Annotated in this window: 39 protein-coding genes and 1 pseudogene (1 of these 40 running past the window's edge); 11 read left to right on the top strand and 29 right to left on the bottom strand. The window is 66.1% G+C overall.

Translation table 11 applies throughout. From position 1 onward, the window contains the following. Nucleotides 1–400, top strand: the 3' portion of a protein-coding gene (locus RTW82_RS30980; protein WP_316927492.1) for a hypothetical protein. It extends 401 nt beyond the left edge of the window; only the last 400 of its 801 coding nucleotides appear in the window; its start codon lies off the left edge, out of view; the stop codon is at nt 398–400. Nucleotides 401–496: 96 nt separating this feature from the next. Here the strand turns inward: RTW82_RS30980 and RTW82_RS30975 are convergent, their stop codons facing one another. The 8 genes from RTW82_RS30975 to RTW82_RS30940 all read right to left on the bottom strand — a co-directional run bounded on the left by RTW82_RS30975 (nt 497) and on the right by RTW82_RS30940 (nt 10,462). Continuing rightward, on the bottom strand, nt 497–2,176 hold the full coding sequence (locus RTW82_RS30975) for a methyl-accepting chemotaxis protein (protein ID WP_316927491.1): 1,680 nt from the start codon (nt 2,174–2,176) through the stop codon (nt 497–499). A 250-nt stretch (nt 2,177–2,426) separates the two neighbouring features. Next, a complete protein-coding gene (locus RTW82_RS30970; RefSeq protein ID WP_173174071.1) occupies nt 2,427–2,867 on the bottom strand; it encodes a hypothetical protein in 441 nt (146 codons plus the stop codon). A gap of 69 nt (nt 2,868–2,936) precedes the next feature. Beyond that, on the bottom strand, nt 2,937–4,199 hold the full coding sequence (locus tag RTW82_RS30965; RefSeq protein WP_316927490.1) for an FAD-dependent oxidoreductase: 1,263 nt from the start codon (nt 4,197–4,199) through the stop codon (nt 2,937–2,939). A 4-nt stretch (nt 4,200–4,203) separates the two neighbouring features. Further along, nucleotides 4,204–5,781: an aldehyde dehydrogenase (NADP(+)) gene (locus tag RTW82_RS30960; protein WP_316927489.1), complete on the bottom strand. Its 1,578-nt coding sequence runs from the start codon at nt 5,779–5,781 to the stop codon at nt 4,204–4,206. 56 nt (nt 5,782–5,837) lie between these two features. Next, nucleotides 5,838–6,785 carry a dihydrodipicolinate synthase family protein gene (locus tag RTW82_RS30955; RefSeq protein ID WP_316927488.1) on the bottom strand — a complete coding sequence of 316 codons (948 nt, stop codon included), beginning with the start codon at nt 6,783–6,785 and terminating at the stop codon, nt 5,838–5,840. Nucleotides 6,786–6,829: 44 nt separating this feature from the next. Next, complete coding sequence (locus RTW82_RS30950; protein ID WP_316927487.1) at nt 6,830–7,756, bottom strand: 4-hydroxyproline epimerase; 927 nt, start codon at nt 7,754–7,756, stop codon at nt 6,830–6,832. Nucleotides 7,757–7,768: 12 nt separating this feature from the next. Further along, complete coding sequence (locus RTW82_RS30945) at nt 7,769–8,800, bottom strand: Ldh family oxidoreductase (RefSeq protein WP_316927486.1); 1,032 nt, start codon at nt 8,798–8,800, stop codon at nt 7,769–7,771. Between the two features lie 39 nt (nt 8,801–8,839). Beyond that, on the bottom strand, nt 8,840–10,462 hold the full coding sequence (locus RTW82_RS30940; RefSeq protein ID WP_316927485.1) for an APC family permease: 1,623 nt from the start codon (nt 10,460–10,462) through the stop codon (nt 8,840–8,842). A 275-nt stretch (nt 10,463–10,737) separates the two neighbouring features. On the opposite strand from RTW82_RS30940, the gene RTW82_RS30935 reads away from it, so the two are divergent. Next, a complete protein-coding gene (locus RTW82_RS30935; RefSeq protein WP_316927484.1) occupies nt 10,738–11,517 on the top strand; it encodes an AraC family transcriptional regulator in 780 nt (259 codons plus the stop codon). Nucleotides 11,518–11,554: 37 nt separating this feature from the next. On the opposite strand, the gene RTW82_RS30930 is transcribed toward RTW82_RS30935, so the two are convergent. Together RTW82_RS30930 and RTW82_RS30925 are read right to left on the bottom strand one after the other, a co-directional pair. Beyond that, on the bottom strand, nt 11,555–12,307 hold the full coding sequence (locus RTW82_RS30930) for an AAA family ATPase (RefSeq protein ID WP_021220730.1): 753 nt from the start codon (nt 12,305–12,307) through the stop codon (nt 11,555–11,557). Between the two features lie 52 nt (nt 12,308–12,359). Further along, complete coding sequence (locus RTW82_RS30925) at nt 12,360–13,400, bottom strand: cytochrome-c peroxidase (RefSeq protein WP_316927483.1); 1,041 nt, start codon at nt 13,398–13,400, stop codon at nt 12,360–12,362. Nucleotides 13,401–13,585: 185 nt separating this feature from the next. Between RTW82_RS30925 and RTW82_RS30920 the strand changes: the two genes are divergently transcribed. The 3 genes from RTW82_RS30920 (at nt 13,586) to RTW82_RS30910 (ending at nt 14,942) form a co-directional block, all read left to right on the top strand. Then, entirely contained in the window at nt 13,586–13,720 is a 135-nt protein-coding gene (locus RTW82_RS30920) for a DUF4124 domain-containing protein (RefSeq protein WP_316927482.1), read from the top strand. Nucleotides 13,721–13,807: 87 nt separating this feature from the next. Next, entirely contained in the window at nt 13,808–14,158 is a 351-nt protein-coding gene (locus RTW82_RS30915) for a hypothetical protein (protein ID WP_316927481.1), read from the top strand. Between the two features lie 46 nt (nt 14,159–14,204). Next, entirely contained in the window at nt 14,205–14,942 is a 738-nt protein-coding gene (locus RTW82_RS30910; protein WP_316927480.1) for a substrate-binding periplasmic protein, read from the top strand. Nucleotides 14,943–14,944: 2 nt separating this feature from the next. Here RTW82_RS30910 and RTW82_RS30905 read toward each other — a convergent pair whose 3' ends face one another. The 16 genes from RTW82_RS30905 to RTW82_RS30830 all read right to left on the bottom strand — a co-directional run bounded on the left by RTW82_RS30905 (nt 14,945) and on the right by RTW82_RS30830 (nt 48,188). After that, the gene (locus tag RTW82_RS30905; RefSeq protein ID WP_316927479.1) at nt 14,945–17,182 is read right to left on the bottom strand and encodes an ankyrin repeat domain-containing protein; all 2,238 of its coding nucleotides are present in this window, start codon (nt 17,180–17,182) and stop codon (nt 14,945–14,947) included. Nucleotides 17,183–17,246: 64 nt separating this feature from the next. Beyond that, nucleotides 17,247–17,720 (bottom strand): hypothetical protein, encoded by a 474-nt coding sequence (locus RTW82_RS30900; RefSeq protein ID WP_316927478.1) that lies wholly within the window; start codon nt 17,718–17,720, stop codon nt 17,247–17,249. A 29-nt stretch (nt 17,721–17,749) separates the two neighbouring features. Then, nucleotides 17,750–18,187: a hypothetical protein gene (locus RTW82_RS30895; RefSeq protein ID WP_316927477.1), complete on the bottom strand. Its 438-nt coding sequence runs from the start codon at nt 18,185–18,187 to the stop codon at nt 17,750–17,752. A 26-nt stretch (nt 18,188–18,213) separates the two neighbouring features. Next, complete coding sequence (locus RTW82_RS30890) at nt 18,214–18,567, bottom strand: hypothetical protein (RefSeq protein WP_316927476.1); 354 nt, start codon at nt 18,565–18,567, stop codon at nt 18,214–18,216. A gap of 68 nt (nt 18,568–18,635) precedes the next feature. Continuing rightward, the gene (locus RTW82_RS30885; protein ID WP_316927475.1) at nt 18,636–19,421 is read right to left on the bottom strand and encodes a hypothetical protein; all 786 of its coding nucleotides are present in this window, start codon (nt 19,419–19,421) and stop codon (nt 18,636–18,638) included. Nucleotides 19,422–19,513: 92 nt separating this feature from the next. Next, on the bottom strand, nt 19,514–20,242 hold the full coding sequence (locus tag RTW82_RS30880) for a hypothetical protein (protein WP_316927474.1): 729 nt from the start codon (nt 20,240–20,242) through the stop codon (nt 19,514–19,516). A 63-nt stretch (nt 20,243–20,305) separates the two neighbouring features. Next, nucleotides 20,306–20,764 (bottom strand): hypothetical protein, encoded by a 459-nt coding sequence (locus tag RTW82_RS30875; RefSeq protein ID WP_316927473.1) that lies wholly within the window; start codon nt 20,762–20,764, stop codon nt 20,306–20,308. A gap of 351 nt (nt 20,765–21,115) precedes the next feature. After that, entirely contained in the window at nt 21,116–22,072 is a 957-nt protein-coding gene (locus RTW82_RS30870) for a hypothetical protein (RefSeq protein WP_316927472.1), read from the bottom strand. Between the two features lie 74 nt (nt 22,073–22,146). Continuing rightward, nucleotides 22,147–22,776 (bottom strand): hypothetical protein, encoded by a 630-nt coding sequence (locus RTW82_RS30865; protein WP_316927471.1) that lies wholly within the window; start codon nt 22,774–22,776, stop codon nt 22,147–22,149. 107 nt (nt 22,777–22,883) lie between these two features. Further along, entirely contained in the window at nt 22,884–23,294 is a 411-nt protein-coding gene (locus tag RTW82_RS30860; RefSeq protein ID WP_316927470.1) for a hypothetical protein, read from the bottom strand. A 96-nt stretch (nt 23,295–23,390) separates the two neighbouring features. Further along, entirely contained in the window at nt 23,391–24,062 is a 672-nt protein-coding gene (locus tag RTW82_RS30855) for a hypothetical protein (protein WP_316927469.1), read from the bottom strand. 137 nt (nt 24,063–24,199) lie between these two features. Continuing rightward, a complete protein-coding gene (locus RTW82_RS30850) occupies nt 24,200–31,804 on the bottom strand; it encodes a calcium-binding protein (protein ID WP_316927468.1) in 7,605 nt (2,534 codons plus the stop codon). Nucleotides 31,805–32,989: 1,185 nt separating this feature from the next. Beyond that, nucleotides 32,990–33,697 carry a hypothetical protein gene (locus RTW82_RS30845; protein ID WP_316927467.1) on the bottom strand — a complete coding sequence of 236 codons (708 nt, stop codon included), beginning with the start codon at nt 33,695–33,697 and terminating at the stop codon, nt 32,990–32,992. A 406-nt stretch (nt 33,698–34,103) separates the two neighbouring features. Next, nucleotides 34,104–47,126 carry a non-ribosomal peptide synthase/polyketide synthase gene (locus tag RTW82_RS30840; RefSeq protein WP_316927466.1) on the bottom strand — a complete coding sequence of 4,341 codons (13,023 nt, stop codon included), beginning with the start codon at nt 47,124–47,126 and terminating at the stop codon, nt 34,104–34,106. An 83-nt stretch (nt 47,127–47,209) separates the two neighbouring features. Beyond that, nucleotides 47,210–47,968 (bottom strand): thioesterase II family protein, encoded by a 759-nt coding sequence (locus RTW82_RS30835; RefSeq protein WP_316927465.1) that lies wholly within the window; start codon nt 47,966–47,968, stop codon nt 47,210–47,212. Between the two features lies 1 nt (nt 47,969). Continuing rightward, nucleotides 47,970–48,188, bottom strand: coding sequence for an MbtH family protein (locus RTW82_RS30830; protein WP_021220748.1), 219 nt, complete (start codon nt 48,186–48,188; stop codon nt 47,970–47,972). Between the two features lie 312 nt (nt 48,189–48,500). Between RTW82_RS30830 and RTW82_RS30825 the strand changes: the two genes are divergently transcribed. Then, on the top strand, nt 48,501–49,079 hold the full coding sequence (locus RTW82_RS30825; RefSeq protein WP_043244691.1) for an RNA polymerase factor sigma-70: 579 nt from the start codon (nt 48,501–48,503) through the stop codon (nt 49,077–49,079). 141 nt (nt 49,080–49,220) lie between these two features. On the opposite strand, the gene RTW82_RS30820 is transcribed toward RTW82_RS30825, so the two are convergent. From RTW82_RS30820 to fusA, 3 genes are all read right to left on the bottom strand, one after another. Further along, nucleotides 49,221–50,219, bottom strand: coding sequence for a GNAT family N-acetyltransferase (locus tag RTW82_RS30820; protein ID WP_316927464.1), 999 nt, complete (start codon nt 50,217–50,219; stop codon nt 49,221–49,223). A 206-nt stretch (nt 50,220–50,425) separates the two neighbouring features. Then, nucleotides 50,426–50,905, bottom strand: coding sequence for a hypothetical protein (locus RTW82_RS30815; RefSeq protein WP_316927463.1), 480 nt, complete (start codon nt 50,903–50,905; stop codon nt 50,426–50,428). 251 nt (nt 50,906–51,156) lie between these two features. Then, nucleotides 51,157–53,259: an elongation factor G gene (gene fusA, locus RTW82_RS30810; protein WP_316927462.1), complete on the bottom strand. Its 2,103-nt coding sequence runs from the start codon at nt 53,257–53,259 to the stop codon at nt 51,157–51,159. A 246-nt stretch (nt 53,260–53,505) separates the two neighbouring features. On the opposite strand from fusA, the gene RTW82_RS30805 reads away from it, so the two are divergent. From RTW82_RS30805 to RTW82_RS30785, 5 genes and pseudogenes are all read left to right on the top strand, one after another. Then, nucleotides 53,506–54,153 (top strand): DsbA family oxidoreductase, encoded by a 648-nt coding sequence (locus tag RTW82_RS30805; protein WP_316927461.1) that lies wholly within the window; start codon nt 53,506–53,508, stop codon nt 54,151–54,153. Between the two features lie 80 nt (nt 54,154–54,233). After that, a pseudogene (locus RTW82_RS30800) lies at nt 54,234–54,865 on the top strand (TetR/AcrR family transcriptional regulator). Nucleotides 54,866–54,904: 39 nt separating this feature from the next. After that, nucleotides 54,905–55,888 carry an MDR family oxidoreductase gene (locus RTW82_RS30795; protein ID WP_316927460.1) on the top strand — a complete coding sequence of 328 codons (984 nt, stop codon included), beginning with the start codon at nt 54,905–54,907 and terminating at the stop codon, nt 55,886–55,888. Nucleotides 55,889–56,038: 150 nt separating this feature from the next. Continuing rightward, nucleotides 56,039–56,278, top strand: a complete 240-nt coding sequence (locus RTW82_RS30790; RefSeq protein ID WP_316927459.1) for a hypothetical protein — start codon at nt 56,039–56,041, stop codon at nt 56,276–56,278. A gap of 588 nt (nt 56,279–56,866) precedes the next feature. After that, the gene (locus RTW82_RS30785; RefSeq protein WP_263403738.1) at nt 56,867–57,094 is read left to right on the top strand and encodes a hypothetical protein; all 228 of its coding nucleotides are present in this window, start codon (nt 56,867–56,869) and stop codon (nt 57,092–57,094) included. Nucleotides 57,095–57,671 lie beyond the last annotated feature (577 nt).

Genomic DNA, 57,671 nt, shown 5'->3' with positions numbered 1-57,671 from the left:
GATCGTGCGCAAGAACCTCGATCTCTTCGCCACCTACCTGCGCGAAAGCCATACGGACAGCGACACCGACCCGGCTTCAACGACCAACCACCAGCGCATGCAGGCGTGCAGGGCCAAGGCCCGGGAGCTGCTGCCGGTCGGCGACAAGAGCAGCGACATCAAGGCCCAGGTCAGCAAGATCCACAAGCAGCTGATCGCTCATATCGATGGCATCGAGTCACCCGCCGAACTCTGGTCGCTGCTGTTCGACCTGCGCTATTCGGTGACCTTCGACATCTCGCCGATGGCCCAGCGCCAGGCGACCGAGAAGATGCTCAGTTGGGAGCGGATGATGCTCTCGTCCACCTACATGCCGGCGAAAGACCAGCTCGAGCGGCTGGTCTCGCTCGCGGACGCCTGAGCAGGGAGCGCGATAACCGGCCCCGCTCGGGTAGCCCCAACACCAGGCCGCGAAGGGTGCACGGCCGATAGCGGCGGCAACGCGCGCCCCTCCCCCTCAATCGGCTCGGTAACGCCCCACGAGCTGTTGCAAGCCACCGGCCATGTCCCCCAGGCGCTGGGTGATGTCGCTGGCGGTGCGCGAGCCGGCGGCGGTCTGTTCGGCGATGGCGGCGATCTGGTGCACGTTGGCATTGATGGATTCGCAGACCTGGGTCTGCTCTTCCGCCGCAGCGGCGATCTGCGCGTTCATGCCGTTGATGGTGGTAGTCGCCTCGACGACCGCCTCCAGGGCCTGGCCGACCCGGCCCACCTCCACCACGGCGCGGGCGCTGCCGCCGCGGATCTGGCCGATGGCGGCGATGGCCTCGCGAGCGCCGGCCTGCAGGCGGCCGATCATTTCCTGGATTTCCGCCGTACTGCTCTGGGTACGCCCCGCCAGCGTGCGCACCTCATCGGCGACGACCGCGAAGCCGCGTCCCTGGTCACCGGCACGCGCGGCTTCGATGGCGGCGTTGAGCGCCAGCAGGTTGGTCTGCTCGGCGACGCCTTGGATCACATCCAGCACGCTGCCGATACCCTCGGATTCGCTGCCCAGCCGGCGGATGATCTCGACCCCGCTTTCCACCTGTCCCTCCAGCCCGTCGATCACCTCGGCGGCGCTACGCACCAGGCCCTGCGCCCCCTGGACCCGGTCCTCGGCGGCCTGGGCCGCCTGCGCCGCGCCGGCCGCACTGCTGGCGACCTGCAGGGCCGCCGCCGACATCTGCTCCATGGCGGTGGCCAACTGGTCGCTCTCCACGTGCTGGCTGGCGATGCCCTGGCCGGTCTGCTCCATGAAGGCACCCAGCTCCTCGCTGGCGGCCCCCAGGGTGGCGGCGGACGAGCGCGTCTGCCGCACCAGCTGGCCGACCTGCTCGGCGAAGTGGTTGAAGGCCCGGGCCAGGGTGCCCAGCTCGTGGCCGGCGGAAGGGTCCAGGCGGCGGGTCAGGTCGCCTTCGCCCCGGGCGATGTTCTCCATGGTCCGCACCGCCTGGTCCAGGGGCCGATGGATGCTGCGCGCCAGAAGGGTCGCCAGGGCGGCGATCAGCGCCAGCAGGAGGGCGGCGGAAGCGGCGCTGCGGATCAGGCTCAGGCGCACGGCAGCGGCGAATTCCCGCTCCAGCCCGGCGAGCTGCGTTTCCAGGTCGTCGATGTAGAAGCCGGTGCCCAGCACCCAGTCGCTGTCGGGCATCGGCACCACGTAGGCGAGCTTCGGCGCGGGCTCCTCCTCGCCGGGCCGCGCCCAGCCGTATTCCACGTAGCCACCCCCGGCGGCGCCGGCCTCGACGTATTCGCGCACCAGATGGCGACCCTCGGGGCTGGTGGAGTCCCAGTAGATCGTGCCTTCGCGGGCCGGGTTGTCGGCGCTCATCACCTGCATGCCCTGGCTGTCGTAGGCGAAGAAGTAGCCGCTGCCGCCGTCGAAGCGCAGGCTGCGCAGCGCCTCCTTGATGCGCTCGCGGCCCGCTGCCGAGCCGCCGTTGGCCAGGGGCGCCACGGCGCTCAGTGCCAGTTCCATATAGTTGGCCAATTGCTCGCGCTTGGCCGCCAGCAACGACTCGCGCAGGTCGTCGCGGCTGAGATCGCGCAGTTCCCGGGCCTGGGATACGAACAGCCAGGCGCTGATCGTGGCCAGCGCCACGACCGGCAGCAACGCCAGGAGGAGGATCTTCTGCCTGATGGATAAGCGATTCATCCCGTCATTCCCTCTGTGAGTTTCGACGGGGCCTTCTAGCACGGGGAAAGCCTGGACGACGGAGCGCTGCCCGAGCCCGTCATCGTCGCCCGGAAACGACGCAGGCGCTTGCGCAGGCAGCAGGCGCAGGGCCTGGCCGGGGTCGGGCGGGAGGGCGTGGGCACAGGCGCACGGCGGGTTCGCACCCGTCCTGCCCCCGGCGCCGGCATGCCCCTACGGCGCAATCACCGACGGGCAGCCGGCTCGCGGGTCAGGTCCCCTGGATCGCGCCCCACACCTGCGCCAGCCCCACCAGGTGCAGCCCGCCCAGCGTCAGGCAGATGGCCGAACTCCACAGCCAGAAGGCGGCGCTGCGGCCCAGGCCGCGCTTGACCAGCAACAGCCCGCCCAGCCCCCGCAGCAGGTACACCGCAGTGACCAGGCACAGCACCGGCCGTGTCAGGGGAAGTGGCAGGCCGAGCCCGGCCAGCAGCGCGTAGAGCGCCCAGAGCCCCAGCACCGTGGCGATGGCCAGGGTGACCAGCGTGGCCACCGGGCTGCCGGCCTCGGCCAGGCGCGCCATGCGCTCACCGGCACCGAAGAAGCGATACCAGGGTGCGCCGTAGCGGATGCAGCCCAGGTGCAGCAGCGCGGCGATGGCGCTCAGGGCGCCACCGGCCAGCAGGAAGGGGTTGGGGAAAAGGTCGTCCATGGCGAAGCTCCTGTGCAGAAGCCCGCCATTCTGGATGCCCTCGGCAGCCTGCGCCAGCACCCGGGTGCACTAGCTCGCGAAGCGCCCCAGCCGGTACGCCTCCAGCCCCGCCACGGCCTGCCCCTGGGCCAGTTGGCCGATGTACTCGGCGGTGACGGCGGCCTGGGTCAGCCCGAGGTGCTGGTGGCCGAAGGCGAGCAGGACGCGACCCTCGCCTACCCGGTCGATGATCGGCAGCGAGTCCGGCAGCGAGGGACGGAAGCCCATCCAGGGGCTGGCGCCTGCGGTGTCCAGCTCGTCGCGGAACAGCCCCTGGCTGAGGCGATGCAGCTGCCAGGCACGCTCCATGTTGGCGGGGCGTACCAGGCCGGCGAACTCCACGGTGCCGGCCAGGCGCAGGCCGTCGGCCAGGGGCGTCATGATGAAGCGGCGCTCGAGCGAGGTGACGGCGAAGGGCAGCCGGCCGTGCTCGTGGGGCAGCATCAGGTGGTAGCCACGTTCGGTGTCCAGGGGCACCTGCTTGCCCGTGAGGCTGGCAGTCAGCGGGGCCGAGTGGGCGCCACAGGCCACCAGCACCTGGCGCGCCTGCACACTGCCTGCATCGGTGCTCAGCGCCACGCCATCCGCGAGAAGATGGCCACCGTGCACCCACTGGCGCACGAAGCGCACGCCCAACCCTTCGGCGGCCGCCGCCAGTTCACGGACCACAAGATGCGGGTCGATGAAGTGCCCGGTGCGAGGGAAGAACAGCCCGCCCTGTATGCGCTCGCTCAACTGGGGCGCCGCCGCGTGCACGGCGGCGCCCTCCCAGAACTCCAGCGGCACGCCCTGCCCGGCCATGCGCGCCTGCACCTGCTGCAGCGCCCGGCGCGATTCCTCGCGCTCGTACACCAGCAACGAACCGTCCACCTTGAGCAGGTCGGGGCGCTGGATGCTGGCCAGCAGCCGTTGCCAGGCCTCCAGGCTGGCCTCATTGAGCCCGCGCAGGCCGGCCACGGTGCGCTGGAAGGGCGCAGCGCGCAGGTTGAGCAGCAGGCGCAGGAACCAGGGCAGCGCCTGGGGCAGGTACTTCCAATCGAGGCGCAGCGGGCCCATCGGGTCCATGAGCATGGCCGGCAGGCGGGTGAGGATCGACAGGTCGGCGATGGGGAAGACCTGTTCGGTGGCCAGGTGCCCGGCATTGCCGAACGAGGCGCCCTGCCCCGGCGCCTGTGGGTCCAGGACCCGCACGCGCTTGCCCTGCCGCGCCAGTTGCAGCGCGCAGGCGACGCCGATGATGCCGGCGCCGACCACCGCGATATCGATCGCGTCCGAAGCGGGATGATTGCCCATGGCGCTACGCCTCCCGCTGGCCATCGAGCAGGCGGCGCAGCTGCAGCGGGTTGCCCTGCCGGAGCGCCGTGGGCAGCAGCGCATCCGGGAAGCCCTGGTAGCAGACCGGCCGCAGGAAGCGCTGGATGGCCGCGGTGCCCACGGAGGTGCTGCGGGCATCGGAGGTGGCCGGGAAGGGGCCGCCGTGAACCATGGCATCGCCCACCTCGACGCCGGTGGGCCAGCCGTTGACCAGCACGCGGCCGGCCTTCAGCTCCAGGGTCGGCAGCAGGGCCCGGGCGGCGTCGTGGTCCGCTTCGTCCAGGTGCAGGGTGGCGGTGAGCTGGCCTTCGAGGTGCTCGGCGATGGCCCGCACTTGCCTCGCATCCCGGCACTGCACGATGAGCCCGGCGGCACCGAAGATTTCCGCCTGCAGCGCCGGGTCGGCGAGGAAGGCGTCGGCCTCGGTGACGAACAGCTGCGCCTGGCAGCGGTTGGGTCCATCACCCGGCTGCCCGCTGGCCACCTGGCGCACCTTGGTGTGCCGGGCCAAGGCGCCGACGCCGGACGCGAAGGCATCGAAAATGCCCGGCGTCAGCATGGTCTGCGCCGGGCTCTTCTCCAGTTGCCCGGTGGCGGCGGCGACAAAGGCATCCAGCGCCTCGCCCCGCTGGGCGATGAGCAGGCCCGGATTGGTGCAGAACTGCCCGGCGCCCTGGGTCAGCGAGGCGACGAAGCCTTCGGCCAACGCCTCGCTCCGGGCGTGCAGGGCAGCAGGGAACAGGAACACCGGGTTGATCGCGCTCATTTCCGCATACACCGGGATCGGCTCCGGCCGCGCCTGGGCCGCCTGGCACAGGGCCAGGCCACCGCTGCGCGAGCCGGTGAAGCCGACGGCCTTGATGCGCGGGTCGCTGACCAGGGCGATGCCCACCTCGTGGCCGGCACCGTACAGCAGCGAGAACACGCCCTCGGGCATCGCGCAGCGCTCTACCGCGCGGGCCACCGCCCGCCCCACCCACTCGCTGGTGCCCGGGTGGGCGCCGTGGGCCTTGACCACCACCGGGCAACCGGCCGCCAGCGCCGAGGTGGTATCACCACCGGCCACGGAGAAGGCCAGGGGGAAGTTGCTGGCGCCGAACACCGCCACCGGCCCCAGGGCCACCTGGCGCTGGCGCAGGTCCGGGCGCGGCAGGGGCTGGCGTTGGGGCTGGGCGCTGTCGACCCGCACGTCCAGCCATTCACCGGCGCGCAGGGTGCGGGCGAAGGTGCGCAGCTGCTGGCAGGTGCGGCCACGCTCGCCCTGGAGGCGCGCCAGGGGCAGGCCGGTTTCAGCCACGGCGCGCTCGATCAGCGCATCCCCCAGTGCTTCGATCTCCTCAGCGATGGTGTCGAGAAACGCCGCGCGTGCCGCTGGCGAGGTTTCCCGGTAGGCGGTGAAGGCTTCCCGGGCCAATGTGCAGGCCTGTTCCACCTGTGCCGGGCTGCCGCCCGGGTAGGCGGGTTCCAGCACGGCACCGGTGGCGGGGTCGATGGCACGGATGGCCGCGCCGCGTCCGGCCACGGCCTGGCGGCCGATCAGCATGTTGCCTGTGAGTGTCATGGTGCTTCCTGTTGTGCGGGGCGCCGCTACGCAGGGGCTGCGCAGCGGCACCTGGGTCAGACGAGGTTCTGTTCCACCGACCAGCTGGCGTACCACTGGCGGAACAGCGCGTACTGCTGCTCGGCGTAGCGACGCTGGGCATCGCTGAGGGCATCGCTTTCGTTGAAGTGCAGGCTGTATTCGCGGTCGCCGTTGAGCACCATCAGGTACTTGTAGAACAGCACCAGGTCGCAGCCCTCGTCGAAGGACGAGAGCACATCCAGTGCCTCGCTCAACTCCAGGGCCAGGCGCCGCGCGCGGGTGTCGCCCGCAGCGGCCTGGCGGCTCAGGGCCACCAGTTGCAACACTTCGCGGGGCAGCACGTTGCCGATGCCGGTGATGGTGCCGGCGGCATTGCAGTGGACGTAGCCGTGGAACACCTGGGTGTCGACGCCCGCGACGAGGATGACCTCGTCGTCGCGGGAGGTGATGTGTTCGGCGGCGTAGCGCATGGCCTCGGCGCCACCGAACTCCTTGAAGCCGATCAGGTTGGAGAACTGGCTGCGCAGGTCGAAGAACAGCTCAGCGCGGGTGGAGAAGCTGTAGTAGGGGCTGTTGTAGATCACCGAGGGCAGCTGCGGCGCGGCGCCGAGCACGGCGGCGAAGTGCGCCTTCTGTGCGGCGGGCGAAGCGGCGCGGGAAAGCAGGCGCGGGATCACCATCAGCCCCTGGGCACCGACCTTGGCGGCATGGGCGGCGTGGGCCACCGCCTCGCGGGTGCTCACCGCGCCGGTGCCGACGATGGTGGGCACGCCGGCCTTCACCAGGCGCGCCACGCCTTCCTGGCGCTGGGCCTCGCTGAGCAGGGGCCAGTCGCCCATGGAGCCGCAGTAGACCACGCCGCTCATGCCGGCCTGGACCAGTTCGCGGCCCTTGGCCACCAGGGCGTCGTAGTCCGGCTGGCGTGCGTCGGTGCAGGGGGTCATGAGGGCGGGGATGCAGCCACGGTAGATGTCGATGTTCATGCTGTCGCTCCTTGAGCAGGGATTCAGGGTTCGGAAAACGGGGCTCAGATGCCCCAGGCGAAGGGGTCCTGCTCGTCGATGAGCAGGGTGCTGTCGGCGGTGAGGTGGGCACGCCCGGTGATGAAGGGGCGGATGCGCTCGCCCTCCCACTGGTAGTGCCCCTCGAAGCGGCTGCCGGTGATGCTGGCCTGCACCCAGCGCTGGCCGGGGGCGAGCTTGCCGTCCGCCGCCAGGCAGGCCAGCTTGGCGCTGGTACCGGTGCCGCAGGGGGAACGGTCGTAGGCCTTGCCGGGGCACATGACGAAGTTGCGGCTGTCGGCCTCGGCGTCGGCGGCGAACAGCTCGACGTGGTCGATCAGCGCCCCGCCCTCGCCGTGGATGCCCTGGGCCTCCAGGGCCCGCAGCATCGCCCAGGTGTAGGCGGTCAGGGCCTCGACGTTGTCCAGTTCCAGGCGCTGGCCGTGGTCGTTGACCAGGAAGAACCAGTTGCCGCCCCAGGCGATGTCGCCATGGACCACGCCATGGCCGGGCACCTCCACCGGCACCTGCCGGCGATGGCGGTAGGCCGGCACGTTGCCGAGGGTGACGCGGCCGTCCTCGTGGAGGGTGGCGCTGACGGTGCCCACCGGGGTGTCGATGCGGTGCTCGCCGGGGGCCATCAGCCCCAGATGCTGCAGGGACGCCACCAGGCCAAGGGTGCCGTGGCCGCACATGCCGAGGTAGCCGGCGTTGTTGAAGAAGATCACCCCGCAGGTGGCGCCCGGCGTCACCGGCGGGCGGTACAGCGCGCCCACCAGCACGTCGTTGCCGCGCGGCTCCAGCAGGCAGGCGCGGCGCCAGTGGTCGTGCTGCTCGCGCAGGCTGTCGCGCTGCTCGGCCAGGGTGCGGCCGGCGGGTTCGGGAAAGCCGTCCATCACCAGGCGTGTGGGTTCGCCGCCGGTGTGGGAATCGATGACATGGATGCGCTTCATGGGGCGGCTCCGTCAGGTCGGGGAATGGGGGTGATCGATCAGGTGCTGGATGTCGTCCAGCAGCGCCCGGCCGACCCAGACACCTTCGCGTTCGCTGCGCTGGCGGGCGGCGAAACGCCGCTGCGACGGCAGCCGCGCGCCCTGGTCGGTGATGGCGGTGAACAGCGCCTCGGCCCGCTGCCGGCCAGCCTCCAGCTCGCCGCCGAGAAAGCGCGCGGGGTCGAAGGCCAGCAGCAGCTCGCCATGGAGCGGCGTGGCACCGGCGCCGCCGTCGCAGGCCAGGGACTCGGCGCTGGTGAGGTCGCCGATCAGCGCGCCGGCCATCAGCTCGATCATCGCCGCCAGGGCCGAGCCCTTGTGGCCGCCGAAGGTCTGCATGGCGCCTTCCAGCACGGCCCGCGCATCGGTGCTGGGCCGCCCCTCAGCATCCAGCCCCCAGCCCAGGGGGATCGGCTTGCCCTGGCGGGCGTGCAGCTCGATGTCGCCCCGGGCGATGGCGCTGGTGGCGAAGTCGAAGACGAAGGGCTCGCGCCCCTCGCGGGTCCAGGCGAAGGCCAGCGGGTTGGTGCCGAACACGCCCTGGCTGCCGCCTTCCGGCGCCACCCAGGCGTGGCTGGGGGTCATGGCCATGCCCACCAGGCCTTCGGCGGCGATGGCCTCCACTTCCGGCCACAGCGCGGAGAAGTGGAAGCAGTTGCGGATCACCAGGGCGGCGACGCCCAGCTCGCGGGCCTGCTCCACCAGCAGCGGCAGGCCGGTCTGCAGCGCCAGCAGCGAGTAGCCCCGCTGCGCGTCGACGCGGACGATGGCCGGCGCCGGGCGGCTCACCCTTGGCTGGGCCTGCGGGTCCACCTTGCCGCTGCGCAGCGAGTGCACGCACACCAGCACCCGGTACAGCCCGTGGGAGTGGCATTCGTCACGCTGGCCCCGGGTGATGGTGTCGGCGATGGCGCGGGCATGGTCCTCACCCATGCCGTTGACGGTCAGCGCGCGCAACGCCAGGGCATGCACCTGTTCGAGGCTGAGGTTGATGAGGTCGTTCATGGCCAGACTCCTTCCGGTCATCGGGTTGCAGACAGTGGGCTAGGCGCGGCCGGGGAAGGCCGTGGCGGAAGGCACGACGTCCGCATCGGTGCCCTCCTCGCTTTCGTCCTCGCCGCTGAGGCGGATCAGTTCGGCCGGCACGCCGGTGGTGGCGCCCCAGTGGTAGATGCCCAGGGCACAGGCGGCCACGGCGAGGGTGTCGTAGGGATGGCCGAGCACGCCCAGGCCGCCGAAGCTGCCCAGCCAGGAGAGCAGCAGGGTCACGGCGTAGAAGCCGATCAGCCAGGCGGACGAGCGCACTTGCTGGGCGATGCCCAGATGTTCGGTGGGCACGAAGCGGCGGCACAGCAGGTAGATCACGAACATCAGGATCTGCAGGCTCAGCAGCCAGGACACGGTGCCCCAGCCGGACCAGTAGACGATCAGCGCGGCGATCACGAAGGACAGCGGCCCCATCACCGCCAGGCCCCGCACGCGGAACGGGCGCGGCATGTCCGGCGCGTTGCGGCGCAGGGCCGCCACCGTAACCGGCGCCACCGCGTAGCTCAGCACCAGGGCGGCGGACACCACGTTGATCAGCGCCTCCCAGGAGGGGAACGGCAGGGTCCAGAACACCGACAGGCCGAAGGTCAGCCACAGCGCCGGGCGCGGGATGCCGGACTGTTCATCGATGCGGGTGAAGAGGCGGAAGAAGGTGCCGGTCTGCGCCCAGCCGTAGATCACCCGAGGCGTGGCGTTCATGTAGATGTTGCCGCAGCCGCTGGGCGAAACCACCGCGTCGGCCACCACCAGGTAGGCCAGCCAGCCCACGCCGAGCACCAGGGCGATGTCGCGGTACGGCAGGGCGAACTCCTTGGACATCCCGGCCCAGCCGTTGGCCAGCAGCTCGGTCGGCACCGCGCCGAGGAAGGCCACCTGCAGCAGCACGTAGATGGCGGTGGAGAGCAGCACCGAGAGGATCAGCGCGATGGGGATGGTGCGCTGCGGGTTCTTCACCTCGCTGGCCACCGAGATGATCGGCGTCAGCCCCAGGTACGCGAAGATGATGCCGCCGGCCGACACCGCCATCTCGATGCCCGAGAGGCCGAACGGCGCGAAGCCCTGCACCTGGAAGTTCTCGGGCTTGAAGAAGGTGAAGAGCACGCCGATGACCAGCAGCGGCACGATGAACTTGAACACGCTGACCAGGTTGTTGGCACGGGCGAAGGTCTTCACGCTGCGGTAGTTGAGCCAGAAGAACAGGCACAGCAGGCCGAACTGCACCAGCCAGCCGATCAGCGTCGGGTCGCTGGAGCCCGCCTCGGTGAGGCCCGGGAACCAGGCCGCCGCGTACTGCCGGGAGGCGACCACCTCGATCGCCACCAGGCTGGAAAAGGCGATCAACGTGATGAAGCCCATCAGGTAGCCCAGCAGCGGGCCGTGTGAGAACACCGGGTAGCGCACCACCCCGCCGGCACGCGGCAGTGCCGCCCCCAGCTCGCAGTAGATGATGCCCAGCAGCAGCACCGCGAAGCCGCCGAGGAGCCAGGAGAAGATGCCCGCCGGGCCGGCGATGGCGGACACGTGGCTGGCCGCGAACAGCCAGCCGGAGCCGAAGATGGCCCCGAGGCCGATGAAAGTGAGGTCCGTCAGGGACAGCTGTTTCTTGAACTTTCCAGACATGGCGTAGCCTTCTTGTGCGTTATTGGATGGGCTGGAGAGATTCCTGTGCAGCGCCGGGGCCTGGCGACGAATCAGGCACGGAGACGAACCAGTCCGACGGTATCCCGAGGTCTGCAACGGCCATAGGTTGGCCCGCCCGGACGCCTCTGGGCTTGATGCATTTCCTCGGTTCCCATGACGAAATCGGCACAGTTGGCGCAATGACCGGGCAAGGCTCGACAGGCCCTGGCCGCCTGCGGCAACCTGCCGGCTCGCGTGCACTGGGAGGCCGGACGATGCCGCAGAACCCGCTGGAAGGACTCTTCGCCGACGAGGGGCTGGAACGCCCCGAGAGCATGGACGCGCTGCTGGCCAGCGCGCGGCTGCTATGGCCGATGCTGGATGCGATCCCCAATGCGGCGATCTTCATCAAGGACACCCAGGCGCGCTACCTGCTGGCCAACCGCACCCTGGTCCAGCGCTGCGGCCTGAAGGCCTTGCAGCCGCTGCTGGGCAAGACCAGCGCCGAGGTCTTCCCCGCCCAGCTCGGCCCCGGCTACACCGAGCAGGACCGCCGCGTGCTGGAACAGGGCCAGGTGCTGGAAGACCAGCTGGAGCTGCACCTCTACGGCAGCCGCGAACCCGGCTGGTGCCTGACCCACAAACGCCCCCTGCACGACCGCGCCGGCCAGGTGATCGGCCTGGTGGGCATCTCGGTGGACCTGCAATCGGCCAGCGCCAGCCACCCCGCCTACGAACGCCTGGCCGCCGTGGACGAGCACATCCGCCAGCACTTCCACGAGCCCATCACCCTGGAGACCCTCACCCGCATCGCCCGCCTCTCCGTCGCCCAGCTGGAGCGCCACTGCAAGCGGGTGTTCCACCTCACGCCCCGGCAGATGATCAGCAAGGCGCGCCTGGAACACGCCCACCGTCTGCTGCAGACCGACCTACCGATCACCGATGTCGCCCTGCAATGCGGCTACACCGACCACAGCGCCTTCAGCCGCCAATTCAAGCAACTCACGGGCTTCACGCCCCGGCAATACCGGCAGGCGATGGGTGGCGGCACCTGAGAACGCCCGCCGCTGGCTGTAACGAAGGTGGCGGGCCTCAGCCCTCCTCCCCCAGCAAGGTGCGCAGGGTGCGCGCCGGGTTGGCGAGGAAGCCACGGCTGACCTGCACGTGCTCGGTGTCGTCGTAGGCGGTGAGCGTGAAGCCCTCCGGCCCGCACTGGTAGATCCAGGCGTCCGGGTAGGCCATGAGGATGGGCGAATGGGTGGCGATGACGAACTGCGAATCGTCCTTCACCAGGTCGTGGATGCGCGCCAGCATGGCCAATTGGCGCTGGGGCGAGAGCGCCGCCTCGGGTTCGTCGAGCAGGTACAGGCCCTTGCCGCCGAAACGGTTCATCAACAGCGCGAGGAAGGATTCGCCATGGGACTGCTCGTGCAGCGAGCGGCCGCCGTAGGCGTCGATCACCGGCGGCGCCGGAGCCGGCTCGGCGTCCAGGTGCTCGATCTCGGTGGCCAGGTTGAAGAAACTCTCGGCCCGCAGGAAGAAGCCATCCCGCGCGCGGCGCACGCCCCGGCTGACGCGCAACGCGCGGTGCAGCTCGGAATGGGAGGCGCGGGTGCCGAAGTTGAAGTTGCGCGTGCCGCCTTCGGGGTTGAAGCCCAGGGCCACCGCCAGGGCCTCCATCAGGGTGGACTTGCCTGAGCCGTTCTCGCCCACCAGGAAAGTCACCTTGGGGTGGAACTCCAGGCGCTCCAGGCTGCGCACCGCCGGCAGGACGTAGGGGTAGCGGGAGAAGGAGTCCACCTTATCCCGCTTCAGCAGCATCTCGATCAGGTAACGCGTGTCCATCGACGGGGTCCTTGCTCCGGGGCGACCATCCTAGAGCCCGCCGGGCCCGCCGTCACTCCGGCCGTGGCGTACTCGCGGTGCTGGCCGGCAGGATCGGGTAGCTGACATCCGGCTGACGCCCCGATAGCCCGTGGAGGAAGGAGGTGATCGCGGCCACTTCCTTGTCCTTGAGTTCGCGGCCCAGCTGGCTGTTGCCCATGATCGCCACCGCCTCCTTCAGCTCCCAGACCTGGCCGCTGTGGAAGTACGGTGCGGTGAGGGCGATGTTGCGCAGGGGCGCGGCGCGGAATACGTAGGCGTCGCTGGAGGTCTTGGTCACCGCGAAGCGGCCCTTGTCGCCGATGGGCAGGATGTCTTCGGTGGGCTTGCGCACCAGGCCGAAGGGGAAGTACGCCTGGCCGCCGAGGTTGACGCCGTTGTGGCAGGCGCTGCAGCCGCTGTCGATGAACAGCGCCAGGCCTTCCTTCTGCTGGGCGTCCAGGGCCTTGTCATCCCCGGCCAGGTAGCGGTCGAAGGGCGAGTCCGGCGTGGTCAGGGTCGCCTCGAAGGCCTCGATGGCCAGGGCCATGTTGTCGAAGCTCACCGGTTTCTCCGCCGTGGGGAAGGCGGCGGAGAAGGCCGCCACGTACTCGGGGATGCTGGCCAGGGTCTGTTCCACGCGCTCGGGGGTGTTGTTCATCTCCACGCTGGCCTGGATCGGGCCCTTGGCCTGGGCTTGCAGGTCTTCGGCGCGGCCGTCCCAGAACTGCGCGGCGTTGAACACCGCGTTGAACACCGTCGGCGAGTTCCGCGGCCCTTTCTGCCAGCCGTGGCCGACCGAGGTGGGCACGTTGTCCGCCCCGCCGGTGCCGATGTTGTGGCAGGTGTTGCAGCTGATGATGTGGCTGCGAGAGAGGCGCGGTTCGAAGAACAGTTGCTTGCCGAGGGCGATCTGCGCCTCGGTGAGCGTGCGCCCCTGGGTCTGCGAGACCGTGGCCGGCACCGGCTTGAACAACGCAGTGGCCTTGTCGCGCAGGGGATCCGCCGTGGCCTCCCAGGGCAATGCCGCTGCGAACGTAAGACCACCGAGCACTAACATCTGTATAGGGCGCATACGGGTGACTCCTCAGGCTTTCTTCTGGTTTGCCTCAGGAGAGTTCAGCCAGCCACCCCGCTTGTTGATTTGCATCAAAACGCCGCCGCAGGCGCAGCGGCGCGATTGTCGCAGCCGGGGCTGTCACCGGCTCGAGCCAGTGGATAGACTCCCCCCCATTGCGCCCCCCAGCACAAGGATGTTCGATGCGCTCCCCCCTCAGCCTCACCCCGGCCCTGCTCGCCTGTGCCCTGCTCCTCGCGCCGCTGACCCCGGCCTCCGCCGCCATTTTCAAATGCAAGGCCGCCAACGGCGCCACCCAGTTCTCCGACCGCCCCTGAGGCACGGCGGAGAACCAGGAAGAGATCGCCCACGAGAACCCCGCACCGCCAGCCCCCAGCAGCACGGAGCAAACCGGCAAGGCCACCTTGCCGCTGGACGATATCCAGGCGAGCTACGCGGCGGCCGAGCAAGCCAACCCGCCGCTGCTGACCCTGGCCGACCTGCAGGGCACCTGGTCGGACCTGGACTTCGACTCGCCCCTGCGTGGCTACTGGGTATTCGGCTCCAGTACCGTGCGCATGGACCGCAAGGGCATGGAAATCCGTGATCGCGTGAAGATCACCGTCCGCTTCAGGCTCAAGGGCAATCTGCTGACCTACATTCATGAGCCCGATTCCTTCCGCAATAAGCGCTGGGAAGAGAAGGTCGTGATCGAGCGCTACGAACCTGGCCGGCTGATCGACTTCGGCTCCGTGGTGCTCTATCGCGTCAGGTAGCGCATCGCCCGGCTACGCTGAACCCAAGAGTTTTCGAGACCGCCTCATGAAAGGGCTTTTCACCCGCTTGCTGCTCAGCGCCGCGCTTGCCATCCAGGCCGCAGGCGCCGCCGAACTGCGCCTGCTCACCGACAACCACCCGCCCCTGCATTTCGAGCGCGATGGCGAGCTGGTGGGCTTCGCCGTCGACCTGGTGCGTGAACTCGCCCGGGAGACCGGTGACAGCATCCAGCTGGAACGCCTGCCACTGCTGCGTGCCCTGGTGATCGCCCGCGAAGGCCCGGACGTGGCCGTCTTCACCGTCCTGCGCACCCCGGAGCGCGAGGCCGACTACCGACTGGTGGGCCCGGTGCTGGAGGTGGAAACCGCGCTCTACGCCCTCGCCGACCACACCCCCGCCATCGCTGGCCTGGACGACGCGCGCAAGGTGCAGCACATTGCCACCCCGCGCAAATGGCTGATCTATCGCCGCCTGCAGGAAATGGGCTTCATCAACCTCTACGGCGTCGACACCCCCGAGCAGATGATGCGTTTGCTGCGCCTGGGCCGTACCGAACTGGTGGCCGCCGACACCCTCAGCGTCGCCACCCTGGCCCGCGAAGAAGGCCTCGCCCCGCAGCAACTGCGCTACGTGGCGCCGGTGATGCACCAGGGCAGCTACATCGCCTTCTCCCGGCAGACCGATGCCCACATCGTCGCCCGCTGGCAGCAGGCGCTGGAGAAGGTGCGCGCAGATGGGCGGCTGGTGAAGCTGGAGCGGAAGTGGCTGGGTGGGCCGAGGTAGCGTTACAGGGCCTCGCTACCTGGCGCTGTCGGGTGGATATGCAGGGAACCGGCATCGACGCGCTCGTTGCGCCGCAGCACGGTCAGGGCCCAATCATCGTCCAGTACTTCGCGCCCCACTGACGAAGGCGTGATCTCCCGTATGCCCTTGCTCTCGCCCGAGAGCGTCCAGCCAATGCGTTCGGCGGGTATCACCAGGCCGCGGGGATGCAGCAGGTAGAGATAAAGGGACGAATGGTCCGGCCCGTACCTCTTCACCATGCGAACTTCACTGCCCTCGAACGGGAACCTGTACACCTCAGCGTCCGGCACTGCTTGCAGCGCCTGCAGCAGCTTGGCCGCGCGCGCCTCCGTGCGGTGGGCCGCCAGCGCCTGGTAATAGGCGTATACCGCGCTCGCCCGGCAGTAGCGCGTGCCGTTGTAGAAGAACCATGTACTGCCCGAGGTATCACAGGCCAGCCCTTGGTTGAACCAGGCATTGGCCAGCAGCCTGGCGTCCTTGCTGCTGTCGATCAGCGCCTGCCCGGCCTGCAGCGAAAGGCCAAGATCGCCATCGCGCAGCGCCACCAGGGAGAGGTCGCTCAGGGCCCGCTCGTTAAGCGGCTGGATATTGATCGCCAGGTTCAGCTTGCGCAGCGCCAGCTTCAGATCGCCTGCGCCATAGGCCTTCTCGCCCTCCAGCACCAGCCGCTTGGCACGCGCCTGCAAGGCCTCGTCCGTAGGCGGCTGCAGCAATGCTTCGACCTCCGCCACCTGGGCCGGGGCGATGTTCGGGTTTGGCTCCTCGGCATTCGCCGCGGTGTATCGGTGGAGCCAGTCCAGCGGCGTACTCCCCTCCTCCCACTCGCGATGGGCCTGGATGAAGGGCTCGGCCCCGTTGTTCACCAGCAGCCTCACCAATGCTGGCGAGGCGTAGCGTGCCGCATAGTGCAGTGCGGTCATGTTGCGGGTGGTGATGCTGTAGTAGCAGTCGCCCTCGGGGATGACGGTCACCGCATTGGGGTTGGCACCCTGCTCCAACAGGATGCGCGCGGACTCGAGCTGGTTGTAGTGCGCGGCATACATCAACAGCGTCTTGCCGAAGGCGTTGGCCTGGTTGACGTCGGCGCCCCGCTCGATCAGGTACTCGAGCGCCGCGGGGTACTCGATGGCGATGGACAGGTCACGGACCTGGCCTTCGATGGCGCGGATCTCGTCCATGGGGCGATGGGCGAGAATGGCGTTGCGCAGGGCCAACTCGGAATCAGGGAAGAAGCGGTTGCGGTCAGAGGAGGAGAACCCCATCCCGCTGCTGATGGCCGACTGCAAGGCCATGCTGGACATCGCCTGCGCCTGCTGTGGCGACCAGCCGAAACGCTGCTTGTAGAAGCCCGCCACAGCCTTGATGGCCTGGTCCATTTTCGCCTGGTAGTCCTGCGTCGCCCGGTATTCCAGTACACCCGTGGCGGCCCAACGCTGCAGGGCCACAAGGTTGAACGCATAGGGCGCATCACCGGTGCCAGACAGGCCACGGGCCCAGGGCCGGTAATACACCTCAGCCGTGCTCAATCCCCTCTTCTCGTCCCTGAGCCAGTTCGGGGACAGGCTTCCACAGCCATAGCCATAACCCCGGCTCCACCCGGACGAAGCGTGCGACAGCTCCGACAAGGCTCGCCTCACCTCGGCCGGCACGTTGCCGCTCAACGCCGATCCGTCGGGGATCACACGGATACGGCAGGCATTGCCCCAGCGCAGGTCGCCCTGCAGTTCGTTTATTTCGAGCGTGCCAGGGTCGTCGTCGCTCTGGCTGGCGATGCTGTAGAACCCGCCCTTGTCACGCCGAAACAAACTCAGGTGGCGCGCCGGCGACGGCCCCTGCTGCGCCAGCCTGCTGAGTTCGTCCCATCGACCGGCATCCCGCAGGGCCTCCCGGGAGGCCACCACCTGGTAGCGCTCACAGCCACCCCCGCACCCGGGGTGGGTATATGTGTTGAATACCAGCGGCCCCTGGCCGTCGTTGAGCTCGGCAAGCGTGCCATACACCGCTTCGAAGCCACGCATCGAGAAATCGGCCCAGCGCCCACGCGTGAGGAAGTACGCCTTCGCCTCCTTCAACGCCTGCTCACAGAACGCCCCCTTGCCCTCGACCAGGGTCGGGGTGAACCAGGTTTTATGCGGTGCCGGAGGGACATATCCTTCGGCAGCCTGGACGGCACCGAACAGCAACATCAGGGAAAGGCAAAGCAACGACTTGAAGCGCATGGAACGTCCTTGTATTCAATAAATATGCTCAAAACTGCGCCCCAGATAAACAGCAACCCAGAGTTCAACACTCACTCAACACCAGATAGTGCTCGCTGTCAGAGCGATAGCAACAGAACAGATACTCAGGCCCTCCGCGCCAGAACATAAACAGCAGCGAATCACTCACGGCCAGTGCAAATGGCTTGCCCCGGAAACCACTCAGCACCTCGTGCCATGCCCAAGGAATCACCTCGCCACTGGGCAGCCTGAAAAGAACGGTCTCCTCAAAAGGAGGAACCCGCAACTCAAGGTGGTTGGGTTTTACCCGCCCTACCCGCCAGGCAACCGTTCCGCCCTGGCAATGGACAAGCAGAAAACTCCCGTCCTCCGTCTCGATCAGCAACTCTCGCCCGTTATATTGGTGATCCATCCAGACACGGCCATTGATGCTGTGATCAAGCCGCTCCTGCCCCTCGCTAGAAACAGCGGATACGCTCTCTTCGAAGCTTCCATAAGCGTGCAGGCCCACAGCGCAAAGCTCGACATCTATTGGCATACCGATCTCCCTCTGTCTCATTCCGGCCGTCATCGGAGAGAGGTTCGATCATCGACCACGCCTTCAGCCTCGGCCTCCTGCAACAGGCGTACAGCCTTCTCCTTGTCCATGCCGACACCGTTCGACCCATAGAACAGATTCAAGCCATGGAAGAGCTTCGCTTCCGGATGACCTAGCCCGGCGGCCCTCGCGAACAACACCGCCGCCCGATCACCGTCTTGCTCCAGCATGTCTCCCACTTCCAAGTATTTGGCCAGCATATTCATCGCCGGAGCATGACCACGCTCGGCTGCCTCACTGAGCAGCTCGATATGCCTGCACTCGAATGCTTCCGTGCCCTCTCCAGGGTCACTGAACAACGACGAGAGGAACAGGGCCGCCGGCACCCGACGTTGTATGTAGGGAGCAAGCAACGAACGGGCCCGCTGCAGCTCGCCCGCGTTCAGCAGCCTCTCCGCTTCACGCATTGCGGACTCGGTATCAGGGGTATCAGTCACCTCTCCAATCTCGCGTCTATCAGATGCATCAGTTCATCCAGCCGACCCCGTTGACTCTCAGGTAGCAGCTCGATGAGACGCCGTATCCGTTTGCAATTTTCCCGGTAGAGCGGTGATTTCGACGGCGGGCAGTTTTTCACGTACCAGGCCGCCTGCTGCTCAAGAAAGTACAGATCGTGGTTCTCGTACTCCGTGGCATCAAGGACCAGATAGAGGTTGTGCACCAGCTCAAGCTCGTATCGCTCCGACTTGTCGGACCACCTGCTCAGCATCCCGCAGGTCGAACGGTTGCGGGCGTGGATCACTGAATCCCTCAGCATTTCCCTGTAGATGCGTTGTCGTTCGTGCATTGGCTTTCCTGGTTTTTTAATGGAGCAGGCGAGCTGTATAGCGCCTTCACCCCCGGGACAACAATGACTCAAAACAGCCGTCTGGCATCACGCGTCCCGGCTCCCGTCTCATCCTCCTCGGTCAGCACCTCACCGCAGTTCGAGGCCGCGACACTCCATTGGTGGTCGACCAGGCCGCGGTCGAAGGACTCCCGCCATTCCCAGTATTCGCGGCGCTTTCTCGCCAGGTAGTCCGGGTGCGGCTCGCCGGCATGCGCACTGTCGCAGCATTCCGTATCGAGGAAGGTGTAGCTCACGCGATAGAAGTGCCGGCCGAAGCCCCGGAACCGTTCATAAAGGCTCGGGCTGTAGTCCAGCTTCGCCGCGGCGACCGGGTCGAGCCTTTCTACTCGGCGGGTATCCAGGAGGCTGGCGCCGCCTGAGTCATCTGTCCGGTAGCTCACCAGCACGTAGGGCTCATGCAGGCTGCGCGGGTCGAAGCCGGGGCGCCGCGGCGCAATCGGCTCGATGGAAAAATTCGCCTCGAACGAGCGGTCGTTGTGCGAGAACGCCTCCATGAGCGCCGGGAAGTCATAACGCGGCGGATTGCGGATGACACCGGTCTTGAGCTTCTGCCCGCCCAGGTACTCGTCATGGGTGCGGCTGTTCTCCATTGCCAGGCGCACCAGGTTGCGCAGCAAGGCCTGGCGATGCTCCTCGGGGCTGAGGGCACGATCCACGGCCATGCAGATGCCCCCATCGAGGCGCTGGACGCGATACAAGGAATAGGCGGCGAGTGACAGCAACGGCACCAGCGCAACGGCCAGTGCAGCCGCAAGTAATCGCTTTCCGAATCGGTTGTTTGAAACTGACATTGATCATCCTTGACTGCATGTAAAGCGCCGGCTCCTGCCAGCACATCGAAACCGGCCTGTGGCAACAGCCGGGACAGGTGGATACCGAAGATCTATCGCTCGATGCTTTCCACTTCCCGACGAACCTCGCTCATGATGACTTTCCAATTCACCAGTGCGCTGTACTCGAAGAGAACCCGAACCTGCAGCCCTGAACCCAGGTAGTAGTACGCGTTGCAATCACCGTTTCTCAGGACTGGGTCCTTTGGCCGGGCCACACTGCAAAAGAACTCCCGGCCATTCCCGCGCGGCCCATCCACTGGCACATAGACATAGGCTCCTGAGTATTCAGCCTCTGCGGCAGGCCCTTTCAGGGGATATTCGATAAGGCCCAGCGCTGGACGGGCAACAGGTGTCTCGGCTTCCTCCTTCTCGGCCTCGAAATAGGTCTTTCCGTTGGGATCACCCATTTTCAGGATATCGACCATGACCCTGCTGTTCCGAGCGGTCGGAATGGGGTTTCCTTTATGAATGCCCGCCTGGTCGATGAAGAGCAACAAGCTCAGCACATCAGCCTTGCCCGGACGAATTTCTCCAGACGAGTAGACATCGAACTCCAAATCACTTGGCACTCGAAACGGCACACCGCTGACCTCGACCCTGTTGTCCCCGCCTTCGACCAGTCCGTGCGCCTCTCGGTACTCGGGGGTATGGGGCGCGGGTCGTTCCTTTCCACAGGCGACTAGGGCAAGGCAGACAAGCAAGATCGCCAGACCGGAATAGGTCTCTCCATGCCCAGATACCGATAGACGCTGCCCTCCGCAGAGCACCTTGAAACTCATACATCCCCCTGCTCGACCCGAGCACGCAATACTTAAGAAAAATCCCCACTTTCTCAACAGAACTTAATTGATCATCCCCACTATGTCCGCTATGGAAGAGTTAATTTTCCTTATAAGACCTTGCCAGTCCGACAGAGCCGACTCCGCAAACTCGAATTGAGCTTCCCAACCACGCCCCACATCTAGAGTGAGGGTACAGGAGTGACGATTACACAAAAAGATATAAGGATTACCAAGACGGGTCCTATAGGCATCCAAGTCCTCTACGACCCACCATCTGGTCCCCTCTGGCATTGCATCACTTTCATACTTGGCAAGCCCGGGAAAAACATCACCATCTTTAGCTGCTCGAAAAACCTTTTCCCCGCTAACTACAGTCCGTGCACGCTCCTCATACTGACGTAGGTATAGCGTTTTACCTTGAATATCAGTGTTCACAGGAAAGGGGTACTCAAACCATCCACCTCCCTCTAAAAGAGGCCGCCCATCCAGTAATGAATTTTTGTATTCAACCTGAACCATTCGCGGATTCTTTCCAGGCAAGCCCCCACCGCACCCAACCTCCCCTTCGGGTGAGAAATCAGGAAGACAATAATGCAGATAAACCGAATACCCGTTGATATCTCCATATATAGGGGCATATTTATTGTCCATCCCCCTGAGCCCAGGCCCAACATCCGCAGCGGCACCAGCAAGAGGAAAGAAAGAAATTGCAAGGAATACGTATAAACGCACCCGATCAATACACATGCATTGCCCTAAATTTCAAAAAAACCACCCAAGATGGGGCCATGACAACTTCCAAGCATCAGAGCACACGAACAAATAGATCACTCTACCTGCACGCCATTAAGCAGCGCCGTGATAACCCACTCACTTCTCCCAGGCAACAGGCATGACAGTGCATTGCAACTCAGGCGGGCCGTTTCGGTGCATTGAAAATACAAGAAGCTCAGGTGGGGCAAAGGTGCGTGTCGGTACCGATACAAAAACTACCCCTTTGGGCAGGCTGTACACCGCCCAATAGGTGCTGAAGCTCGATCCCACATTTCTAACCAAGCGCCCCCTCTGCCGCCCATATATCTCCTGTGTAGACGTTGCATCGCCCATGGCCTGTGAACTGGGATCCTGCCTGGTGGAAACCCATTCCTCCGCCAGCCTGCTGTTCGCCGGTAGATTCATCACATGCTGAATAAGCCCGGCTGCGGTGCCACACCTGCCTCTCTTGCCTTGCCACTTCAAGCAATCAGGACCATATGGGAGCAGCTTGTCAGGCCTCTCATGAAGGGCCTCATCCGTGATCATCAATTGCTGAGTTCCATGCTCCTGGATAATTCCAGTCCTCCTGTAGGTCTGCTCAATCGATCCATCGCCATCCACGTCGATCGACACGTATTCCAAGGCGCGCTCCACCCCCGTCCATTCAGGCATCACCATGGATTCTTCCAGTGGCTGGAACGCCAGCCTACGGCTGGAGCTGGAGAGCCACTCAAAGAGATTGCCCGCCGATACACCCTCTTTGTTCATGTCCTCCAGGAACTCGGCACAAAGCGCTTCGTCCCGAACACCCGCCAGTTGATAAAAACCCGCTGGCCGCTTCGTTGACAAAAGGGTCTTGATCTTCGCCCCGCCCTTCACCAGGACCGCTTTCCTGATGTCCGAATAGAAGGCATTTTTGTGGGGCACTTCTTCAGTGATCAACGCCTTATCAAGACCAGCCTCCGCTGCAAACGGAGCGCCTGAAAACGGCAAGAAAAAGACCAGGCCCATCAAAGGAAGAAGACGCCGTGGAGGAGCGGTAAGCCTGGATCGTCCAAATCCAATAAACATACGTCTCCTACGTGCTCGGCCTCAAAACGGCACACTGGCGTCGGCCAAACCCAATCGGGTTGCACCTACCAACTTTAAATTTCAACGCGACACAATCCAATGAACCAGTTTTGCTCTATCCTTCTGTAAACACATTCCCCCCGCTCCCAATCTGGAGGCGTATCATCCAGGGATTCAAATAGCCGAGCATACCTATCAACAGGGTAAGTATGAACGGGCAACTGGAAGCGCCTTTCCTCAACCTTGGGCACCACTGGAAAGTACACAAGCGTTTTCCGAACAAGAGAAAAGCCCGAACTCAAAAGAATCACAGCAAAATTTTCTTCTTCGCCCCCCTCAGCACCGATATCAACAACTATAGAGCTACACCGCTGCAATAACTGACCGCATTCCGCGTCACGAAACGCATCATCCTGAAGTAACCTCCGGTAAAACAGCCTTGAATAGGGCCTACTGGTCCACATTGGAGAGGTCTCACCAATCTGCCTTAACCCAGCAGCAACAAGGCGCTTGCGATTCTCATCCTGTCGCACCCACGGACCACGGCCACGCTCAACTCGGTACCTATACTCGTAGACCAGCGCCTCAATTTCCTCACGATTAAATTCGAAGTGCCGGATGTAGAATTCATCATTGGGAAGCGGATTGTATCGCCCCCATAAAACAATCAATACAGTGATGACCGAGAGGACAATCAGGCTCACCCTAAATCTGGTCAACCTCACTCCCAAAAGCAGAACAGACATTCAGCACCTCAGCAAAACAATCAACATCAACAGGCATCCTCCCATATGCGACACCCAGGGTGGCTTTATACGTCTTTGAACACCGGATTGATCTTATCCAATTCATTATCCGCACCCACTCCATACCTACCTAAAACAGGTAAGGCAGCCTTCAGAAAAGCTGAAAATCTTATTTTATCTGCTACGAGCAACTGCCCACCTCTGAACTCAACCAAATCCCCAAACAAGCCGTCAACATAAACCTCTTGAATCAACCCATTCAAATAAACGTAAAATGACGCACCGCACGAGCTATCCCTGCCACTCGCGCAAGGGAAAACGTAATAATCGTTATGCCTATCGACAACCCAGAACAACCTCTCCCAATTAGAAAAACCATTTATCTCAAGCCATACTTTCTTTACAGGATCACAGCTTGCATCAGAGAGCACTTTCTCCCAATCGGCACTACTCATTTTCTCGAAAACATAAGGCATAAATTTACTCCATGAAACTGGAGAGCCGGCAGAAAGCAACCGTACCGCCCAGCACCGACATACCCTCTTTGTTATTTATGTTTTGACACCCCAAACTCACCCACTCTCTTTAATGCTAATTTCGCACAACTCACCATGAACCCCATAAACTAAAATCGGCAACCCTGTTCCACTCTCAGCGCGATAAACCCTTATGAATCTCTTCCAACCACTCACATGGGCTTTATATTTTTTATCTAGACGAGGATCAATCTGAAGCCAGTAGACCTTACCCTCATAAAAAAACAGTTCCCCACCCACCGCAAGAGGGCGACCATCCGACCCTAAATAGCTCCGACTTATTTCATCCCCATCAGCCAACACATACGCATAAGCCTGCCCAAAAATTCCGGATTTGCGATATATCGCCACCCGTTCATTTTCTCCATCGTTATCTATATCCACGGACATAAAAAAAGCCCGCCAAACCCCGGTATATAGGTTACTCACAGAGCGATCAACCCCACTCCAAGTACGCTCATCAATTTCTGCCAAGCCAATAGTCGATGCCTCAACCTGAATACGAACCGCTCTCCCAGCAGACATTTCAACTGAATCAGGCCTATCCAGCCCATGTACCCACTGAGAGAGATTCTCTTCGGTTATCCCTCCGTCCTTAGAGTACTCATGCAAATCATTGCAAACTCCCCAGCGCGAATTTTGGTTTGCAATAGAGCCTTCAGAGAACGTTCCTAAAAGCAGTAGCACCAAGAAAAACCGATAGCGCATAAACCTACCTACAGCATCGACTCAATAAAAAAGTGAAAATATGCTATCTGCATCAAACAACACACCGCATAAGCGGGAAAACCACATGGAAACAGCCCGCCATAAGGCGGGCTGCTCCAGTCACTACATCTTCACACTCACTGCCAGTTGGCGGCGATCACCACATTGAGCTGATCCCGCTGGGCCTGGGATAAGTTCATCTCCCCGCCCGTGGGCGCGCCGAAGGCGGCCATGGCGTTGACCAGGTTGTCCAGCTGGTTGGCGTAGAGCGTGGAGCTGCCGGCTTGCACCGCGTCCAGTTTCTGCGCCGCACCCGCGTACCAGTCCTGCACGGTGATGGCGTCGGCCGATCCCAGCACGTCGATCACCAGGTTGTTGCCCTGGCGGGACAGCCAGAGGTTCTCGCGGGTGATGCCTTCGATGCTCAGCACATCGTTGTCGGCGGGCTTGTTCGACAGGTTGTTGATGACATCCTGGCCGTCGCCGGCGGCGAAGCGGTAGGTGTCGTTGCCATCCCCGCCGATCAGGTGGTCATTGCCCTTGCCGCCACGCAGCGTGTCGTTGCCTGCACCACCGTCGATCAGGTCGGCGTCCGAGGAGCCGAGGATGTTCTGATCGCCCGCCTGGCCGGCCAGGACGGTGCCGAAGCTGCGGTCGTCCGGGACGTTCAGGTAGTTCGGCGAACCCACGGTGTCGGGGTTGGTGAGCCCGAAGGCGCTGAACACCTGGGCAGCGGTCAGTTGTCCGCCGGCTGCGAAGGTGATCACGTCGACGACGGCGTCACCGCCCAGGAACCAGTTCTTCAGGGTGACCTGATCGCTGCCACCGCTAACCTTGAGCACCAGATCGTTACCGTTCTTCATTAAGCCACTGGAGACTTGATTGAAGGCGATGCCTTCGAAGCGCAGTGTGTCGTAGCCGCCACCGGTGTTGTCGATGACGTCCTGCCCGCTGCCGGCGCTGAAGACATAGGTGTCGTCGCCACGACCGCCGAGCAGGGTGTCGTTGCCCTGGCCACCGACGAGGGTGTCGTTGCCATTGCCCCCTTCCAGGCGGTCGTTGCCGGCACCGCCGGACAGCGAGTCGTTGCCGTTGTAGCCAAGCAGCAGGTCGCGCTGGGCGGTGCCGTTGAGGGCTGCGTCGTTGCCCGCCGTGCCCTGCACGGTGTTGTCGAAGGCCGCTACCGGTGTCGGCATGGCGATACCGAACGCGCCGAAGATCTGCGCGGCGGTGAGTTGGCCACCGGTCTCGAAGGTGAAGGTTTCCACCAGGTTGTCGCCACCCAGGAAGAAGTCCTTCAGCGTCACCTGGTTGGTGGTGCTGCCATTGACCTTGAGGATCAGGTCGTTGCCCGACTTGGACAGGCCCGAGCCCACCTGGTTGTAGGTGATGCCACCGGCGAAGCGCAGGGTGTCGGCAGCGCCGCCCGACTCCTCGATCACATCCAGCCCGGCGGTGTAAACGTAGGTGTCATCACCCACGCCGCCCAGCAGGCGGTCGTTGCCCGCCGCACCGGCCAGGGTGTCGTTGCCGGCCCCGCCGATCAGCACGTCGTTACCAGCGGTGCCGGTGAGCGAGTCGGCACCGCCCAGGCCGGGAACCGGCGGTTGCCCGGTGCCAGGGTCGGTGGGCGTGCCCGGGTCAGTCGGTTCCGGGTCCACCGGGCCGGGGGTGCCGGTGCCGTCCGGGAAGGCGGTGATCATGCCGGCGATCTGCGCGGTGGTGAGGTAGCTGCCGCCGTCGTCCGGCTGCACGTAGTCGATGGCCGAGTCACCGCCCAGGAAGTGGTTGGTGATGCGCAGCTGGTGGGCCATGTCCTTGTCGACGAGGATGACCAGGTCATTGCCGTCGCGGTGGAAGCTCAGGCGCGCACGGGCCACGCCATTGAGCACGAAGACGCCGTCGAAGCCGCCACCGGTGTTGTCGATGACGTCCTTGCCGCCACCGGCGCGGTAGTAGTACTTGTCGTCACCGGTGCCACCCACCAGACGGTCGTTGCCGTCTTCACCGTCCAGCACATCGTTGCCCGCGCCGCCGATGATCACATCGTCGCCGGAGCCTGCATTACCGCCGTTGCCACCGGAGAGGTAGTCGTTGCCGTCACCGCCCTCCAGCTGGTCGTTGCCGGCCATGCCGAACAGGGTGTCGTTGCCGGCCAGGCCGCGCAGCAGGTCGCGACCGTCGTAGCCGGAGAGGCGATCCGCCGCCGTGCCGCCGTCGATCACCGCCTCGTAGCCGCCGGCCACGCCGTTGGCCGCGGCCATATGGCCGATGCGCGCGGCGGTGAGCATGAAGCCACCTTCCGGCTGCACATAGCTGATGGCCTTGTCGCCACCGAGGAAGTGCCCCAGCACGCGCACCGACTGCTGCGCATCGCCGTCCACCAGGATCAGCAGGTCGTCGCTGTCGCGGCGGAAGCTCAGCCGGTCCTGGGTGATGCCGCCGGAGAAGAACACGCCGTCGTTGCCACCACCGGTGTTGTCGATGACGTCCGCACCGTCGCCCAGGCTGTAGACGTACTTGTCGTCGCCAGTACCGCCGATGAGGCGGTCGGCGCCTGCACCGCCGTCAAGCTGGTCGTTGCCGGAACCGCCGAGGATCAGGTCATCGCCGTCCTCACCCTCGAGGTAGTCGTTGCCGCCCTCGCCGAGAATGGTGTCGTTGCCGGCACGCCCCCAGGCCTTGTCGTCACCGGCACCCAGGTGAATGGTGTCGGCGAGGTTGCGGTAACCGAGGATGCTGTCGGCGTTGTCGGTGCCTTGGTGGATGACACGGTTTTCGACATCCGCCTGGCTCAGCGAGCTGCCGTCGGCGAAGGTCAGGCTGTCCAGCTTGAAGTGGTCGGAGGGCTCCTTGAACCAGTTCTGCACGGTGATGCGGTCAGTGCCATTGGCGTGCTCGATGATCAGGTCCAGGCCACGACGATAGAAGCCCAGGTCCGCCACGCTGATGCCCTCGCCGAAGCTCAGGGTGTCGACGCTCGGGGTGATGTTGCTGAAGGCCTCGTTGGCGCGACGCTCGATCAGCAGGTCCTGGCCGTCACCGAGGTTGAAGCGGTAGGTGTCGTCGCCGAAGGAGCCGTAGATCGTGTCGTTGCCGGTGCCGCCTTCGATAACGCTGGCGTTGCCGCTCCAGGCATCGTTGCGCGCGACGATCAGGTCGTTACCCGCGCCGCCCACCAAGGTGTCGGAGCCCTGGCCATGGAGCGTGTCGTTGCCATCGCCGCCCAGCAGTTCGCCGTAGCCTTCCAGCAGGTCGTCGCCGCTGCCGCCATCGAGCAGGCCGTTGCCCTGCAGGGTGTCGTTGCCGGCGTCACCGAACAGCTGGTCGTTGCCGCCCCCGCCGATCAGCGAGTCATGGCCCTCGCCACCGCGCAGGGTGTCGTTGCCATCGCCGCCGTCGAGCAGGTCATCGCCGGCATCGCCGCTCAGCAGGTCGGCCTGGTAGCCGCCGAACAGGGAGTCATTACCGTCGCCGCCGGAGAGCTGGTTCTCGCCCTCTTCGCCGTACAGCTGGTCGTCACCCGCACCGCCGAAGAGCGTGTCGTTGCCCGCTTCGCCATGCAGGGTGTCGTTGCCTTCACCACCCAGCACCTGGTCGTTGCCGAAGCCCGCCTGGACGAGGTCGTTGCCCAGGCCCGCGTCGATCACATCGTCGTCGGCATGGCCGTAGATGGCGTCGTCCCGGGCGGTGCCTTCCAGTGCCTTGAGCTTGATGGCGTCGAAGTCCCAGGCCAGGCCGCCGTCGAAGACGAATTGCTCGATGGCGTACACACCAGGCTGCCCAGCCTGGTAGGAGAACTGCCCCTGGATCCGCACGCTGTCGCCCGTGGTCTTATGGGTCACCACGAGGTCTTCGCCGTCACGGCGCAGCAGCAGGTCCTCCGGTGCCACACCGTCGAAGCGAACGCTGTCGGTACCGCTCCGGTCGATGATGAGGTCATGACCCCATTGCGCCGTGAGCCGGTACTGGTCGTTGCCGGCGGCGCCCTCCAGTTGGTCGTCGCCCGCCCCACCGTCCAGCAGGTCATCACCCTCCCCGGCCAGCAGGGTGTCGTTGCCGAGGCCACCCTCGACGAGGTCGTTGCCGATCCCGGCGTCCAGGAGGTCGTCCCCTTCGCCGCCTCGCACGGTGTCGTTACCTGCGCCCGCGTAGACCGTGTCGTTACCGCCCAGCGCGTCGATCAGGTCGTCGGTGGAATAGGCGTTGATCAGGTCGCCCGCAGCCGTGCCGTCCAGGGTGAGCTGGCGCAGTTGCGTAGCGGCGATGAGGGTTTCCAACCCATCGCCGTAGCGCAGGCGAATGCCACTCAGCGGTACCTCGTCACGGAAGAAGGCAGAAAGCGAGATCAGGTCGGCCGGGCTGTCCGGGAACGAAACCTCGAGGCTGGTGCCATTGCGGCGGAAGACCAGGGTTTCCAGCGGCAGGTCCGCGAGGTAGATCGTCACGATCCCTTCATAGGCATCCACGATCACATCCTGTCCGTCACCACGGGCGAACAGGTAGTTGTTGGTGCCATTGCCACCGTCTAGGCGGTCGTTACCCTTGCCACCGGCCAGGAAGTCATCACCCGCGCCACCCACCAGGGTGTCGTCGCCGTCGCCACCTTGCAGGGTGTCGCGGCCGGCGCTGCCATTGAGGTAGTCATTGCCGGCACCGCCCACCAGCGTATCGTCACCGACACCCGCGTCGATGCGATCGTTGCCTTCGCCCCCATCCAGGTAGTCGTTGCCCTCGCCACCTTCCAGCATGTCGTCGCCGGCTTCGCCGAACAGCCGGTCATCGCCGATGCCACCGTCAAGGGTGTCGCGCCCCTCGCCGCCCAGCAGGGTGTCGTTGCCGGCGTAACCGAACAGTCGATCGTCCCCCGCCAGACCGGAGAGCTGATCGTTGGTCACGTAGCCTTCGATTCGGTCATTGCCGGCCGTGGCCTGCAGCACCAGGTTCTTGACGTCAGCGATGCTCCAGACAGTGCCGTTGTGGAACTCGATGCGGTCGACAGCGATGCCATTGGTACCTTCGGCGCTGAAGTAATTGGTGAGCCGCACGCTGTCAGTAGCCGAGGTCTGCAGCAGCAGGTCACTGCCATTGCGCTTCACGCCAACGGCGGCGGGATCGATCCCCGCGCCGAACACCACCCGGTCGATCTTGCCGCCGGCTGCATCGGCCGCGTTATCGATCACATCGTTGCCATGGCCGAGATCGAACAGGTAGGTGTCGTTGCCGCGTCCACCGACAAGCGAATCGTTGCCGACACCGCCGACCAGGGAATCATTGCCATCGTCGCCCATCAGCACGTCATCGCCGGCACCGCCGGAGAGCTGATCGTTGCCACCCAGGCCGTGGATGCTGTCGTTGCCTGCCAGGGCATCGATGCTGTCTCCAGCAGCGCTGCCGAACACCAGGTCATTGCCAGCGGTCAGCGACGAGGCTGTCAGCAGATCGAGCATCTGCTGCTGGCTCAGGCCACCGCCATCGACGAAACGGATCGCCTCGATGGCGCCATAGGCCAGCGAACCGTCGAAGTCGAAGAAGTTGTCGATGCGCACCGAGCCGGCATCGCTGCCGTCCGCGTTCTTGACGTTGATCCAGACGGTGGTGGTGTTCCGAGAAAACACCAGGTCGTTCTGACCGATGCCGGCACCGAAGACGATCTGGTCGAGGCCACCCCGGTCGAGAATCGCGTCGTTGCCCTGGCCCCGCGCGAAGTGGTAGCTGTCGACGCCGGAATAGCCATACAGGCGGTCATCGCCGCCCGCACCGTAGAAGATGGTCCCGGACTGGATGCCGTAAAGCGTGTCGTTGCCCGAGGTGCCGATACGGGTGGAGAAATCGAAGAACGGCGCCAGTTCGACATTGGACGCGGTGATGGCCTGGAACGCGGCATCGCGCTTGGCGCGGTAAGCCGGCGAATAGGTGCCCAGGTCGTTGAGGATGGTGATCACGTCACGGACGCGCTCAGGCTTGCCCTCGGCGAGTAGCCCGCTCAGCTTGCCTTGCAGTGCGTTCCAGTCGACGGCGATGCTCTGCGCGTCGGAGCCGAAGCCGGACCGGATGATGTCCAGCTCGTTGGCGTATTCGGTCTGCGCCATGATCTGCGCGACGGTGAAGCGCTTGAACTCTAGGTACTCGGCCACCAGGATCGGCGCCGCCTGCCCGTGCGGGTTCGGGTCGCGTTCGCCCCAGCACCAGGTGCCCAGGTAGGGGCGCCCCACCAGGTTCTCCAGGGTGACGAGCTGGCGTGCGTCCATCACATGGCCGTAGACCTTCTTGGGATCGCGGCTATAGGGGTCTACGCCTTCGGCACCGGCCCAGCGGTAGATCAGGGTGTCGAGCAACGCGTCGCGCTGGCCCGGTGGTGCAGCCACGTACTGCGCCAGCAGGTCTTTCAGGCCGGAATCCAGCGCCATGGCCTGGTGCAGGTCATGGACCTTGCCGAAGCCCTTGGCGTTGGCCAGGTTCAGCACATCATCGGGAAGCGCGATATCGCCGCTGTTGACGCGACGCGTACTGTCGACCTTGAACCAGACGTCAGCCGCCGTGGAAGCCACACCGTTGGCCAGCATCACAGTGCCGATCTGGCGGTGCTCGTGGCCGTTGGCGTCGGTGTGGCTGGAAGTGCTGTAACCGGTGCCGATAGAAACGACGCCCGCAGCGGCCAGCCCCTGCAGCTCGCCGTCATCGCTGATGCCGTTGCCGTTGAGGTCGCGCCACACCTGCAGCGTCGAGTACGCCGCATCCTGGGCGTTGATCAGGCCATCGCCGTTGCTGTCGTACTCGGCCAGGGCCTGGAAGCCGTTCTCGGCCTTGTTGCCGTTGCTCAGCAGGCTGTGGTTGCCGAACAGCTCAGTGCCATTGCTGATGCGCCCGTCACCGTTGCGGTCGTGCACCAGCAGGCCGTCATCGGGGCTCACCCAGCCGGACTTCTCACTGAGGCCATCGCCGTCGAGGTCGAAGTAGCTCGCCCCTACTTTCAGGGTCTCGATGCCATCGCCGTCCAGGTCGATGACGATAGGCGAGGTGCGGCTCTCGGCATCATCCGTTTCCGGCGACTCGTCCTCCTCCTCTTCCTCGGTCAGGATGATCTGCAGGTCGTCCTTGTCGTAGTACTGGATCGTCAGCCCACCGTTGATGGTCAAGGTGGTGCCTTGCAACACATAGGTATTGCCACCGCCGTAGTAGGTGCCCTCGGGGTCGGTTTTCTTGCGGCTGCCACCCGTGAGCTGGCGGTTGCCCAAGTAGACCTTGCCCGAGCCGTCGCTGTCGTAAATGAGGTCTTCCTTGTCAGCTTTGTAGGTGTCGAAGCCGTAACCGCCCGTGAGCGAATCCTGGCCTTCTCCGCCTTCGAGGTGATCTTTGCCAACACCACCATCCAGGCTGTCGTTACCCTTGCCGCCGAAGAGGCTGTCATTGCCATCCCCACCGACAAGCGTGTCGTTGTGCAGCCCGCCATAGAGGGTATCGGCCCCGATACCACCATCGAGGTTATCGGCCCCATCCCCTCCCTCCAGGTGGTCATCTCCTTCACCACCACTGATGACGTCAGCCCCATTCATGCCGAACAGGAAATCATCGCCATCACCGCCCTGGAAACTCTCGGCACCATCACCACCGAAGATGATGTAACGCTTGTCGATGATCCCCCCGTCGACACCGTCGACGATGAGCTTGTATGACGAACCGTCGCTGTAGGTGCGGAATTCGATATCCCCCGGGATCGGTACCGGCAACCCGAACGGCATTTCGAAGGTGCCGTCGGTGTCACCAGAAGCCCGATATAGCCTCTCGAAAGTAAGAAAAGCGGCTCGTTTGTCCAGCCACTGCTCGGAGAGAGCCCCCTCTCCCGTTTTCAAATCAGCAAGGCTCAGGTCATGCGAGTAACTGGGTAGATCGATAGCAATGGGGGACAGTGCATAGAGCGCGTTACGTGCGGCGAGGCTCCCCTTCGCCAAGGCCAGGATTGCGTCCTTGGTATCCGGCAGGAGAATGGTGTTGGCGCCTATGGCAACCGCTTTATCGATCTTGGAAAATACGGCCTTGGCAGAATCGATGAAGTTATCCGGGGTCGTCGGGGTCGTAACCGGCTTGCCACTGTAGGTTGCTTGTACCCAGTCAAGAACGGTGTGTGCGCCAGCCTTGTTGATCAGCTCGCCTAGCTTCTTTGCTTCACCGGACAGCAGCGAGGTGATGTTGTTGGTCGCCAACGCAACCAGATCATCACCACTGGCGCCCCGGAAGGTATCCCACCCCACTCCAAGGTCATCAAAGAATCGCTTGTCCTTAAGCGCGAACTCTCCAGCACCAACCAGAGCCGCCCATTTAAATGCATAGGAATAGGATTCGTAGGCGAACAGCAAATTCTTGATGTCATCGATGCGATTGAGCCCATCTCCACCCGTAGCGGTCAGCCTGTAGGTTTCATCCCCCCCGAGTGCAGAGAAGAGAATAGTCCCAGACCAGCCGGCATTTGTGGTTCCACCAGCCGAGTCGTTAGGCAGGCTTTTGAACAAGACGTCACCAACCCCCGTGGCATCATTGTTCGCAATATCTTTCAGTGTCGGAAACTTCCAGCGCCCATCCGCAGTTCGGCGCCCCAGGGCGAGAATATCGTCGAGCGCATTGGTCGCCACCCTGTTGGATGCATCTTGCATGAGCGCATCGGAATACTGGATGCCACGAAGCTCCATCTGCCGCTGGCTGTATGACCTGATGAGCTCAGCGAAAACACCTCGTCCGGCGTTGGCAAGCGCTGCGCCATCCAGCCAGAGCTTGACGTCGCTGTCGGGCAGCATTTCCGAGATAGCTTGATATATATCGGAGTAATTGCCCTGAGCATTAGGGCCACGGGTTTTCATCGCCCTGATCTGATTGATCTGCTCATCCGTAAGATAGATATCGCTCACAACACACCTCCTTGCGTTTTGGTTTTATTTTTCGATGCTTTCCACTTCTCGGCGAACCTCGCTCATGATGACGTTCCAATTCGCCAGAGCGCTGTACTCGAAGAAGACCTGGACCATCAGTCCTGAGGTCAGGAAGTAATACGCCCGGCAACTACCGTTCGTTTTCGCCGGGTCTTTCGGCCACCCCACCGAACAATAGAACTCCCTGCCATTACCCCGCACGCCGTCCGCAGCCACGTAGACAGACGTCCCGGAGTGCTCGGCCTGTGCCGCAGGCACTTTCAGCGGGTATTCGATGAGTTCCATCGAAGGACGGGCAATGGGTGCCTCGGCCCTCTCCTTCTCGCCTTCGAAGTAGGACTTCCCGTTGGGATCGCCCATTTTTGAGATCTCGACCCTCACCCGGCTGTCCCGAGCAACCGGAACGGGGTTTCCTTTGTGGATGCCCGCCTGGTCGATAAAGAGACGCAAGGTCAACTCATCGGCCTTTCCCGGATGAATGTCTCCAGACGAATAAACCTCGAACTCCACATCGTTCGGCACACGGAACGTCGTTCCGCTGACTTCAATGGTGTTGGCCTCACCCTCGACGATTCCATGCGCCGCACGGTACTCAGGGGTATGAGGGGCGGGCTTTTCCTTTCCGCACGCCACCAGTGCAAGGCATATGAGAAGCGCGCCCAAGCGGCAACGCGCCCAGTCGTGCCCTGAGGCGAATGTGCTGTTCGACATGCTCGACTTCCTGGAAATACTCATGGTGATTTCACGTGCCTCACATGCGCGACACGTTCAAAAACGCCAACAGCGAGGCACTTCTATGGAGACGAGGCCAAGGCGTGACGTGAGTTCTGAAAAAACAGCAGGATGCAGCGCCCTGAAGAGGCCGATGCAGGTGCGGGTAGCCACTGAAAACAATGCTTGAGGCAGGCATGCTCATCCTTGAAGCTGACCGTTCGCCGACGACCCTGTCGGCTTCCGGGGAAGATGGCGTAGAAAACGCTTTTGGATGAGCAGCGTCAATCGGGGCGAGGCGGATAATGTGAAGCCGTTCAGGGAACCTGAAAATTCCCCGAGCGTGCCTTGAAAGCAGCGAGCCAGAGCACGCGGAGCCCTCCCCGCTCCGCGTACCCCGCCTCTGTTACAGCATCTCCAGCTTGGCCATCAGGTCTTCCAGGCGCGCGGCCTTTTCTTCGGTGACGACGCTGCCTTCCAGCGAGTCGATGTAGCTCGCCAGTTCTTCCACCGTGCTGCACTCGAACATGGCCCGCAGGGGCACGTTGCGTTGCAGGGTTTTCTGCACGCGGGAGGCAATCTGGGTGGCGAGCAGGGAGTGGCCGCCGAGTTCGAAGAAGTTGTCGCGCACGCCGACCCGTTCGACCTTGAGCACCTCGGCCCAGATGCCGGCCAGGGTGGTTTCCAGTTCGCTGCGCGGGGCCAGGTAGTCCTGGGCCTGCAGCGGGCCGAATTCCAGGGGAGGCAGGGCCTTGCGGTCGAGCTTGCCGTTGGCGTTCAGCGGCAGGCGGTCGAGCAGCAGCCAGTGCAGCGGCACCATGTAGTCCGGCAGGTCGCCGCGCAGTTGCTGCTTGATGGCTTCGAACCAGGCGCCCTCTTCCGCCAGGCGGCTGGCCGGCGAGCTGGCGCTGGCGAAACGCTCGGCCTCGCGCGGCACCAGGTAGCCCACCAGGTATTTGCCGGTGGGGCCTTCCTGCACGCTGACGGCGGCGTCGCGCACGTCCGGCCGCTCGAACAGGCGGGATTCGATCTCGCCCAGCTCGATGCGGTAGCCGCGGATCTTCACCTGGTGGTCGACGCGGCCGACGTATTCCAGCACGCCATCGGCGCGACGCCGGGCCAGGTCGCCGGTGCGGTAGAGGCGTTCGCCCGGCGCGCCGAAGGGGTTGGGCACGAAGGCCTGGGCGGTGCGCAGCGGGTCGCCGACATAGCCACGGCCGACGCCGGTGCCGGCGACGCAGAGTTCGCCCACGGCGCCCAGGGGGGCCAGTTCGAAGGCGTCGTCCAGCAGGTACAGGCGGTTGTTGTCGGTGGGGCTGCCGATGGGCAGGTAGGTGCCTGCGGTGGAGGCCGCATCGACGCGGAAGAAGGCCACGTCGTCCGAGCACTCGGCCGGGCCGTAGGCGTTGACCAGCCCCACCTGCGGGTAGCGCTCCAGCCACTGGCGCGCCAGCTCCGGCGGCATGGCTTCACCGGTGGGCAGCATCCAGCGCAGGGCGCCGAGCACGGCGCGGTCCTCGGCGAGCATGCCCTGGATCAGCGAGGGCACGCTTTCCAGCACGGTGATGCCGCGTTCGCGCACATGGGCCAGCAACGCCTGCGGGTCGTGGGCGATGGCGTTGGGGACGATCTCGGTGCAGGCGCCGAACAGCGGTGCGGCGAGGAACTGCCAGACCGAGATATCGAAGCTCTGCGAGGCGGTCTGGGCGATCACGTCCGCCTCGGTGAGCGCCAGGTACGGCACCTTGCTCAGCTGGTTGTTGAGCATGCCGGCCTGCTCGACCATCACGCCCTTGGGCAGGCCGGTGGAGCCGGAGGTGTAGATGACGTAGGCCAGGTTATCCGGGCCGCTGTGGATGCCCAGGTCCTGCTCCGGCCAGGCGCCCTGCAGCACGTCCTCCCACACCAGCAGGCGTGGACGGTGGCCGCAGCCGAGCTCCTCCAGCAACGCCATCGCCTGGTCGCGGCAGGTGCGGGTGGTCACCAGCGCCGGGGCGCGGCTGAGTTCGAGGATGCGCGTCAGGCGCGGCGTGGGCAGCGCCGGGTCCAGCGGCAGGTAGCCGGCGCCGGCCTTGAAGGTGCCGACCATCATGCCCAGCAGGTCGAGCCCACGCTCGCCCAGCAGCGCCACCGGCTGGTCGAGGCCGACGCCGGCGGTGCCCAGGGCGTGGCCCAGGCGGTTGGCGTGGCGGTTCAGTTCGGCGTAGCTCCACTGGCGGTCGAGGCAGCGGGCGGCGATGCGCTGCGGGTGCGCGGCCACACGGGCCTCGAACAGGCGCACATAGCCCTGCTCCAGCGGGTAGTCGCGGGCGCTGTGGTTGACGCCGTTGAGCAGCAGCTCACGCTCGGCCTCGCCCAGCAACGGCAGCTCGCTCATGTCACCTTCGATGCGCTCGCCGAGGGCCAGCAGCAGGCGCTTGAACTCGCCCAGCAGGCGGTCGATGGTCGCTTCCTCGAAGTAGCGCTGGTCGTAGGACAGGTGCAGGCCCAGGTCGTCGCCCGGGTAGCAGACCACGGTGAGCGGGAAGTTGGTGTGGGTGCGGCCGGAATCCGAGCTGGCGGAGAGGCTCTGCGCACGGTCCAGCACCGAGACTTCCACCGGCGCGTTCTCGAACACGAAGAGGCTGTCGAACAGCGGCTGGCCCTTGGGCAGCTCGCTGCATTCTTGGATGGCCACCAGCGGCAGGTATTCGTGCTCGCGCAGTTCCAGGTTGCTGGCCAGCAGCCCCTGCAGCCAGTCACGCACGCTCAGACGCTGGCCCGGCGCGGGCAGCTTCACCCGCAGGGCGATGCTGTTGATGAACAGGCCGACGGTGCGCTGCATCTCCGGCAGGCCCACTGGGCGCCCGGCCACGGTGACGCCGAAGACCAGGTCGCGCTCGCCGCTGTAGCGTGCCAGCACCAGGGCCCAGGCGGCCTGGGCCAGGGTGTTGACGGTGAGCTGATGACGCTGCGCCAGCTCCCGCAGACGCGCACCGTCGGCGGCGTCCAGGCGGGTGATGCGGTCGCCCACCTGCATACCGCCGCTGTCGTTGGCGTGCTCGCGGAGGATCGGCCGGTCGCTCGGCAGGTGCGTGGTGCGCTCGAAACCGGCCAGGTTGCCCTGCCACCAGGCGCGGGACTGGCCCAGGTCCTGGCGCTGCAGCCAGCCGATGTAGTCGCGGTAGCGCGGCGCCAGCGGCAGTTGCGGCTCGCGGCCCTCGCCCAGGGCGGCGTAGACCTCGAAGAAGTCGCTCATCAGCAAGCCACGGCACCAGGCGTCGATGAGGATGTGGTGGTTGCTCATCATGAACCAGTAGCGCGCCTCGCCCAGGCGGATCAGGCGCAGGTGGAAAGGCGGCTGGTGCAGCAGGTCGAAGCCGGCCTCGCGCTCCGTGCGGTGCAGCGCCTGCAGGCGCGCCTCGTGACCCTCTTCGGGCAGGTCGCTCCAGTCCAGCAGGTCCACCTCGGTGGCGCCGGGCTTGTGGATCACCTGCAGCATGGTTTCACCGGCGTTCCACACGAAGGAGGCGCGCAGCGCTTCGTGCCGCGCCACCACGGCGCGCCAGGCGCGGGTGAAGCGCTCGACGTCCAGCGCGCTGTTGATGCGGTAGCGGTCCTGCATGTAGTAGATGCCGGTGCCCGGCTCCAGCAGGGTGTGCAGCAGCAGCCCTTCCTGCATCGGCGTCAGCGGGTAGATGTCGTCGATGGCGGCGGCCGGCACCGGCAGCTGGTCGATCTGCTCCTGGGCCAGGTGCGCCAGGGGGAAGTCCGACGGCGTCGGGCCACCAGCGCCCTCCTCCAGGCAATGGGCGACCAGGCCCTGCAGCTCGGCGATGAAGGCCTCGCCGAGGCCCTGCACCGTGGCGCGGTCGTAGCGCGTCTGGCTGTAGGTCCAGTTGAGCAGCAGTTCGCCGCCGAACACCTGGCCGTCCACGCTCAGCCAGTTGGGCAGCGTGGCGTCGGCGTCATGGGCCGGGCCGGCGCTCTCTTCCAGCGGGCGCAGCAGCGCGCCCTCGGCGAAGCTGCCATCGAACTGGCCCAGGTAGTTGAAGGTGATGCGCGCCGGCGGCAGCGCGGCCATGGCGGCGCGAGTGATCGGGTCGGCCAGGTGACGCAGCACGCCGAAGCCGAGGCCCTTGTGGGGCACCTGGCGCAGCTGCTCCTTGATCGCCTTGATGGAGGCACCGAGCCCGTCGGCGGGCGCCAGGCGCAGCGCATAGGCACTGGTGAACCAGCCGACGGTGCGGCTCAGGTCGATGTCGTCGAACAGCGGTTCGCGGCCATGGCCTTCCAGCTGCACGAGCACCGAATCACGCGAATCCCAGCGGCACAGCACGCGGGCCAGGGCGGTGAGCAGCAGGTCGTCGACGCGGGTGCGGTAGGCGGCGGACGCCTGTTGCAGCAGTTGGCGGGTGCGCTCGGCATCCAGGCGCAGGGTGATGCGCTGGGCGTCGCGCTCCAGGTCCTGTTCGGCGTTGCGGTCGCAGGGCAGCGGCGCGTCCTGGCCGCCGAGCTGCGCCTGCCACCAGCCCAGTTCCTCGCGCAGGGGCTCGCTGCCGGCATAGGCCGCCAGGCGTTCGCCCCAGTGCTTGAAGGCGCTGGTACGCGCCGGCAGCGCCAGGGGTTGCCCGGTTTTCAGCTGGCGATAGGCGGTTTGCAGGTCTTCCAGCAACACGCGCCAGGAGACGCCGTCCACCACCAGGTGGTGGATGGCCAGCAGCAGTTTCTGGCGGCCGTCCGGGCCTTCCAGCAGCAGGGCACGCAGCAGCGGGCCCTGGGCCAGGTCGAGGCTGCGCTGGGCATCGGCCAGCAGGGTTTCCGCCTCGGCGAAGTCGTCCACCCGTGCCTGCCACAGCAGGCCATCGGCTTCGCTGGCGGGCGCACGGTGCTCGGCCTGCCAGATGTCGCCGTCACGGCTGAAGGACAGGCGCAGGGCGTCGTGGTGTTCCACCAGGCACTGCAGGGCCTGCTCCAGGTGGCCGGCGTCCAGGCGCTCGCCGGCTTCCAGCAGCAGCGACTGGTTCCAGTGGGCGACGTTCTCCGGCGCCTGCTGGAAGAACCAGTGCTGGATGGGCGTCAGCGGCATGGCGCCGGTCACCGGGCCCTGGTCCACCTGGGTCAGCGCCTCGCGACGGGCGACGGCGGCCAGGGTCTGCACCGTCTGGTGCTGGAACAGGTCGCGCGGGCTGAAGTGGATGCCCTGCTGGCGAGCACGGCTGACCACCTGGATCGACAGGATGGAGTCGCCACCCAGCTCGAAGAAGTTGTCGGCGAGCCCGACCTGCTCGACGTTGAGCACCTCGCGCCAGATGGCCGCCAGGCTTTGCTCCAGCTCGCTGCTCGGTGCCAGGTACTGCTGGCGGTTGTGCTCCGGGTCCGGCGCGGGCAGCGCGCGGCGGTCGAGCTTGCCGTTGGGGGTCAGCGGCAGGCTGGCGAGCAGCACCAGGTGCGCGGGCACCATGTGTTCCGGCAACTGGGCGCGCAGGTGCGCCTTGAGGGTTTCGCGCAGCACCTGTTGCGCATCGGCGCCCTCGCCCGCTGCCGCGCAGGCGACGTAGCCGGCCAGCTGCTTGCCGCTGGGGCTGTCCAGGGCCAGCACCACGGTTTCGCGCACCGCCGGGTGCTCCAGCAGGCGCGCTTCGATCTCGCCCAGCTCGATGCGGAAGCCGCGCACCTTCACCTGCTGGTCGATGCGGCCGAGGTATTCCAGCTGGCCGTCGTCGCGCTGGCGCACCAGATCGCCCGTGCGGTACAGGCGCCCGCCATCGGTGGCGAAGGGGTTGGGCACGAAGCGTTCGGCGGTGAGGCCCGGGCGCTGGTGATAGCCACGGGCAAGCCCGGCGCCGCCGACATAGAGCTCGCCGATGGCGCCCGGTGGCACCAGGGCCAGAGCAGCATCGAGGATGCAGGCCACCCGCGCACCGACCATGCGGCCGATGGGCACGCTGGCGGCGCCCTCCTCCAGCTGCGCCGGGGCCAGGGCGGCCAGGGGCATCACCACCGTCTCGGTAGGGCCGTAGGCGTTGAAGAAGGCCTGGGGCGCGAAGCCCGCGCGGATGCGCTGCAGGTGTTCGGCGGTGAGCGCCTCGCCCCCGGTGATCACCAGGCGCACCGGCAGGGTCTCGCCCCGCGCGCCGAGCCACTGGGCCAGCTGGCTGCCGTAGCTGGGGGTGAAGCCGAGGATGGTCACGCCCTGCTCGCGGATCAGCTGGCAGATGTCCTCGGCACCCCACTGGCCCTGGGCCCGCAGCACCAGACGCGCGCCACAGAGCAACGGCGTCAGCAGGCGCTCGCTGGCGGCGTCGAAGTTGATGGAATAGAAGTGCAGCTCGCAGTCGTCGGCGCGCATGCCGAAGCGGCGGATCACCGCCTGGCAGTGCATGGCGATCTCGCCGTGGCTGACCGCCACGCCCTTGGGCTTGCCGGTGGAGCCGGAGGTGTAGATGAGGTACGCCTGGTGCTGCGGCCGTGCGAGGTCCACCGGCGCGCTGGCGGGGTAAGCGGCCAGCGCGGCCTCGTCCTCCTCCTGGCACCAGCGGCCGACGCCGGCCGGCAGCTCGCCGAGGGTGTCGAACAGCGCGGCCTGGCCCAGCAGCAGGACGATGCCGCTGTCCTCGATCATGTAGTGCAGGCGTTCGGTGGGGTATTCCGGGTCCAGCGGCACGTAGGCGCCGCCGGCCTTGAGGATGGCCAGCAGGCCGACCACCATGGCCGCCGAACGCTCCAGGGCCAGGCCGACGCGCACCTCGGGGCCGACGCCACGCTCGCGCAGCAGGTGGGCCAGGCGGTTGGCGCGGGCATCCAGGGTGGCGTAGTCGAGGGTTTCCCCGGCGAAGGTCAGCGCCGGGGCCGTGGGCGTACGCGCGGCCTGCTCGGCGAAGAGACGATGGATGCTGCCGTCGAGGCGGTGCTCGCCGGGCTCCTCGCCCAGGCTGGCGAGCTGCGCCAGGCGCTCGTCGTCACTCAGCAGCGGCAGTTCAGCGAGGCGCTGTTCGGGGTCGCCCAGCAGCGCTTCCAGCAGGTTGCACAGGTGGGTGGCCATGCGCGCGATGCGCGGCTCGTCGAACAGGTCGGAGCTGTAGGTGAAGCAGCAGCCGAGGCGATGGTCGAGGTCGGTGACCTCCAGGTTCAAGTCGAACTTGGTGGCGCGGGCGTCGTTGGCGATGTACTCCACCGTCATACCGGCCAGCTCGCGGGTTTGCTGGAACTCCCAGCGCTGCACGTTGCACATCACCTGGAACAGCGGGTTGTAGGCGCTGCTGCGCGGCGGCTGCAGGGCCTCGACGAGCTGGTCGAAGGGCAGGTCCTGGTGCGACTGGCCCTCGATCACGGTGTGGCGCACCTGCTCCAGCAGCGCGGCGACGCTCATCTGCCCGTCGAGCTGGCAACGCAGCACCTGGGTGTTGAGGAAGGCGCCGATCAGCCCCTCGCTTTCCGGGCGGATGCGGTTGGCCACCGGCGCGCCGATGCGCAGGTCCTGCTGGCCGCTGTAGCGGTGCAGCAGCACAGCCAGGGTGGCGGTCATGGTCATGAACAGGGTCAGGCCGTTGGCCGCGTTGAAGGCGCGCACGCGCTCGGCCAGTGCGGCCGGTAGGTCGAAGCGGTAGAGCTCGCCCCGGTGGCTCTGGGCCGGCGGGCGTGGGCGGTCCGTCGGCAGCTCCAGCAGCGGGTGCTCGCGGCCCAGCTGGGCCGTCCAGTAGTCCAGCTGGCGCTGGCGCTCGCCGCCTTCCAGCCATTGGCGCTGCCAGGCGCTGTAGTCGAGGTACTGCACCGGCAAGGGCGCCAGGGGCGATTCGCGGTCGTCGAGGAAGGCCTCGTAGAGCGCGCCCAGCTCGCGGGCGAAGATGTCCATCGCCCAGCCTTCGGTGACGATGTGGTGCAGGGTCACCACCAGGTGGTGCTCGCGCTCGCCGCCCTTGACCATCACCACCCGCAGCAGCGGGCCGGTCTCCAGGTCGAAGGGCCGGTGTGCCTCGTCATCGGCCAGCGCCTGCAGGCGGGCCTGGCGGGTGTCGGCATCCAGGGCGGAAAAATCCTCCCAGCCCATGACCAGGTTCGATTGCTCGGCCACCTGCTGGCGAGGCACGCCGTTCTCGCTGGGGAAGGTGGTGCGCAGGGTCTCGTGGCGCTGCACCAGGGCCTGCAGGGCCGCCTCGAAGCGGGCCACGTCCAGCGGGCCGCTGAGGCGCGCCAGGCCACCGACGTTGTAGGCGGGGCTGTCCGGCTCCAGCTGCCAGAGGAACCACATGCGCTGCTGGGAATAGGACAGCGGCACCGGGCGGCTGCGGTCGACGCGGGCGATCACGCCCTGGCTGTCCACCTGGCCGCTGGCCTGGATGCGCGCCACTTCGGCGCAGAAACCGGCCAAGGTGCTGGCCTCGAACAACGCGCGCAGCGGCAGCTCGACGTCGCAGGCCTGGCGGGTGCGGGAGACGATCTGGGTGGCCAGCAGCGAGTGGCCGCCGAGGGCGAAGAAGTCGTCGTCCAGGCCAATGCGCTGGATGCCCAGCACCTCGCGCCAGATGGCGGCGACCCGTTGCTCCAGCTCGGTGGCCGGCTCGCGGTGCTCGGCTTGCTGCCAGGCGGGCTCGGGCAGCGCGCGGCGGTCCAGCTTGCCGCTGGGGCCGACCGGCAGTGCGTCCAGGCGCATCAGTTGCGCCGGCACCATGTACTCCGGCAGCTCGTCACGCAGGGCCTGCAGCAGGCGCTCGGTCTGCCGGGTTTCATCCTCGGCGGCGCCGTTGGCGCAGTAGTAGCCCACCAGGCGCGGGCCGCCGGGGCCGTCGCGCAACACCACCACCGCCTGGCCGACACCGGGCTGGGCCAGCAGGCGGGCACGGATCTCCTCGGGCTCGACGCGGAAGCCGCGCAGCTTGACCTGGCTGTCGAGGCGGCCGAGGTACTCCAGGGCGCCATCGGTGCCCCAGCGGGCGCGGTCACCGGTGCGGTACAGGCGTGCGCCCGGTTCGCCGAAGGGATCGGGCACGAAGCGTTCGGCGGTCAGCGCCGCGCGGCCCAGGTAGCCACGGGCGAGGCCGGCGCCACCGATGCACAGCTCGCCCGGCACACCGACCGGCAGTGCCGAGAGTTCGGCATCCAGTACGTGGCAGAGCACATTGCCCAGGGGCTGGCCGATGGGCGAGCGCTCGCCGTCATCACTGCGGCATTGCCAGTGGGTGACGTTGATGGCGGTTTCGGTGGGGCCGTAGCGGTTGTCCAGGCGCACTGCCGGCAGGCGCTCCAGCACCCGGTCGCGCAGGGCTGCAGGCAGCGCCTCGCCACCGGAGAACAGGCGACGCAGGGAGTTGCATTCGCCAACCCCCTCCTCCTCGATGAACAGCTGCAGCAGCGGCGGCACGAAGTGCAGCGTGGTCACGCCGTGCTCGCGCACCAGCTGCACCAGGCGGCGCGGGTCGCGGTGCTCGCCGGGGGCGGCCAGCACCAGGCGTGCCTCGGTGATCAGCGGCCAGAAGCATTCCCAGACGGAAACGTCGAAGCTCACCGGCGCCTTCTGCAGCAGCACGTCGCTGGCGTCCAGGCGGTAGTGCGCCTGCATCCAGGCCAGGCGCTCGGCCAGGGCGGCATGGGTGTTGCCGACGCCCTTGGGCTGGCCGGTGGAACCGGAGGTGTAGATGACATAGGCGAGGTTGTCGCCGTGCACGCCGGAGGTCGGCGCGCGCTCGGGCCAACCGCCCTCCTCGCGGTCCAGGGCGATGGCGCTGACGCCGTCGTGGATGGGCAGGCGCTCCACCAGGTGCGATTGGGTCAGCAGCAGGCGCGCGCCGCAGTCCTGCAGCATGTAGGCGATGCGGTCGCGGGGGTAGTCGACGTCCAGCGGTACATAGGCGCCGCCGGCCTTGATGATGGCCAGCAGGCCGACCAGCAGCTCGGGCGAGCGCTCGGCGGCGATGGCCACCGGCACGTCGGGGCCGACGCCGAGGGCTTGCAGGCGGTGGGCCAGGCGGTTGGCGCGGCGGTGCAACGTGGCGCTGTCCAGTTGCCCCTTGGCCCACTGCAGCACGACACGTTGCGGGGCGGTGGCAGCTTGCTGCTCCAACAGGTCCGGCAACCAGCGCGTGGCTGCAGGCTGGGGTGCGCGCGCCCAGCCGGCCAGTTGGCTGCGCTCGGCCTCGTCCAGCAACTGGATATCACCCAGGGCCTGCGACGGTTGCTCGGCGACCTGGCGCAGCAGGCTGACGAAGCGCTCGGCCAGGCGGCGCACGCTGCCGGCGTCGAACAGCTCGGTGGCGTAGTCGAAGGCCAGGATCAGGCGGCCACGGGCGTCTTCCTCGCTGTGCAGCTGCAGGTCGAACTTGGCTTCGCGGCTGTGCCAGGGCAGCTCGTCGGCGAGCAGGCCGGGCAGGCGCCGCAGCGCCGAGAGGTCACGCTGCTGGTGGTTGAACATGACCTGGAATGGCTCGGCGCCGAGGGCGTCCACCAGGCGATCGAAGGGCAGGTCCTGGTGCGCCTGGGCGCCGAGGGCGGCCTCGCGGGCCTCGGCCAGCAGTGCACTGAAGGTGCGGCGGCCATCGAGCTGGCCACGCAGCACCAGGGTGTTGATGAAGAAGCCCACCAGGCCCTGGGTTTCCAGGCGCTGGCGGTTGGCGCCGGGCACGCCGATGCGGATGTCCGCCTGCCCGCTGAGGCGGAACAGCAGGCCCTGGAAGGCTGCCAGCAGCACCATGAACAGGGTGGAATGCTCGGCCTGGGCCAGCCCACGCAGGGCCTTGGCCAGGTCGTCGTCCAGGCGCAGGCTGTGGCGCGCGGCACCGTGGCTGCGCTGGGCGCCGCGCGGGCGATCGGTGGGCAGTTGCAGGGCCGGGGCCTCGTCGCCCAGTTGCTCGCGCCACCAGGCCAGTTGGCGCTCGGCCTCGCCGTCGGCCAGCCACTGGCGCTGCCAGGCGGCGAAGTCGGCGTAGCCCAGGGGCAAGGGCGCCAAGTCCGCTGCGGGGCCACCGCAGGCGGCGCCGTAGAGGCGGGAGAATTCCTCCAGCAGCAGGTTCAACGACCAGCCGTCGGCGACTATGTGGTGCAGGGTCAGCCAGAGCTGGTGCTGTTCATCGTCCAGGCGCACCAGGGTCAGGCGCAGCAGCGGCCCCTGCTCCAGGTCGAAGGGCACCTGGGCTTCCTCTTCACGCAGCTGGGCGACACGGGCGTCGCGCTCGGCGCCGTCGAGGTGGCTGAGGTCGATGCGCGACAGGCTCAGCTCCAGGGACGGCAGGATGCGTTGCAGGGCGACGCCGTCCCGTTCGAGGAAGCGGGTGCGCAGCGCTTCATGGCGCTGCACCAGTTGCTGGAAGCTGCGCAGCACGGCGCCTTCGTCCAGCTCGCCACGCAGGCGCAGGCCGCCGGGGATGTTGTAGGCGGCACTCTGCGGGTCCAGCTGCCAGAGGAACCAGAGGCGGTTCTGCGCGGGGGATTGCGGCAGGTCCTGGTTGCGCGGCAGGCGCGGGATGGCGCCCTGGCGCGGTGCACCGGCGGCCTGCTGGGCCTGCACGGCAGCGGTGAATTCGGCCAGGGAGCGGGCTTCGAAGAGCTGGCGCAGTTCCAGCTCCAGGCCCAGTTCGTCACGCAGGCGCGCCATCACCTGGGCGGCGCCGATGGAGTTGCCGCCCAGCAGGAAGAAGCTGTCGTCGGCATTCATTGCCGGCACCTGCAACTGCTCGGCCCAGATGGCGGCGATGCGCTGTTGCAGCTCGCCAGCAGCTTCAGCCGGAGCGACAGACGCGGCACTGGAGTCGATGGCGGGGAAGCAGGCGTAGGCGTCGAGGCTGCCGTCTTCCAGGCCGCTGCGGCAGGCGGAGCGCTGCAGCTTGCCGCTGGAGGTCTTGGGCAGCGCGCCGGGGTTGAGCAGCACCACCACGCGCGGCGCCTCCTGGCAGGCTTCGGCCACGGCCTGGCGGATCATGCGGATCAGGGTTTCCGGCGCATGGGCCTTCTGCACGCTGCGGCCGATCTCCACGGCGATGCCGATGCCCTCCTCGCCGTCCTGTTCGACGGCGAAGGCGGCGACGCGACCCTTGCGCACCAGCTCCACCTCGGTCTCGACGGTGCGCTCGATGTCCTGCGGGTAGAGGTTGTGGCCACGGACGATGAGCATGTCCTTGAGGCGGCCGCTGACGAACAGCTCGCCGTCGCGCTTGAAGCCCAGGTCGCCGGTACGCAGCCAGCTGGTGCCCTCGCGGTCGACGAAGGCCTTGGCGGTGGCTTCCGGGTTGCGCCAGTAGCCGTGGGCGATGCTCGGCCCGCTGGCCCAGATCTCGCCCACCTGGTTCTCGCCGAGCGCGGCGCCGGTGGCCGGCTCGACGATCATCACGGCGTGCTCGGGCTGGCCGAAGCCACAGCTCAGCAGCAAGCTGTCGGCGCCTGGTTCGATGCGGTTCTGCGCCAGCGCGGCGCCGTCCACGCCGAGGGCCGGAATGCCCTGGCCGCGCACACCGCCGGTGACGAACAGGGTGGCCTCGGCCAGGCCGTAGCAGGCGAGGAAGCTGGCGGCGTCGAAGCCGCAGGCGGCGAACTTGCCGGCGAAGCGTTCGAGGCTGTCCTGGCGGATCGGCTCGGAGCCGGAGAAGGCCACGCGCCAGCCGCTGAGGTCGAGGCGCGCCAGGGCTGCCGCGCTGACCCGCTCGCAGCACAGGCGGTAGGCGAAGTCGGGGCCGCCGCTGACGGTGCCGCCGTATTGGGCGATGGCTTCCAGCCAGCGCACCGGGCGTTCGAGGAAGTAGCGCGGCGACATGAGCACGCAGGGCACGCCGCTGAAGATGGGTTGCAGCAGGCCGCCGATCAGGCCCATGTCGTGGTAGAGCGGCAGCCAGCTGACGATCACGTCGTCGGCGCCGATGCCGAAGCCGCGGCGGATCAGCAGTTCGTTGGCCACCAGGTTGCCGTGGCTGACCTGCACGCCCTTGGGCAGCGAAGTGGAGCCGGAGGTGTACTGCAGGAAGGCGATGTCGTCGGCGGCCAGCACCGGCTCGTGCCAGGCAGCGGCCAGCTCGGCTTGCAAGCCGTCGACACAGAGCAGCACCGGGCCGGCGGCGCCGAGCTCCTGGTTCATCTGCTGCAGGGGTTCGCGCAGGGCGGCGCTGGTCAGCACCAGGGCCGGCTCGGCGTCGTCGATGATCGACAGCAGGCGCAGCTGGTGATGGCGTCGCGCGGACTCCGGCGGGTAGGCCGGCACGGCGATGACGCCGGCGTAGAGGCAGCCGAAGAACGCCGCGACGTAATCCGGGCCGCTGTCGAACAGCAGCACCGCGCGGTCGCCGAACTCCGCTTCCGCCTGCAGGGCGGCGGCGATCACGCGGGCGCGCTGGTCCAGCTCCCGGTAGCTGATGACCACGCCGTCGCCTTCGTCCTCGAGAAAACGCAGGGCGATGCGTTCCGGCTGCTCGGCAGCGCGGCGCTGCAGGGCCTGGACCAGGGTGCTGGGGAGTTCGAAGGCGTCCATCATGTTGTCGTCCTGCCTAGTGCGGCTTGAATTCGGGGTTCGGAACAGCGAAGGGGCGCAGCCGGCAGACGGCCGCGCCAGGCGGCTCAGCCGGCCGCCAGTGGTACCTGGCGCAGGGGGCGGGTGCGCAGGCGCAACAGGTGCTGCTCGGCGTAGCGCTTGAGGGTGCGCAGCACGGCGGCTTCCTGTTGCTGGAGGAAGAAGTGGTGCCCCTCGAACATGTCGAGGGAGAAGCCGGTGGCGGTCTCTTCCTGCCAGTCCAGCAGTTCGTCCACGCGCAGTTCGTCGGCCTTGCCGCCGAGCACGTGGATGGGCGCCTGCAGCGGCTGGCGCCGGCGGTAGGTGTAGCTGCCGGCGACGAGGAAGTCGGCCCGCAGGATGGGCAGCGTCAGGCGCAACAGCTCCTCGTTGGCGAGGGCCTCCTCGGGGGTACCCTGGAGGTTGCGCAGCTTGGCGATGAGTTCGGCGTCGCTCTTGGCTTCGCGGTAATCATCGACATTGCGCCGGGCTGGGCCGGCGGTGGCCGAGGGGAACAGCGCCAGGGGCTCGGGCAGCCCCTTGTCACGCAGGGCGTGGGCCAGCTCGAAGGCGAGCAACCCGCCGAGGCTGTGGCCGAACAGCGCGTAGGGCTGCTGCACCTGGGGCGCGACTTCGCGGGCGAGCTGCGCCACCAGCGTGTCGAGCCGGGTGTGCAGCGGCTCGTCCATGCGCATGCCGCGCCCGGGCAGCTCCAGCGGCTGCACCACCAGCCAGGCGGGCAGGATGCGCCGCCAGCGGTTGTAGGTCATGGCGCTGGCGCCGGAATACGGCAGGCAGAACAGACGCAAGCTGATCGGCGCGTCCACCTCAGGCCACCACTTTGTCCTGGTCCATCTTCTGCCGCAGGCTCAGCGGGCGCATGTCGGTCCAGTTCTGCTCGATGAACTCGAGGCAGTCCTTCTTCAGGCCGCTTTTGCCGGCGGCGCGCCAGCCGGCGGGGATGGCCTTGTAGTCCGGCCAGATCGAGTACTGCTCCTCCTGGTTGATGACCACCTGGAAGATCACATCGTCACGATCGAAAACCATGTCGTTCTCCTGTCTGCGAAACCGTTGCAGCGGGGCCAGCTGCCCGCGCTTTCACAGAGGAGAACGGATGGAGACGGAAAATAATTAACGGAATTTCCCGGGGCCGGGAGCGCTTTCACCGTCGATCGGAAGGGTCTTCGCGGGGCGGGGCTGCAACAGCCCTGAAGCCTTTCCGTGCTCTTCTTCGGATATATGCATATTAATTATTCATCGCATTTGACAATGATTATCATTGGACATAATTTGTTACCCCGCTGAACAGGTCGCCCTTTTTCCGGCGCCCTTTGCCTACCCAAGCGCAAGGTGATTTCCATGACGGATCAACTGTCCACAAGCAGGTGCGATTCACCCTTACTCCAGGCATTCATCGATAACCGCACGATCCTTGTGAAGATCGCCGCGCGTATCACCGGATGCCGCTCCCGCGCCGAGGATGTGGTGCAGGATGCGTTCTTCAGGCTGCAGTCCGCCCCGCAGATCACCTCGTCGTTCAAGGCGCAGCTCAGCTACCTGTTCCAGATCGTGCGTAACCTGGCCATCGACCATTACCGCAAGCAGGCGCTGGAGCAGAAGTACTCCGGCACCGAGGAGGAAGGGCTCAACGTGGTGGTCACCCAGGGTGCTTCGCCCGAGACCTCGCACATCAACTACGCGACCCTCGAGCACATCGCCGATGCCCTGGCCGAGTTGCCGGCGCGTACCCGCTATGCCTTCGAGATGTACCGCCTGCACGGCGTGCCGCAGAAGGACATCGCCAAGGAGCTGGGCGTCTCGCCGACCCTGGTCAACTTCATGATCCGCGATGCCCTGGTGCACTGCCGCAAGGTGACCCGTGCCGAAGCCGAGAAGGCCGCCGGCAACGACCAGGAACGCAGCGAAAAATCCGCCTGACCTCTCCCCCGTTTGCCGCCCCGGGTGCGACTCGCACCTGGGGCGAACCTCTACCTAGTAGCTCGGACCTCAGCCCGGGGACTCCTTCGACGCCGGTCCCGGGCTGAAGGCCGGGCTACGTATTGAGAACGCGGTTCGGCCTCAGGCCAGCACGCAATGATCGAAGAAGCGTTCGCGGCCGATGGCCATGAGCGCGGCGCGCTTGTGCGGGAAGTCGAATTCCTTCTCCCGGTAGTAACCCAGGTTCTGCATGTGGCCGATCATCCGCGCGTTGTCGGCACGGGGTTCGGCCACCACGCGGCGGGTGCGCGGGTCGTCGAGGAACAGGAAGTGGGTCAGCGCCGCCAGCCAGCTGGCCACCTTGTGCGGGCCGCGATGACTGTCCTCACCCACCAGCATGTGGATGCCCCGGTCGTAGTCGTCCACTGCATAGAACGGCGCGATGCGGTCTTCCTTGGCCCAATAGGCTTCGAAGTAGGCGAAGGGCTGGTCGTCGAAGCAGCCGATCAGGGTCAGCGCATGGGGGTCGTCGTGCAGCTTCTGCAGGTAGGCGCGGTGCTGGTCGAGGTCGCCGCCCTCCTGCCAGAACGCCAGCACGCGGGGCGAGTTCTGCCAGCGGTTGAAGCGCTCCAGGTCGCTGTCGATATCCAGCGCGCGCAGGGAGATCCAGCTGCCCAGGCGCGCGTCGAAACGACGGTAGAGCTCGCCGGTGGGCTTGGGCGGCCGCTGCGGGTGGCGCTTGCCGTCGCTGATGACCATGCGCTCCGGGTAGGGGCTGGCGGCAGTGATCCAGGGTGCCGGCAGCTGCCAGAACTGGCCACGCTCGCAGCGGTACTCCCCTGCCCCGGCCGCCACCAGCAGGCCGCTGGCCAGGGCCTCGGCGGGGGCTTGCGGCAGTTGCCAGTGCAGCCGTTGGCAGGCCGGGTCGCGGGCCAGCAACCAGTAGCAGGCGGCGTGCAGGGCCTGCACGGATGGCGATGTACCGAGCACCTGCAAGCGCAGTTCAGCGCCGCGTTGCAGCGCCAGGTCGATCAGCGGCTGGCCATCGAGGGTCAGGTGCAGGCGGGTGTCGGTTTCGTCGGCACCGAGGCTGCGCCCATCGGGCAGCGAGAGGTTCGACAGGGGGTTGTGCTGGGGCATGGGAGGCTCGCGAAATGGGAGGTCTGTGCAACAGATGACGTCGGGGCGCGAGGGAAAATTAGGGGAATTTCGCCGGTGGTCGTGGCGGTGGGTGCGGGTTTTCTCTATGTGCTATGGATCGGAGCGTGCATGCAAAGCACCGGTGCGTTACCCGAAGGGCAACGCACTCGGATCCTGATACAAAGCTCGATGGGAGGCTCTCGGGGTTACTGGACTGTGAGCTGCGGTGAGGTAGTGAATTGCAGACTGTCGAACCTGCAGTTCGCCACGCTTTGGTTCACAGCACTGAATCCTGCGGAGTTACTCCACGAACCTTGAACGACGGTGGAGGCAGACCCGCCGCAATTGATTCCAAGGAACGTCATATCTACGCCCGTGATAGCCATGGTAGTCAGGCTCGTGGCCTCCAGTTTCCAAGGCAGTCCCTTAGGTACGATGGATTGGCAGATCGAGTTACCCGAGAACGAGACCGAATTGACGACCATTACATTCGATCCATTCGAGTCAGTCTGGCCGCTAAGGCTCATCGAACAGCCTTTGACGACGAGGAGCGGCCCACCTCTGAAATCAACCAGGCCGCCACCCGTGAATGTGGACCCAGCAGGTAATACCTGGGCGAAGGCAACGGGCGCAATGGCAAGGGTTGAAAGCAGAGCGAAGAGCGGACGAGCAGGGTTCATCTTCATTTTCACACTCCATGTTGTGAGGGCTCTTGCGAGCCAGGCAGGTGCCCAATCTGGGCACTGGCAGACTAGGTCACAACATGACTTCTCCATCCCTCACCAAAGTCGGGATGGTGTGCAACAAGCAGATGGTACGTACCAACGCATGACCCATCTTGGCATCTGGCAGTTTGAGCTTTCGCGCGAGGGACTCCCGGGCTGAAGCCCGGGCTACAGAGGCGGCCCTCTCATGGAGAGAGGGCCGCGCGCAGGGGCTAGCCCTGTTTCTTGACGATGGTCTCGGCGATGTTGGCGGGGGCTTCGGCGTACTTGGAGAACTCCATGGAGTAGCTGGCGCGGCCCTGGGACATGGAGCGCACGTCGGTGGCGTAGCCGAACATCTCGCCCAGCGGCACCTCGGCGCGGATGATGCGCCCGGCCGGCGCTTCGTCCATGCCCTGGATCAGGCCGCGGCGGCGGTTGAGGTCGCCCATGACGTCGCCCATGTAGTCCTCGGGGGTGACCACCTCGACCTTCATGATCGGCTCCAGCAGCACCGCGCCGCCCTTCTGCGCCAGCTGCTTGGTGGCCATGGAGGCGGCGATCTTGAACGCCATCTCGTTGGAGTCGACGTCGTGGTAGGAGCCATCGAACACCGTGGCCTTGAGGCCGAGCAGCGGGTAGCCGGCGAGCACGCCGTTCTTCATCTGCTCCTCGATGCCTTTCTGGATCGCCGGGATGTATTCGCGCGGGATCACGCCGCCCACCACTTCGTTGACGAACTCGAGGGTGTCCTTGCCGTCCTCGCCCGGTTCGAAGCGGATCCAGCAGTGGCCGAACTGGCCGCGACCGCCGGACTGGCGGACGAACTTGCCTTCGATCTCGCACTTGTTGCGGATTTTCTCGCGGTAGGCGACCTGGGGCTTGCCGATGTTGGCCTCGACGTTGAACTCGCGCTTCATGCGGTCGATGAGGATGTCCAGGTGCAGCTCGCCCATGCCGGAGATGATGGTCTGGCCGGATTCCTCGTCCGAGCGCACGCGGAAGGACGGGTCTTCCTGGGCCAGCTTGCCGAGGGCGATGCCCATCTTCTCCTGGTCGGCCTTGGTCTTGGGCTCCACCGCCACCGAGATCACCGGTTCGGGGAAGTCCATGCGTTCGAGGATGATCGGCTTGTCGAGGTCGCAGAGGGTGTCGCCGGTGGTGACGTCCTTCATGCCGATCAGCGCGGCGATGTCGCCGGCGCGTACCTCCTTGATCTCCTCGCGGGTGTTGGCGTGCATCTGCACCATGCGGCCGACGCGCTCCTTCTTGCCCTTGACCGAGTTGAGGATCGAGTCGCCGGAGCTGAGTACGCCGGAGTACACGCGGGTGAAGGTCAGGGTGCCGACGAAGGGGTCGGTGGCGATCTTGAAGGCCAGGGCCGAGAAGGGTTCGTCGTCGTCGGCATGGCGCTCGTCGTGGCGGTTTTCGTCGTCCGGGTGGGTGCCCTTGATGGCGGGGATCTCGATGGGCGCCGGCAGCAGTTCGATCACCGCGTCCAGCACCAGGGGCACGCCCTTGTTCTTGAAGGACGAGCCGAGCACGGCAGGGACGATCTCGCAGGCGATGGTGCGCTGGCGCAGGCCGGCCTTGATCTCTTCGATGCTCAGCGCCTCGCCTTCGAGGTATTTGTTCATCAGCTCTTCGCTGGCCTCGGCGGCGGCTTCCACCAGCTTCTCGCGCCACTCTTCGGCCTCGGCCAGCAGGTTGGCGGGGATCTCCTCCTCGCGGAAGCTGGTGCCCTGGTCGGCGTCGTTCCAGTAGATGGCCTTCATCTTCAGCAGGTCGATCTGGCCTTCGAAGTTCTCTTCGGCGCCGATGGGCAGCTGGATGGGCACCGGGGTGTGGCCGAGGCGCTGCTTGATCTGCCCGACCACCCAGAGGAAGTTGGCGCCGGCGCGGTCCATCTTGTTGACGTAGGCGATGCGCGGCACGCCGTACTTGTTGGCCTGGCGCCATACGGTTTCCGACTGCGGCTCGACGCCGTCGGCGCCGCTGAACACCACCACCGCGCCGTCGAGCACGCGCAGGGAGCGTTCCACCTCGATGGTGAAGTCGACGTGCCCGGGGGTGTCGATGATGTTGAAGCGGTACTTGTCGAACTGCTTGGCCGAGCCCGACCAGAAGGCGGTGGTGGCGGCCGAGGTGATGGTGATGCCGCGTTCCTGCTCCTGCACCATCCAGTCCATGGTGGCGGCGCCGTCGTGCACTTCGCCCATCTTGTGGTTGACCCCGGTGTAGAACAGGATCCGCTCGGTGGTGGTGGTCTTGCCCGCATCCACGTGGGCCACGATGCCGATGTTGCGGTAGCGGTTGATGGGGGTCGCGCGGGCCATTGTCTACACCTCGTAATGGTCGGGGATGGGATCGGACGGGAACGGCACGGCCGCTCGGGGACACGAGCGGCGCAGCAGCCGGGGTGGATTACCAAGCATGGTTGAAGATGCCGCCGACGCAAGCTGCGAGGCGCTGCCGGGGCGGTGTTTTTTTAACCCGCGCCGATGACAGTCGTGCGATGCGTCGCCGTGCACGCCTTCGAGGCATAGACTGGGCGGCATCTTTCCATCACCGGAGCATTTCCCATGAGCAAGACCATCAGCATCGACTTCGTATCCGACGTGGTCTGCCCCTGGTGCGCGGTGGGCCTGGGCGCGTTGCAGCAGGCCATCGCCAACCTCGGCGACGAGGTGCGGGTGGAGCTGGCCTTCAAGCCCTTCGAGCTGAACCCGGACATGCCGCCCGAGGGCCAGGACATCGTCGAGCACATCCAGCAGAAGTACGGCAGCACACCGGAACAGGTGGCCGCCAACCGCGAGCACATCCGCCAGCGTGGCGCCGAGGTGGGCTTCCGCTTCGACATGCAGGCGCGCGGGCGCATCTACAACACCTTCGACGCCCACCGCCTGCTGCACTGGGCGGAGCTCGAGGGGCGCCAGCTGGAACTCAAGCAGGGCCTGCTGGCCGCCTACTTCACCGAGGGGCGCAACCCCAGCGACCGCACAGTGCTGGTGGAGGTGGCCGCTGCCGCCGGGCTGGACGCCGAGGCGGCGCGCGAGGTGCTGGAATCCGGCCGCTTCGCCGAGGAGGTGCGCGAGGAGGAGAACTTCTACACCAGCCACGGCATCCGCTCGGTGCCCTCGGTGATCCTCAACGGTCGCCACCTGATCAGCGGTGGCCAGCCGGCGGAGTATTTCGAGCAGGCGATCCGCCAGCTCGTTGCCGCCGAATAAAGGGGCAGCGCGAGGCGGGTGCGAGCAATGCGGCGCACCCGCCATTGATTTTCTAGACAGTCGGTCTAATATCCCCCGCCATGACCGATTCCACTCCTCCGCCCCGTCGCGGCCGGCCACCCAAGGTCGCCCGCGGCAACCTCGACACCCGCGACGCCTGGTGCGTTGCGGCACCGAAATCCTCACCGAACAGGGCTTTCTCAGCACCGGCATCGACACGGTGCTGAGCCGCGTCGGCGTGCCCAAGGGCTCGTTCTATCACTACTTCCAGAGCAAGGAAGACTTCGGCCACGCGGTGCTGGAGAACTACGCCGGCTACTTCGCGCGCAAGCTCGACCGCTGCCTGCTGGACGCGTCGCGCCCGCCTCTGGTGCGCATCGCCGCCTTCGTCGAGGAGGCCAAGGCCGGCATGCAGCGCTTCGAGTACCGCCGCGGCTGCCTGGTGGGCAACCTGGGCCAGGAGGTGACCCAGTTGCCGGAGGCCTTCCGCGAATCCCTGGAGGCCATCCTGCTCAGCTGGCAGCAGCGCCTGGCGCTGTGCCTGGAGGCGGCCAAGGCCGAGGGCGAGCTGGCCTCGGAGACGGATTGCGCGCACTGGGCGGCGTTCTTCTGGATCGGCTGGGAAGGCGCCGTGCTGCGCGCCCGGCTGGTGCGGGACAACGGGCCGCTGGACTGCTTCATCCAAGGATTTATCGCCGGGCTGCCCCGCTAGCCCGTCTCTTTCCATAGGTTCTGCACGAGGAGACACCCGATGTTCAAAGGCATCCTGATCGACAAGGACGACAGCGGCTACCGCGCCAGTTTGGCCGAGCTGGACGAGGCGCAACTGCCCGCGGGCGAGGTCACCGTGAAGGTCGACTACAGCACCCTGAACTACAAGGACGGCCTGGCCATCACCGGCAAGGGCCCGGTGGTGCGCAGCTTCCCCATGGTCGCCGGCATCGACCTGGCCGGCACGGTGGAGGCCAGCGACAGCCCCGCCTTCAAGGTCGGTGACAAGGTGCTGCTCAACGGCTGGGGCGTGGGCGAGACCCACTGGGGCGGCCTGGCCCAGAAGGCGCGTCTCAAGGCCGACTGGCTGATCCCGCTGCCGGCCGGCTTCACCCCGCGCCAGGCGATGGCCATCGGCACCGCCGGCTACACCGCGATGCTTTCGGTGCTGGCCCTGGAGCGCAACGGCGTGACCCCGGACAAGGGCCAGGTGCTGGTGACCGGCGCCAACGGCGGTGTCGGCAGCTTCGCCATCGCCCTGCTCGCCCGCCTCGGCTACCAGGTGGCGGCCTCCACCGGCCGACCGCAGGAAGCGGACTACCTCAAGCGCCTGGGTGCCCGCGAGATCATCGACCGTGCCAGCCTCGCCGAACCCGACCGCCCGCTGGGCAAGGAGCGCTGGGCCGGCGCCATCGACTCGGTCGGCAGCCACACCCTGGCCAACGTCTGCGCCGGCATCCGCTACGGCGGCGCCGTTGCCGCCTGTGGCCTGGCCCAGGGCATGGACTTCCCCGCCAGCGTCGCGCCCTTCATCCTGCGCGGCGTGACCCTGGCCGGCATCGACAGCGTGATGCGCCCACGCGCCGACCGCATCGAGGCCTGGGACCGCCTGGTGCGTGACCTCGACCTGGCGCTGCTGGACGAGATCACCAGCGAGATCGGCCTCGGCGAGGCCGTGCTCAGCGCCAGCGAACTACTCGAGGGCCGCGTGCGTGGCCGCGTGGTGGTGGACGTCAACCGCTGACCCTTCCGGGCGCCGCCAGCCTGGCGGCGCCCTCTGCGGCGCGCGATGCGCTGCCCCGATAATCACTATCAAGCCTGATGATTTCTGCCCCGACCGCCGCTTGGCTAATCTGCGCCCATCGCAACGCAGACAGCCGAACAGGAGGGCCAGATGCACACGTCGATCGCACTCATCGCCCTGCTCGCCACCCTCGCGCTCGCTGGCTGCGCCTCGCCGCAACACAGCGAGGAAACGCCCTACACCGATGCGCAGGTCCGCCAGTTCGCCCTGGAGATGTTCGGCAAGAGCGGCCTGCCGCCCGAGCAGTTGGCCAAGGTCCGCCGGGCGCTGCTGAAACAGGATCAACGGATGTCCAACGCCATCCGCGACGTGCAGCCGAGCAAGGGCTGAGTCACCCCAGATTGCATGCTCCTCCCATGGCCACTCCCCCCCTTTGGCCAATATGCAGCTCCCCCCCCGAGCTGCTTTTTTTTGCCCGCGAATCGGACGCGTCCGCTGGGCGGTCACAGGGGCGGGAAGCAGAATCGACGGATTGTCATGAAGAAGGGGTAGAAAAAGGAAAGATTCGGATACATCTGGGCCCGGGTGGCCCTATCCAATCAACGGAGCTTGCCGTATGATCGCGCACCTAGTACCAAGCTGTAAGTCAATCCGGCCAGTCGCAGCCAGCGCTTCTCATGCGCATCGCGACGCCGGTCTCCTCGATGGTTACCTGACCCATGCCTCCCGCCAATCACTGGCAGCGCATTCGTCCTGGCCTCCCATCCAGAAGTCTGATCAGGACAATCACCGGGCCGGAACCTTGCCCACGATTACAACCTGGCATCCAAAGTACTTGGCTGGCACGCTCCGCTCACAGGCGGAACTTTCCGCCAGCTCATTCGCTCCGATAAGGATCATCCGGTGTGCCCAAGGTGGGCGACGGATTCGGAGTTTTATTACGCGGCCTGATTGCCGCACTTTGCAGGACCTAACAATATGACTATCCACCACCAGGCCGAACAAGCCATTACCACCCTTACCCGCGCATTTGCGCCGCTCCAGTGTCAGATCACCGCGCCTTCCCGCAAGGGCGGCTTCAGCTTCACCATCGTCAGCGAGTACGGTGTCGCCTGCCACAGCCAGCGCATCTACCCGGAGCAGTACAGCAACTCCAGCCAGCTTCAGCAGGTGATCGATCGCGCCCAACGCGCCCTCGCCGCCTGACGCCAGGCACGTCGACCCAAAGCCCCGCATAAGCGGGGCTTTTTCTTGCCTGCGATTTACCACGGTTGGTGCCGTCGGGTGTGGCACCACTTGTTGTAGGAGCGAATTCATTCGCGATGGAGTGTCCGGCCAACTCGTGACCCAGTGCCTGCGGCAGCTCTTTCGCGGCTCAAGCCGCTCCCACGGGAAGGGCCTGCAGCGGGGCCGAACATCGCTGCGTTGGGCCTCGCGGCGCTCGGCGCCAACCTACGGCACCGTGCCCAGCCCGAACCACGAAGCCAACCGGTGTGTAGGGTGGATGGCGCTCTTCTCATCCACCAAGCAACCTTGCAGCCCACACGCATGCCCACCTCGTGGGAGCGAATTCATTGGCTCTGTCTGCGTTAGCTGTTGTGATTTTAACGCAGGCGCTCAAGCACGGCCCTTTTCGGGCGCCCGAGGGTTTGCGCCACCTCCACCGCATGGGTTTCGCTTCGCTCTACACCATCCTACGAAAGCCCGTGCGCACCTGTGGTGATGCGCTGGACGAAGAAAGTTGGAGCAGCCGCCAACGCCCCTCCAGGAGGCCGAACGCAGT

The organism is Pseudomonas sp. zfem005, assembly GCF_032621735.1.
In the GTDB taxonomy this organism is placed as follows: domain Bacteria; phylum Pseudomonadota; class Gammaproteobacteria; order Pseudomonadales; family Pseudomonadaceae; genus Metapseudomonas; species Metapseudomonas solani.
This window is presented reverse-complemented; position numbering and strand designations above follow the sequence as displayed.

Coding starts and splice junctions, on each gene's coding strand:
- RTW82_RS30895 (WP_316927477.1), bottom strand. CDS start 18,187: ATGCGTGAAGCGGAGAGGCTGCTGAACGCGGGCGAGCTGCAGCGGGCC.
- RTW82_RS30910 (WP_316927480.1), top strand. CDS start 14,205: ATGAAAGGGCTTTTCACCCGCTTGCTGCTCAGCGCCGCGCTTGCCATC.
- RTW82_RS30940 (WP_316927485.1), bottom strand. CDS start 10,462: ATGTCTGGAAAGTTCAAGAAACAGCTGTCCCTGACGGACCTCACTTTC.
- RTW82_RS30885 (WP_316927475.1), bottom strand. CDS start 19,421: ATGTCAGTTTCAAACAACCGATTCGGAAAGCGATTACTTGCGGCTGCA.
- RTW82_RS30900 (WP_316927478.1), bottom strand. CDS start 17,720: ATGCCAATAGATGTCGAGCTTTGCGCTGTGGGCCTGCACGCTTATGGA.
- RTW82_RS30925 (WP_316927483.1), bottom strand. CDS start 13,400: ATGCGCCCTATACAGATGTTAGTGCTCGGTGGTCTTACGTTCGCAGCG.
- RTW82_RS30840 (WP_316927466.1), bottom strand. CDS start 47,126: ATGATGGACGCCTTCGAACTCCCCAGCACCCTGGTCCAGGCCCTGCAG.
- RTW82_RS30860 (WP_316927470.1), bottom strand. CDS start 23,294: ATGCCTTATGTTTTCGAGAAAATGAGTAGTGCCGATTGGGAGAAAGTG.
- RTW82_RS30820 (WP_316927464.1), bottom strand. CDS start 50,219: ATGCCCCAGCACAACCCCCTGTCGAACCTCTCGCTGCCCGATGGGCGC.
- RTW82_RS30950 (WP_316927487.1), bottom strand. CDS start 7,756: ATGAAGCGCATCCATGTCATCGATTCCCACACCGGCGGCGAACCCACA.
- RTW82_RS30790 (WP_316927459.1), top strand. CDS start 56,039: ATGCACACGTCGATCGCACTCATCGCCCTGCTCGCCACCCTCGCGCTC.
- RTW82_RS30960 (WP_316927489.1), bottom strand. CDS start 5,781: ATGACACTCACAGGCAACATGCTGATCGGCCGCCAGGCCGTGGCCGGA.
- RTW82_RS30930 (WP_021220730.1), bottom strand. CDS start 12,307: ATGGACACGCGTTACCTGATCGAGATGCTGCTGAAGCGGGATAAGGTG.
- RTW82_RS30890 (WP_316927476.1), bottom strand. CDS start 18,567: ATGCACGAACGACAACGCATCTACAGGGAAATGCTGAGGGATTCAGTG.
- RTW82_RS30845 (WP_316927467.1), bottom strand. CDS start 33,697: ATGTCGAACAGCACATTCGCCTCAGGGCACGACTGGGCGCGTTGCCGC.
- fusA (WP_316927462.1), bottom strand. CDS start 53,259: ATGGCCCGCGCGACCCCCATCAACCGCTACCGCAACATCGGCATCGTG.
- RTW82_RS30805 (WP_316927461.1), top strand. CDS start 53,506: ATGAGCAAGACCATCAGCATCGACTTCGTATCCGACGTGGTCTGCCCC.
- RTW82_RS30855 (WP_316927469.1), bottom strand. CDS start 24,062: ATGCGCTATCGGTTTTTCTTGGTGCTACTGCTTTTAGGAACGTTCTCT.
- RTW82_RS30795 (WP_316927460.1), top strand. CDS start 54,905: ATGTTCAAAGGCATCCTGATCGACAAGGACGACAGCGGCTACCGCGCC.
- RTW82_RS30850 (WP_316927468.1), bottom strand. CDS start 31,804: ATGCCGTTCGGGTTGCCGGTACCGATCCCGGGGGATATCGAATTCCGC.
- RTW82_RS30830 (WP_021220748.1), bottom strand. CDS start 48,188: ATGGTTTTCGATCGTGACGATGTGATCTTCCAGGTGGTCATCAACCAG.
- RTW82_RS30975 (WP_316927491.1), bottom strand. CDS start 2,176: ATGAATCGCTTATCCATCAGGCAGAAGATCCTCCTCCTGGCGTTGCTG.
- RTW82_RS30920 (WP_316927482.1), top strand. CDS start 13,586: ATGCGCTCCCCCCTCAGCCTCACCCCGGCCCTGCTCGCCTGTGCCCTG.
- RTW82_RS30825 (WP_043244691.1), top strand. CDS start 48,501: ATGACGGATCAACTGTCCACAAGCAGGTGCGATTCACCCTTACTCCAG.
- RTW82_RS30875 (WP_316927473.1), bottom strand. CDS start 20,764: ATGGTTCAGGTTGAATACAAAAATTCATTACTGGATGGGCGGCCTCTT.
- RTW82_RS30815 (WP_316927463.1), bottom strand. CDS start 50,905: ATGAAGATGAACCCTGCTCGTCCGCTCTTCGCTCTGCTTTCAACCCTT.
- RTW82_RS30870 (WP_316927472.1), bottom strand. CDS start 22,072: ATGTTTATTGGATTTGGACGATCCAGGCTTACCGCTCCTCCACGGCGT.
- RTW82_RS30880 (WP_316927474.1), bottom strand. CDS start 20,242: ATGAGTTTCAAGGTGCTCTGCGGAGGGCAGCGTCTATCGGTATCTGGG.
- RTW82_RS30965 (WP_316927490.1), bottom strand. CDS start 4,199: ATGGGCAATCATCCCGCTTCGGACGCGATCGATATCGCGGTGGTCGGC.
- RTW82_RS30945 (WP_316927486.1), bottom strand. CDS start 8,800: ATGAACGACCTCATCAACCTCAGCCTCGAACAGGTGCATGCCCTGGCG.
- RTW82_RS30970 (WP_173174071.1), bottom strand. CDS start 2,867: ATGGACGACCTTTTCCCCAACCCCTTCCTGCTGGCCGGTGGCGCCCTG.
- RTW82_RS30905 (WP_316927479.1), bottom strand. CDS start 17,182: ATGCGCTTCAAGTCGTTGCTTTGCCTTTCCCTGATGTTGCTGTTCGGT.
- RTW82_RS30785 (WP_263403738.1), top strand. CDS start 56,867: ATGACTATCCACCACCAGGCCGAACAAGCCATTACCACCCTTACCCGC.
- RTW82_RS30935 (WP_316927484.1), top strand. CDS start 10,738: ATGCCGCAGAACCCGCTGGAAGGACTCTTCGCCGACGAGGGGCTGGAA.
- RTW82_RS30955 (WP_316927488.1), bottom strand. CDS start 6,785: ATGAACATCGACATCTACCGTGGCTGCATCCCCGCCCTCATGACCCCC.